Annotated in this window: 54 protein-coding genes and 1 riboswitch (1 of these 55 cut by a window edge); of the genes, 32 read left to right on the top strand and 22 right to left on the bottom strand. The window is 37.0% G+C overall.

Annotated features, from left to right (window positions below):
* Positions 1–488: 488 nt before the first annotated feature.
* From EG342_RS02260 to EG342_RS02145, 24 genes are all read left to right on the top strand, one after another.
* A complete protein-coding gene (locus EG342_RS02260) occupies positions 489–1,109 on the top strand; it encodes a hypothetical protein (RefSeq protein WP_103291896.1) in 621 nt (206 codons plus the stop codon).
* A gap of 12 nt (positions 1,110–1,121) precedes the next feature.
* A complete protein-coding gene (locus EG342_RS02255) occupies positions 1,122–1,769 on the top strand; it encodes a hypothetical protein (RefSeq protein WP_103291897.1) in 648 nt (215 codons plus the stop codon).
* 6 nt (positions 1,770–1,775) lie between these two features.
* Entirely contained in the window at positions 1,776–2,444 is a 669-nt protein-coding gene (locus EG342_RS02250) for a hypothetical protein (RefSeq protein WP_103291898.1), read from the top strand.
* Between the two features lie 258 nt (positions 2,445–2,702).
* Positions 2,703–3,149, top strand: coding sequence for a 50S ribosomal protein L11 (gene rplK / locus EG342_RS02245; RefSeq protein ID WP_103291899.1), 447 nt, complete (start codon positions 2,703–2,705; stop codon positions 3,147–3,149).
* An 11-nt stretch (positions 3,150–3,160) separates the two neighbouring features.
* Positions 3,161–3,853, top strand: a complete 693-nt coding sequence (rplA, locus tag EG342_RS02240; RefSeq protein ID WP_103291900.1) for a 50S ribosomal protein L1 — start codon at positions 3,161–3,163, stop codon at positions 3,851–3,853.
* A 17-nt stretch (positions 3,854–3,870) separates the two neighbouring features.
* Complete coding sequence (gene rplJ / locus EG342_RS02235) at positions 3,871–4,455, top strand: 50S ribosomal protein L10 (protein ID WP_103291901.1); 585 nt, start codon at positions 3,871–3,873, stop codon at positions 4,453–4,455.
* A gap of 46 nt (positions 4,456–4,501) precedes the next feature.
* Positions 4,502–4,867 carry a 50S ribosomal protein L7/L12 gene (gene rplL / locus EG342_RS02230; RefSeq protein WP_007845452.1) on the top strand — a complete coding sequence of 122 codons (366 nt, stop codon included), beginning with the start codon at positions 4,502–4,504 and terminating at the stop codon, positions 4,865–4,867.
* A gap of 319 nt (positions 4,868–5,186) precedes the next feature.
* A complete protein-coding gene (locus EG342_RS02225) occupies positions 5,187–5,648 on the top strand; it encodes a hypothetical protein (protein ID WP_123892195.1) in 462 nt (153 codons plus the stop codon).
* 124 nt (positions 5,649–5,772) lie between these two features.
* Entirely contained in the window at positions 5,773–6,906 is a 1,134-nt protein-coding gene (locus tag EG342_RS02220; protein WP_103291903.1) for a hypothetical protein, read from the top strand.
* A 30-nt stretch (positions 6,907–6,936) separates the two neighbouring features.
* Positions 6,937–9,534 carry a T9SS type A sorting domain-containing protein gene (locus EG342_RS02215; protein WP_103291904.1) on the top strand — a complete coding sequence of 866 codons (2,598 nt, stop codon included), beginning with the start codon at positions 6,937–6,939 and terminating at the stop codon, positions 9,532–9,534.
* 442 nt (positions 9,535–9,976) lie between these two features.
* On the top strand, positions 9,977–13,798 hold the full coding sequence (gene rpoB, locus EG342_RS02210; protein ID WP_103291905.1) for a DNA-directed RNA polymerase subunit beta: 3,822 nt from the start codon (positions 9,977–9,979) through the stop codon (positions 13,796–13,798).
* 54 nt (positions 13,799–13,852) lie between these two features.
* Positions 13,853–15,403, top strand: coding sequence for a hypothetical protein (locus EG342_RS02205; RefSeq protein WP_103291906.1), 1,551 nt, complete (start codon positions 13,853–13,855; stop codon positions 15,401–15,403).
* Positions 15,404–15,522: 119 nt separating this feature from the next.
* On the top strand, positions 15,523–19,788 hold the full coding sequence (gene rpoC, locus EG342_RS02200; RefSeq protein ID WP_103291907.1) for a DNA-directed RNA polymerase subunit beta': 4,266 nt from the start codon (positions 15,523–15,525) through the stop codon (positions 19,786–19,788).
* A gap of 87 nt (positions 19,789–19,875) precedes the next feature.
* Positions 19,876–20,181: a DUF3467 domain-containing protein gene (locus tag EG342_RS02195; RefSeq protein ID WP_034723398.1), complete on the top strand. Its 306-nt coding sequence runs from the start codon at positions 19,876–19,878 to the stop codon at positions 20,179–20,181.
* Positions 20,182–20,416: 235 nt separating this feature from the next.
* Positions 20,417–21,073, top strand: coding sequence for a Crp/Fnr family transcriptional regulator (locus EG342_RS02190; protein WP_103291908.1), 657 nt, complete (start codon positions 20,417–20,419; stop codon positions 21,071–21,073).
* 127 nt (positions 21,074–21,200) lie between these two features.
* Positions 21,201–22,043: a DUF5777 family beta-barrel protein gene (locus tag EG342_RS02185; RefSeq protein WP_103291909.1), complete on the top strand. Its 843-nt coding sequence runs from the start codon at positions 21,201–21,203 to the stop codon at positions 22,041–22,043.
* Position 22,044: 1 nt separating this feature from the next.
* Positions 22,045–22,392 carry a hypothetical protein gene (locus tag EG342_RS02180; protein WP_246008722.1) on the top strand — a complete coding sequence of 116 codons (348 nt, stop codon included), beginning with the start codon at positions 22,045–22,047 and terminating at the stop codon, positions 22,390–22,392.
* 11 nt (positions 22,393–22,403) lie between these two features.
* Positions 22,404–22,949 (top strand): YceI family protein, encoded by a 546-nt coding sequence (locus tag EG342_RS02175; RefSeq protein ID WP_103291911.1) that lies wholly within the window; start codon positions 22,404–22,406, stop codon positions 22,947–22,949.
* Positions 22,946–23,470 (top strand): ankyrin repeat domain-containing protein, encoded by a 525-nt coding sequence (locus EG342_RS02170; RefSeq protein WP_103291912.1) that lies wholly within the window; start codon positions 22,946–22,948, stop codon positions 23,468–23,470. The genes EG342_RS02175 and EG342_RS02170 overlap by 4 nt, the downstream gene beginning before the upstream one ends.
* A 1-nt stretch (position 23,471) precedes the next feature.
* The gene (locus tag EG342_RS02165) at positions 23,472–24,242 is read left to right on the top strand and encodes a T9SS type A sorting domain-containing protein (RefSeq protein WP_103291913.1); all 771 of its coding nucleotides are present in this window, start codon (positions 23,472–23,474) and stop codon (positions 24,240–24,242) included.
* Between the two features lie 143 nt (positions 24,243–24,385).
* On the top strand, positions 24,386–24,988 hold the full coding sequence (locus tag EG342_RS02160; protein ID WP_103291914.1) for a GrpB family protein: 603 nt from the start codon (positions 24,386–24,388) through the stop codon (positions 24,986–24,988).
* A gap of 18 nt (positions 24,989–25,006) precedes the next feature.
* A complete protein-coding gene (locus EG342_RS02155; RefSeq protein ID WP_103291915.1) occupies positions 25,007–25,402 on the top strand; it encodes a cytidine deaminase family protein in 396 nt (131 codons plus the stop codon).
* Between the two features lie 27 nt (positions 25,403–25,429).
* A complete protein-coding gene (locus EG342_RS02150) occupies positions 25,430–26,275 on the top strand; it encodes a GNAT family N-acetyltransferase (protein WP_103291916.1) in 846 nt (281 codons plus the stop codon).
* Positions 26,276–26,379: 104 nt separating this feature from the next.
* The gene (locus EG342_RS02145) at positions 26,380–27,663 is read left to right on the top strand and encodes an alkaline phosphatase family protein (RefSeq protein ID WP_103291917.1); all 1,284 of its coding nucleotides are present in this window, start codon (positions 26,380–26,382) and stop codon (positions 27,661–27,663) included.
* Between the two features lie 78 nt (positions 27,664–27,741).
* Here EG342_RS02145 and EG342_RS02140 read toward each other — a convergent pair whose 3' ends face one another.
* Complete coding sequence (locus EG342_RS02140; protein ID WP_103291918.1) at positions 27,742–28,620, bottom strand: NAD(P)H-binding protein; 879 nt, start codon at positions 28,618–28,620, stop codon at positions 27,742–27,744.
* A 108-nt stretch (positions 28,621–28,728) separates the two neighbouring features.
* Between EG342_RS02140 and EG342_RS02135 the strand changes: the two genes are divergently transcribed.
* Positions 28,729–29,100: a winged helix-turn-helix transcriptional regulator gene (locus EG342_RS02135; protein ID WP_103291919.1), complete on the top strand. Its 372-nt coding sequence runs from the start codon at positions 28,729–28,731 to the stop codon at positions 29,098–29,100.
* A gap of 98 nt (positions 29,101–29,198) precedes the next feature.
* On the opposite strand, the gene EG342_RS02130 is transcribed toward EG342_RS02135, so the two are convergent.
* Both EG342_RS02130 and EG342_RS02125 read right to left on the bottom strand, forming a co-directional pair.
* Positions 29,199–30,251 carry an NAD(P)-dependent alcohol dehydrogenase gene (locus EG342_RS02130; protein WP_103291920.1) on the bottom strand — a complete coding sequence of 351 codons (1,053 nt, stop codon included), beginning with the start codon at positions 30,249–30,251 and terminating at the stop codon, positions 29,199–29,201.
* Positions 30,252–30,287: 36 nt separating this feature from the next.
* Positions 30,288–30,698, bottom strand: coding sequence for a cupin domain-containing protein (locus EG342_RS02125; RefSeq protein ID WP_246008721.1), 411 nt, complete (start codon positions 30,696–30,698; stop codon positions 30,288–30,290).
* Between the two features lie 124 nt (positions 30,699–30,822).
* On the opposite strand from EG342_RS02125, the gene EG342_RS02120 reads away from it, so the two are divergent.
* The 3 genes from EG342_RS02120 to EG342_RS25050 all read left to right on the top strand — a co-directional run bounded on the left by EG342_RS02120 (position 30,823) and on the right by EG342_RS25050 (position 33,466).
* Positions 30,823–31,725 carry a helix-turn-helix domain-containing protein gene (locus EG342_RS02120; RefSeq protein WP_103291922.1) on the top strand — a complete coding sequence of 301 codons (903 nt, stop codon included), beginning with the start codon at positions 30,823–30,825 and terminating at the stop codon, positions 31,723–31,725.
* Positions 31,726–31,816: 91 nt separating this feature from the next.
* On the top strand, positions 31,817–33,154 hold the full coding sequence (locus tag EG342_RS02115) for a carboxylesterase family protein (RefSeq protein WP_103291923.1): 1,338 nt from the start codon (positions 31,817–31,819) through the stop codon (positions 33,152–33,154).
* Positions 33,155–33,298: 144 nt separating this feature from the next.
* Positions 33,299–33,466: a hypothetical protein gene (locus tag EG342_RS25050; protein ID WP_164465143.1), complete on the top strand. Its 168-nt coding sequence runs from the start codon at positions 33,299–33,301 to the stop codon at positions 33,464–33,466.
* A gap of 55 nt (positions 33,467–33,521) precedes the next feature.
* Here EG342_RS25050 and EG342_RS02110 read toward each other — a convergent pair whose 3' ends face one another.
* The 6 genes from EG342_RS02110 to lpxK all read right to left on the bottom strand — a co-directional run bounded on the left by EG342_RS02110 (position 33,522) and on the right by lpxK (position 39,310).
* Positions 33,522–34,994 carry an alpha-amylase gene (locus tag EG342_RS02110; protein ID WP_103291924.1) on the bottom strand — a complete coding sequence of 491 codons (1,473 nt, stop codon included), beginning with the start codon at positions 34,992–34,994 and terminating at the stop codon, positions 33,522–33,524.
* A gap of 44 nt (positions 34,995–35,038) precedes the next feature.
* Positions 35,039–36,136, bottom strand: coding sequence for a DNA polymerase IV (dinB, locus tag EG342_RS02105; RefSeq protein ID WP_103291925.1), 1,098 nt, complete (start codon positions 36,134–36,136; stop codon positions 35,039–35,041).
* Between the two features lie 148 nt (positions 36,137–36,284).
* Complete coding sequence (locus tag EG342_RS02100) at positions 36,285–36,740, bottom strand: GNAT family N-acetyltransferase (protein WP_103291926.1); 456 nt, start codon at positions 36,738–36,740, stop codon at positions 36,285–36,287.
* A gap of 25 nt (positions 36,741–36,765) precedes the next feature.
* Complete coding sequence (locus EG342_RS02095; protein WP_103291927.1) at positions 36,766–37,281, bottom strand: TlpA family protein disulfide reductase; 516 nt, start codon at positions 37,279–37,281, stop codon at positions 36,766–36,768.
* A gap of 204 nt (positions 37,282–37,485) precedes the next feature.
* Positions 37,486–38,301, bottom strand: a complete 816-nt coding sequence (locus EG342_RS02090) for a purine-nucleoside phosphorylase (RefSeq protein ID WP_103291928.1) — start codon at positions 38,299–38,301, stop codon at positions 37,486–37,488.
* Entirely contained in the window at positions 38,285–39,310 is a 1,026-nt protein-coding gene (gene lpxK, locus EG342_RS02085; protein ID WP_103291929.1) for a tetraacyldisaccharide 4'-kinase, read from the bottom strand. The genes EG342_RS02090 and lpxK overlap by 17 nt, the downstream gene beginning before the upstream one ends.
* 109 nt (positions 39,311–39,419) lie before the next feature.
* Here lpxK and truA point away from each other — a divergent pair, with 109 nt between their 5' ends.
* Together truA and EG342_RS02075 are read left to right on the top strand one after the other, a co-directional pair.
* Positions 39,420–40,151, top strand: a complete 732-nt coding sequence (gene truA, locus EG342_RS02080) for a tRNA pseudouridine(38-40) synthase TruA (protein ID WP_103291930.1) — start codon at positions 39,420–39,422, stop codon at positions 40,149–40,151.
* Positions 40,152–40,416: 265 nt separating this feature from the next.
* Entirely contained in the window at positions 40,417–42,186 is a 1,770-nt protein-coding gene (locus EG342_RS02075; RefSeq protein ID WP_103291931.1) for an ABC transporter ATP-binding protein, read from the top strand.
* Between the two features lie 87 nt (positions 42,187–42,273).
* Here the strand turns inward: EG342_RS02075 and EG342_RS02070 are convergent, their stop codons facing one another.
* The 6 genes from EG342_RS02070 to EG342_RS02045 form a co-directional block, all read right to left on the bottom strand.
* Entirely contained in the window at positions 42,274–44,058 is a 1,785-nt protein-coding gene (locus tag EG342_RS02070; protein ID WP_103291932.1) for a M43 family zinc metalloprotease, read from the bottom strand.
* 57 nt (positions 44,059–44,115) lie between these two features.
* The gene (locus tag EG342_RS02065; protein ID WP_103291933.1) at positions 44,116–44,730 is read right to left on the bottom strand and encodes a class I SAM-dependent methyltransferase; all 615 of its coding nucleotides are present in this window, start codon (positions 44,728–44,730) and stop codon (positions 44,116–44,118) included.
* Positions 44,727–45,320, bottom strand: a complete 594-nt coding sequence (locus EG342_RS02060; protein WP_103291934.1) for a hypothetical protein — start codon at positions 45,318–45,320, stop codon at positions 44,727–44,729. Before EG342_RS02060 ends, EG342_RS02065 begins: the two co-directional genes overlap by 4 nt.
* Positions 45,310–45,780 (bottom strand): RNA polymerase sigma factor, encoded by a 471-nt coding sequence (locus EG342_RS02055; RefSeq protein ID WP_103291935.1) that lies wholly within the window; start codon positions 45,778–45,780, stop codon positions 45,310–45,312. The genes EG342_RS02060 and EG342_RS02055 overlap by 11 nt, the downstream gene beginning before the upstream one ends.
* Positions 45,780–46,631, bottom strand: coding sequence for an alpha/beta fold hydrolase (locus EG342_RS02050; RefSeq protein ID WP_103292161.1), 852 nt, complete (start codon positions 46,629–46,631; stop codon positions 45,780–45,782). Before EG342_RS02050 ends, EG342_RS02055 begins: the two co-directional genes overlap by 1 nt.
* 177 nt (positions 46,632–46,808) lie before the next feature.
* Complete coding sequence (locus EG342_RS02045) at positions 46,809–47,483, bottom strand: DUF4919 domain-containing protein (protein ID WP_103291936.1); 675 nt, start codon at positions 47,481–47,483, stop codon at positions 46,809–46,811.
* A 226-nt stretch (positions 47,484–47,709) separates the two neighbouring features.
* Here EG342_RS02045 and EG342_RS02040 point away from each other — a divergent pair, with 226 nt between their 5' ends.
* Positions 47,710–47,925, top strand: a complete 216-nt coding sequence (locus tag EG342_RS02040; protein ID WP_103291937.1) for a hypothetical protein — start codon at positions 47,710–47,712, stop codon at positions 47,923–47,925.
* 41 nt (positions 47,926–47,966) lie between these two features.
* Here EG342_RS02040 and EG342_RS02035 read toward each other — a convergent pair whose 3' ends face one another.
* Together EG342_RS02035 and EG342_RS02030 are read right to left on the bottom strand one after the other, a co-directional pair.
* On the bottom strand, positions 47,967–49,268 hold the full coding sequence (locus EG342_RS02035) for an MFS transporter (protein WP_103291938.1): 1,302 nt from the start codon (positions 49,266–49,268) through the stop codon (positions 47,967–47,969).
* Between the two features lie 238 nt (positions 49,269–49,506).
* Positions 49,507–50,259, bottom strand: coding sequence for a DUF3575 domain-containing protein (locus tag EG342_RS02030; protein ID WP_246008720.1), 753 nt, complete (start codon positions 50,257–50,259; stop codon positions 49,507–49,509).
* Positions 50,260–50,441: 182 nt separating this feature from the next.
* Between EG342_RS02030 and EG342_RS02025 the strand changes: the two genes are divergently transcribed.
* On the top strand, positions 50,442–52,526 hold the full coding sequence (locus EG342_RS02025; protein WP_103291940.1) for a TonB-dependent receptor domain-containing protein: 2,085 nt from the start codon (positions 50,442–50,444) through the stop codon (positions 52,524–52,526).
* 59 nt (positions 52,527–52,585) lie between these two features.
* Here the strand turns inward: EG342_RS02025 and EG342_RS02020 are convergent, their stop codons facing one another.
* The 5 genes from EG342_RS02020 to EG342_RS02000 all read right to left on the bottom strand — a co-directional run.
* A complete protein-coding gene (locus EG342_RS02020; RefSeq protein WP_103291941.1) occupies positions 52,586–53,587 on the bottom strand; it encodes a T9SS type A sorting domain-containing protein in 1,002 nt (333 codons plus the stop codon).
* Positions 53,588–53,709: 122 nt separating this feature from the next.
* Positions 53,710–54,357 carry a 3,4-dihydroxy-2-butanone-4-phosphate synthase gene (gene ribB, locus EG342_RS02015; RefSeq protein WP_103291942.1) on the bottom strand — a complete coding sequence of 216 codons (648 nt, stop codon included), beginning with the start codon at positions 54,355–54,357 and terminating at the stop codon, positions 53,710–53,712.
* Between the two features lie 92 nt (positions 54,358–54,449).
* Positions 54,450–54,575: riboswitch (FMN riboswitch) on the bottom strand.
* 170 nt (positions 54,576–54,745) lie between these two features.
* Complete coding sequence (locus EG342_RS02010; RefSeq protein WP_103291943.1) at positions 54,746–56,185, bottom strand: T9SS type A sorting domain-containing protein; 1,440 nt, start codon at positions 56,183–56,185, stop codon at positions 54,746–54,748.
* Between the two features lie 197 nt (positions 56,186–56,382).
* The gene (locus EG342_RS02005; RefSeq protein ID WP_260232369.1) at positions 56,383–56,976 is read right to left on the bottom strand and encodes a DUF4272 domain-containing protein; all 594 of its coding nucleotides are present in this window, start codon (positions 56,974–56,976) and stop codon (positions 56,383–56,385) included.
* 165 nt (positions 56,977–57,141) lie between these two features.
* On the bottom strand, positions 57,142–57,671 hold the 3' portion of the coding sequence (locus tag EG342_RS02000) for an alpha/beta fold hydrolase (protein ID WP_103291945.1). Its footprint extends 250 nt past the window's final position; 530 of the gene's 780 nt are visible here — the last part of the coding sequence; its start codon lies off the right edge, out of view; it ends in the stop codon at positions 57,142–57,144.

The raw sequence follows: 57,671 nt of genomic DNA, 5'->3' as shown, positions 1-57,671 counted from the left end.
CGAAGATTCGGAAACAATGGTGTAAAATTATATATATATTCACCTAAGTTTATATTCTCTCTTAACTTTTACCCGATTCATTTTACAACATAACAAAGTGATGTCTTCCTTATACTGTCAAACGAGTGTTTAAATAAATTATTTCAATTTTTTTATCGTTGAGTTTTTTTAAGTTCAAATATTTTATTTGATTTAAAAGTATAAATCTGAAATTTTGTTTAATGCTTCTATATGGCACTTTGACTAAGTATGAATAATCACCACTTCGGGATAACGTGTAATTTTCCCTGTATTTAAAGCCTTTTTGATTGTTGTTTTACTTTTGTATGGCATGCTTATTGTAAACCTTCAGTCAGCAAATTCATAAAACTTTATTTTTTTCTTATTTGGTGCACAGTACAACAAGTGTACGGAATCTCTGTGTTTTTATTTTAATTACTGTAGGTTTCAACATAAATAAGAAAACTATAAAATAAACACGCAACACAATGACTAATATTATTTCGATTATCTTACTCGTAGGTACGATAGTGCTTACCAGTGCTCAAGTTGGAATTAATACAGTAAATCCGGAAAAGGAATTGACTGTAAATGGTACCATGAAAACATCAGGAGTGGTTTTCAAAAAACCTATGGAAAAGCTGGGAGCTAGTGAAAACTATACTTTCATTATCAAGTCTCCGGCCCCGGAAAATAAAATTACGGCATACAATGATTCATTTGTACCTAATTCTCCGGCACCGATTAACCTTATTCAATACAAAATTACCTGTGATCCTTCAGACAAAGATTGGGTAAATCAATTTGATACAAAGATCAATTCCAACAAGTTTCTGGTGGTGATTTCATCTTTCGGGTTTACTCAGCCTACAAGAACCTATACCGCAGATTGGGTGACGCCCATGCATCAGATTTTTGCGTACTCTTCAGGAGGAACATGGAAACTGAAGGCAGATTACCAGGGATTCTCACCGGATGCCTCTTTGCCAACGGGAGTATGGACCCTTAATTTATTGGTTTTTGATAGATCATACGCTAAAGACTTTAACACCACTCAAAATCTCGGAGCTTCTACAACCGGCGCTGCTTCGGCTCCATTAATTCAATAAAAAAGATACTGTATGAAAAAATATATTGCAATCTTCTTAGTGAGTTTTGCCTCTTTAGGTATGAAAGCTCAGGTCGGAATTAATACCGCTACTCCAAAAGGGATGTTGGATGTAGAAGGAGAAACCTTAGTTGAATCTTATATAATAGACACCGAAAACACAAAAGCAAGCGGAAATTATCTTCTTTTGACCAGGTCAAAAGATACTTCGCCTGTAGGAAAGGTTAAACTTTTAGATATTTCGCTTCGTAATGTGGCACCGGTGAATATGTATAATGTGATCCTTAGAAATGTTAAACAGGATGAAGTGGTTAATCTGAATACAGGATTAGAGACAAGTAAATATGTAGTGGCTATTACAGGAGCTGTTTTTGCAGGAGCTGTGTCGGGAGCCAATACCACGACGAATCCCAAATCATATGGATCTTATTCTACAGAAATTACTCAGATTGCCAGCAGTGGAAAAAATTATCACGCCATCAATCTAAGTTTTAAAGGAGCTGGTACAGCTTCATCACAAAACGGAACATGGACACTTACTTTGAATGTTTTTGAAAGATCTCTTGTAAAAGACTGGGGAACTTTTAACGGTTCAGTTTCTGCCTCGGCTTCTCCGGGGTATTCAGGAGTTTCAACTAATACGCCTCTTGGGCTTCAATAAAAGACTATGAAAAGAAAAATTTATATCACAATAATGATGTGTTTGGGTTTACTTTTGAATGCCCAGAACAAGAAAGTAGGAATCAATACTGCTAATCCTACCGAGACCCTTGATGTGAATGGTAAATCTTATACCAATTCATTATATCTGAGAAATCCCGGAGAACCTACCATGACAGGAGGAAGCTTTTTGGCTACTTCTCAAAACGGCCTGCAATTATACGATCCAAACTTGGAAAGCAGTGGATTGTTTAATTATTTAAAACTGACCCTTACGGGAGTTTCAGGATTAGGAATTACAGATTATGATACAAAAATAGATGCCAATAACTTTTTAGTGGTGCTTCATAACTATTCATTTAAGTTAAATGATGGAACCACCAATGTTATGCTCGACTATGGAGATAACGGAATTAACGATAATAAGCAGGGGTCTCCTGAAGTGACTGCTTTTAAAAGTAATGGAACGTGGCATGTTAAAGCAAGATTTACCGACAGCAGGATTATTGCGACCAATACCAATCCACCATCCAGAGGGTATAACAACTTCACCGTTGATTTGTATCTGATGGCTTACAAGAGGTTGATTACAAAACAAAATATCAATGATGTCAACGCAGATCTTGGTGGCAATGACGGTTCAACACAAACGATTACCAAACCATCAGGTTTTTAAAAACACATTGTAACTATAAAAAAGTAAAAGGTCATTATTGTAATGACCTTTTGCTGTAAGAGTACTTTTATTGCTCCTCGGAAGTTTTGCAAAAAAAAACGGTAAACTTTTTAAAAATCAGCGTTATCCGTTTGTAGATTCAAAAATATTTTATACTTTTGCAGTCCGAAAAGTAGGTTTATTGTTATGTGAGTGCATAACCTGCTGAATAATAAATGCTTCCAAACTCATTAATTATTCAAACTAAAAAAAATTAAAATGGCTAAGAAAGTCTTTAAAATGGTAAAGCTTCAGGTGAAAGGTGGCGCAGCTAACCCTTCTCCACCAGTAGGTCCAGCATTGGGTTCTGCAGGTGTGAACATCATGGAGTTTTGTAAGCAATTTAACGGAAGAACCCAAGATAAGCCAGGGCAAGTTTTACCTGTAGTAATTACAGTATACGAAGACAAATCTTTTGAATTCGTTATTAAAACTCCACCTGCAGCAATTCAGTTAATGGATGCAGCTAAGATCAAGGGAGGTTCTGGTGAACCAAACAGAAATAAAGTAGGTTCTGTAAGTTGGGAACAAGTAAAGAAAATCGCTGAAGATAAAATGGCGGATCTTAACTGTTTTACAATGGATTCTGCAGTTTCTATGGTTGCAGGTACTGCTAGATCTATGGGATTAAAAGTAACAGGAACTAAACCAACTTTTAACGCTTAAAACTTAAAGAAATGGCAAAATTAACTAAAAAGCAAAAGGAAGCTTTAAGCAAAGTAGAAAAAGGAAGAATCTATAACCTTGAAGAAGGTTCAGCTCTTGTAAAAGAAGTGAACACTACCAAGTTTGATGCTTCTGTAGATATCGCTGTAAGATTAGGAGTAGATCCAAGAAAAGCAAACCAAATGGTAAGAGGTGTTGTATCTCTTCCTCACGGTACTGGTAAAGATGTTAAAGTATTAGCTCTTGTAACACCGGATAAAGAAGCTGAAGCTAAAGAAGCTGGAGCTGATTATGTAGGTCTAGACGAATATTTACAAAAAATAAAAGATGGTTGGACAGATGTTGACGTTATCGTTACTATGCCAGCTGTTATGGGTAAATTAGGTCCATTAGGTAGAGTTTTAGGTCCAAGAGGTCTAATGCCTAACCCTAAATCAGGAACTGTAACAATGGAAATTGGTAAAGCAGTAACTGAAGTGAAAGCTGGTAAAATTGATTTCAAAGTTGATAAATACGGTATTATCCACGCTGGTATTGGTAAAGTGTCTTTCGATGCTGCTAAAATCAAGGAAAATGCTCAGGAATTGATCTCTACTTTGATCAAAATGAAGCCAACTGCTGCTAAAGGTACTTATGTGAAGAGCATCTATTTGTCTTCTACAATGAGCCCAGGTATTGCAATCGATACTAAATCTGTTAACTAATAATAATCCTTAAGACAATGACAAAAGACCAAAAAGTTGTAGCAATACAAGAGATCAAAGATTTGCTTCAGGATGCAAAAGTAGTATACGTAGCAGATTTACAAGGTTTGAATGCTGGTAAATCTTCAGATTTCAGAAGACAAGCTTTCAAGCAAAATATCAAAGTAAAAGTTGTAAAAAATACACTTTTACAAAAAGCAATGGAACAAATCGACGGAGTAGATTACTCTGAAATGTTCCCAACTTTCAAAGGAAACTCAGCATTAATGATTGCTGATACAGCTAACGCTCCTGCGAAATTAATCCAAGGATTCAGAAAGAAAGAAGAAAAGCCAGCTTTAAAGTCTGCTTTTGTTCAAGAAACTTTCTACGTTGGTGACAACAACCTAGACATGTTGGCTAACATCAAGTCTAGAGAAGAAATGATCGGTGAAATCATCGGATTACTTCAGTCTCCAATCCAGAGAGTTGTTTCTGCTCTTCAAAACAAACCTGAAACGGTAGAAGCTAAAGCTGAAGAAGCTGCTCCTGCAGTTGAAGAAACTCCTGCTCCGGAAGCTCCAGCTGCAGAAAGCACGGAAGAAACTCCAAGTGCTGAATAATTACACTCAAAAAATTAAATAAATAATCAACAAAAACATTACAACAATGTCAGATTTAAAAAATTTAGCTGAAACGCTAGTAAACTTAACAGTAAAAGACGTAAACGAATTAGCAACTATCCTTAAGGATGAGTACGGAATTGAGCCAGCTGCTGCTGCTGTAGTAGTTGCTGCAGGTGGTGGAGAAGCTGCTGAAGAAAAGACTGAATTCGACGTAATTCTTAAGTCTGCAGGTGCTTCTAAATTAGCTATCGTTAAATTAGTAAAAGATTTAACTGGTGCTGGTCTTAAAGAAGCTAAAGATATCGTAGATGGTGCTCCTGCTCCAATCAAAACTGGTATCTCTAAAGACGAAGCTGAAGCTCTTAAGAAGCAATTAGAAGAAGCTGGTGCTGAAGTAGAATTGAAATAATTTCAATTGTATTATACATACAGAGCCTGGGCAATTTGCCCAGGCTTTTTTTGTTTATAAACCCTTGTAAATCTAGTATTTAATCAATAATAGTATTTGAATATTTTTCTTCTTTATATCTTGATATTTTATTATATTTATTTAATTCTCAATTTTTGTATATGATTTTTGTATTTATTTATCATTTTGCGTATTTAATGTAAATTTTTATCATCAAAATATGTTTTTAATTGAAAATGTATTATATTTGTACCGAAAAAAACACTAATTGGATAGAAATTACTTTCTTTCTTGCACGCGTAGGATAGTTTTTATACTATTGCTACTGACGGTAGGGAAATTAAATAGTAAGCCTGTATCTGTAGCAATGAGAATGGCTACAGGTAGCATCAGTAATGATGTGCATCCCCGTTTTTCAGATGTTTCTAATTCTGTTTATCAACCTCTTCTGAAAATAGAACCTTCAACAACAGTGAAGAAATTGACCGGCAATTCCAAACGAGTGAATAGTAACTTTTACACATTTCTTAATGATCACTTTTGCCAGAACAATTTCCCTGGTGCCCATAATGATAACGATTTTTATTCCCTTTTACTAAAGGATTTAAAATATATTGAAATTCGCGGACATTGGACGTCCATGATCTCCTTCAATTTTAATAATGCTGTCGTGTTATCCCGAAAAAGAAAGAAATTCGGAGAATACGCCTGTGAGGTGGTCGATGGTTTTAAATATATTATTAAAAATCCGGATAAGCTGATCAGCATTTCTGTATCATAATCATTTCTGCAATCTTTCATATTCCTTAGGAAAATTATCACTATTTCATTCACTTTCGAATGGAACAGGAGGAAGATGGTCTCTACATAAAATTTACACAAAAAAACAACAAATATCATTAGACATGAAAAACAAATTATTCACTCTCGCACTTTTATCTGCGAGTTCGTTAAGTATAGCACAGGTTGGGATTAATACAGGATCGCCCAATGCTACTTTTGATGTGGCCGGATTTCCTGCTAACGTCAATAAACCAGATGGCTTCATTGCACCCAGGCTTACCGGAGTGCAGCTTAAAGCTAAAAACTACACCACTTTACAAACAGGAGCAATAGTCTATGTCACCGTGGCAGAAACTGCACCTACCGGACAAACTGTAGATGTAATATCACCGGGCTACTATTATTTCGATGGTACGAAATGGGGAAGTTTAAGCGTTGATTGGCGTACTGTTGGGAATGCAGGTACAACAGCAACTACTGCGACGTTAGGTACAGATATTACTTCAGGAAATTACTTTGGGACAACTGATGGGCAGAGTCTGGTAATCGCTACTCAAAAAAATGTGAAAGGAATATTAGATGTCAATGGATCTCTGCAGGGAGGAAATTCAAATAGTACGACAGGCAATTATGCTTCTTTTACCTGGGGATCAAATAATATTCTGACAAATAGCACATCATCTAATATTGCGTTAGGAAAAGATAACACCGTATCTGCACAGGGAAATTTCCCGGCAGTGGCTATTGGTTTGGCAAATAAAGCAACCAACGGTGCTAAAATATTGGGAAACTCGAATAATGCAACAGGTCCGAATAATCTGGTATTGGGAAACTCGAACACAGTAACAGGAATTATTGGATTGACGGTGGGAAATAGTAATACGAATAACGGTGGGATTACCATCGGAAGCGGAAATACGGCATCCTCAAATAATATAGCCATCGGCTCAGGAAATACCGCGGGTGGCCTTGAAGCTGTAGCTTTTGGGATTTCCGGACAGGCCGCCGCCGGGCAAAATGTTTACGCCAATAAAAGTCACGTCTTTTTCAATAAAAATAACGGAAACAATTCAATAGTCGGGATTAATATGATTCCTACAGCAGATACGGCAACAGGCGCTGCACTTCAGATAAAGGGAATTACCAATCCTACCTCTTCATGTACTTCAGCTGAAGAAGGAGCTATCCGCTATAATGCAACTGCTAAACTGCATGAAGGCTGTAACGGAAGTACCTGGAAAGCTTTTTACAATTAAAATAAACACAAACCTTATAAAATAACAAAAATGACCAAAAAATTATTCATGAAATTGGCCGCAGTACTCATGACATTCGTAATGTCTGCCGTAGTATTGGCACAACAAGGCTATGAACCTATCCGTGGGATGGGAGTGGAAGCAAAACCTGTAAATAACTCAGGAATTTGTTTAGCGTGTTATAACGGAAGTATGAATCCTGTAGTAGATGCTAATCTTGACAACAGTGTAAGCATGGGGAACTTTGCTTCATTACTAAGTGGAAATGGAATATCTGTAAAAAATAAGAATACCACTTATCCGGCCGGATATATTACCGGATTCAACGTAGATCTCGGGACGAGTTTTATTACCATAGATCTTTTAAGTTCTTTGAGAATCAGTACCTATAAAGACGGAGTGCTTCAGGAGACAACTACTAGCAGTACTTTATTGTCTGTGCCGGCTTTTGGAGGAAATAAAAACAGAATATTCCTTCACTTTAAGACTTCAAAAGAATTTAATGAAGTGAGATTATATCAGACCAATGTCCTATCTGTATTCAGTGCAATGAATGTATATTATGCATTTGCTTTTGATCCGGCTAAAGTTCCGACAGATAATAATGGTATCTGTGACGATATCATTGCAGGAAGTGGTGTGGATGGCAACGTGTCCGGAAGCAGTAGTTTCCTGGCGCCACTGTCTTATGTGCAAAACAGAGAAAGAATTGGAGATGGAAATAAAAATTCTTACGGATCAATAGTTCTTCCGATAGGTTTATTGGGATCTTATTCAGTGGGAGTTTTGGATAAAAACCAGGTATATCCTGCAGGAAACAGAACCGGTTTTGTCATTGAACCTGATGATCAGGGTAAGTTGTTAAGTGCTGAATTCCTTAAAAATATTACTATTGAAACCTATTTATTCGGGCAGCTTCAGGATTCAAAGCAATTGTCTGATGGAGGTGGTTTGATTAATATTAAAGTGCTTGGGTATGGTTCCGGAAAACAAAAAGTTACTTTAACTACGACAAAGCCTTTTAACGAAGTACGATTGAAAATTACTCAAACAGTAGGGTTTAATTTAGGAAAACTAAATGTTTACTATGCTTTCGAAGAGCCGATCTCTTGCGAATGTGATGATAAAATCCAGACAAGCGGTTCTTCAGTTCCCGGAAACTTAGTGACGGGAAGCAGCGGGACATCAGGCCCGGGATTCCTTGGACTTATTTTTGCCAAAATGATCAATCCCGAAGCAATTGTGGATAATAATCCTTCCAATTATGCTACTGCAACGATACCTGCTGCATCATTATTTAGTATTTTCTCTTCATATGCCACCGTAAGCAGCAATACGACTCTTCCGGCTAATACAATGGCAGGATTTACAGTGGAAAAAGCAGCGAACCTTCTCGGGGTTAGTGTTCTTGAAAACATTACCGTGACTTTATATAACGGAAATACGACAACCGATACCTTTACCAGCTCAGGAAGTCTGATCAGTGGAAATTTCTTCACTACCAATTCAAATAAATTTTATGTGGGAGGTAAGGCGACAAAACCTTTTAACCGTATTAAAATTACTTTCAATAGCGGTACTGCTGTTCGTATTCCTCAGAACTATTACATCTACAATGCTTTTGCAAGCAGAGATGATGATAATGACGGAGTTCCAAATTGTTTTGACAAATGTCCCGGAGGAGATGACAGCATTGATAACAATGGAAATGGTATTCCGGATTGTGCTGAAGGATGTACAGTAGTAAACGATAAATCTCCTGCATTAGATACGGATGGCGATGGTATCGTAGATGCTTGTGATCTTGATTCTGATAATGATGGTATCCCGGATGCTGTTGAAGATTTTGATAAAAACGGGAAGTTCCAGGATGATGATGCCGAGGGTGATATTCTATTAACTCCTGTTTTAGGAGATTCGGTTCCGAATTATCTTGATCTCGATTCTGATAATGATGGTATTTTGGATTTATTTGAATCTGGAATTCCGGTATCAGTAATCAATCAGATTGATACGGATCATAATGGTATTATCGACAGCAATATTCCGGTAGGTAAAAACGGTATTGCAGATATTTTGGAAACGTCTCCTGATTCCGGAATTCTGAAATATGCAATCAAAAATACGGATGGTGACGATAAGCCCGACTTCCTTGATGTGATGTCCAATGGTTCAGATCTGGATCTTTATCAAATCGGAAAAGGAAACCTTGATACCTTAGGAGGAGGATTTATTTCTACAATAGATGATAAGGATAAAGATGGTATTCAGGCTGTTGTAGATACTGATCTTGTAAAGAGAGGAGCGCCAAACTCTCCACTTTCACCTTATGCCTCATTGTTGAAAAACGGATTAAGCGCAACTGCAAAAATCACCGGTTCGGAAATTACCGATGCTGCAAATGATGTGAAAATCTATCCAAACCCTGTAAAAGCTGGAGAAAATCTCAAAATTATGGGACCGGAGGAAGGAGTATATACCTTATTTTCTGCTCAGGGACAGATTCTTAAGTCAGATAAATTTAAAGCTAATGCAGGTATTGATACTTCTTCACTACCTACAGGAGTATATATTATTAAAATAGAAACTAAATCAACTGTAAAATCTTATAAGGTTATTGTGAAATAATTGATAAGAAAGCTTGTGTTGCTGAGGGCTGCCCATTTTTGGGCAGCTCTTTTTATTTTAATTGCCTCAAAATGAGAGTGATTTATTTGTTATTGTGGATAAGTTTTTGTATCTTTGCCCTTCTTTTGGCGCGAAAAATTGTTTGTAAATTTATAAAATACTGAAAATCAACTCTTTCATTGTGTAAAGCATGGAAGGGATTTCCCGTTTATAGATATTGCGGTAATATAGCCTCAAAAGTATAAAAATATTTTGCATTACGCTGTGAAAAGATATACCAGTGTTGCAGTTAGAAAGAGCTAAGTGCAAAGTTAAAAGAACTTTAAGGTCCTTCGTGAGCGCCAAAAACACTTTTACCTTTTACTTTTTTACCTTGTTTCTTGTTCTTTTCTGATATTTTTTAATGAATCAAAATATTTTTTAACCCTTTCTTAAAAGTTTTATGAGTAAAACAAAATCAACAACTCAAGGAAATCCGAGAATTAATTTCTCATCAGCGAAAGGAAAAATTATCACTCCTGACTTTTTGGATATCCAAATTGAGTCTTTCAGAGAATTTTTCCAGCTTGATACACTTCCTGAAGCCAGAAAGACAGAAGCTCTTTACAAGACTTTCCAAGAGAATTTCCCAATTACGGATTCAAGAAACCAATTCGTATTAGAATTCTTAGACTATCTGGTAGATTCTCCACGTTATTCAATCGATGAGTGTGTGGAAAGAGGATTGACGTATTCAGTTCCTCTAAAAGCAAGACTTAAACTGTACTGTACTGACCCGGAACACGAAGATTTCCAAACTGTGGTTCAGGATGTATATTTAGGTCCGGTTCCTTATATGACGCCTAGTGGATCTTTCATCATCAATGGTGCAGAAAGAGTTATCGTTACGCAGCTTCACCGTTCACCTGGTGTATTCTTCGGACAGACTTACCACGCGAATGGAACCAAACTTTACTATTCAAGAATTATCCCTTTCAAAGGATCTTGGATGGAATTTACAACGGATATCAACAGCGTAATGTACGCGTATATCGACCGTAAGAAAAAGTTACCATTAACAACTTTATTAAGAGCTATCGGTTACGAATCTGATAAGGACATCCTTCAGATCTTCGACCTTGCTGAAGAAGTGAAAGTTTCTAAAGCTGCCCTTAAAAAAGTGGAAGGGAGAACATTGGCTGCGAGAGTATTGAACACTTGGTTCGAAGACTTCGTAGACGAAGATACAGGTGAAGTAGTTTCTATCGAAAGAAACGAAATCATCTTAGATAGAGAGACGATCCTTGAAAAAGAACATTTAGATCTTATTCTTGATGCTGGTGTGAAATCAATCTTGATTCACAAAGAAAACAGCAATGAATTCTCTATCATCCAGAATACATTACAAAAAGACCCTACTAACTCTGAAAAAGAAGCAGTAGAGTATATTTATCGTCAGTTAAGAAACGCAGATCCACCAGATGAGGAAACTGCAAGAGGAATTATTGAAAAATTATTCTTCTCTGAGCAGAGATACTCTTTAGGTGAAGTAGGACGTTACAGATTGAATAAAAAATTAAGTCTAAACATCCCAACTACAACTGAAGTTCTTACAAAAGAAGATATTATTGCCATTGTAAGACACTTAATTGAGTTGGTAAACTCAAAAACTGATGTTGATGATATTGACCACTTATCAAACAGAAGAATTAAAACTGTTGGTGAGCAATTAGCAGGACAATTCGGAGTAGGTCTTTCAAGAATTGCAAGAACAATCAAGGAGAGAATGAACGTTAGAGATAACGAAATCTTTACTCCACTTGACCTTGTTAACGCTAAGACTTTAACATCTGTAATTAACTCGTTCTTCGGTACCAACCAGCTATCTCAGTTCATGGACCAAACCAACCCTCTATCAGAGATCACTCACAAGAGAAGATTATCTGCACTAGGGCCTGGTGGTTTATCAAGAGAAAGAGCAGGTTTCGAGGTTCGTGACGTTCACCATACTCACTACGGAAGAATTTGTCCGATTGAAACTCCGGAAGGACCAAACATCGGTTTGATTTCATCTCTAGGTATTTATGCTAAAATCAACAGACTTGGTTTCATCGAAACTCCATATAGAAAAGTAGAAGACAGTAAGATTAATCTTAACGCTGATCCTATTTACTTAAATGCAGAAGACGAAGAAGATAAAGTAATTGCTCAGGCAAACGTTGAATTGAGTGATAATGGTGACTTCTTAACAGACAGAATTATTGCAAGATTAGATGGTGACTACCCGGTAGTTGAACCAGCTCAGGTTAACCTTATCGACGTTGCACCAAACCAGATCTCTGGTATTTCCGCTTCATTAATTCCATTCCTGGAGCATGATGATGCGAACCGTGCATTGATGGGATCTAACATGATGCGTCAGGCCGTTCCTCTATTGAAGCCACAGGCTCCAATCGTTGGTACAGGGCTTGAGCAACAAGTTGCAAGAGACTCAAGAATCTTAATTAACGCTGAAGGTACAGGTACTGTAGAGTACGTAGATGCTGACAGAATCGTTATTAAATATGAAAGAAGCGATGACGAAGATTTAGTACAATTCGAGTCCGCTACTAAAACATACAAACTTACTAAGTTTAGAAAAACTAACCAGAGTACGACGATCACGCTAAGACCAAACGTAAGAGTAGGTGATGTAGTGGAGAAAGGACAAGTACTTTGCGACGGATATGCTACTGAAAAAGGAGAATTAGCTCTTGGTAGAAACTTAGTAGTAGCGTTCATGCCTTGGAAAGGGTACAACTTTGAGGATGCAATCGTAATCAACGAAAAAGTTGTTCGTGAAGACTGGTTTACTTCAATTCACGTAGATGAATATTCACTAGAGGTTCGTGATACCAAATTAGGTATGGAAGAATTGACAGCAGATATTCCAAACGTTTCTGAAGAAGCTACTAAAGATCTTGACGAGAACGGTATGATCAGAATCGGTGCTGAAGTGAAGCCTGGAGATATCATGATTGGTAAAATTACTCCAAAAGGTGAATCTGACCCGACTCCTGAAGAGAAACTTCTTAGAGCAATCTTCGGTGATAAAGCTGGTGATGTAAAAGATGCATCATTAAAAGCCGACTCTTCATTAAGAGGGGTTGTTATCAACAAGAAATTGTTCTCCAGAAATATTAAAGACAAAAAGAAAAGAACTGAAGAGAAACTTAGACTTGAAGAAATTGAAAACACTTACAAGGCTAAGTTCGATGAGTTGAGAAACACTTTAATTGAAAAATTAAATACACTGGTAAGCGGTAAAACTTCTCAAGGGGTACAAAACGACCTTGACGAAGAAATCATCGGTAAAGGGGTAAAGTTCACTCACAAATTATTGACTTCAGTTGAAGATTATGTAAACGTTAGTGGTGCAGATTGGACTGTTGATGCTGACAAGAATGAGTTGATCAAACAATTGATTCACAATTACAAAATCAAATATAACGACATCCAGGGAGTTAAAAACCGTGAGAAATTTGCAATTTCAATCGGAGATGAGCTACCAGCAGGTATCATGAAGTTAGCTAAAGTTTACATCGCTAAGAAACGTAAACTGAATGTAGGGGATAAAATGGCAGGACGTCACGGTAACAAAGGTATCGTTTCAAGAATCGTTCGTGAAGAAGATATGCCGTTCCTTGAGGATGGAACACCGGTAGATATCGTATTGAATCCACTTGGGGTACCTTCTCGTATGAACATCGGTCAGATCTATGAAACAGTTCTTGGATGGGCTGGTCAGAAGCTGGGTATGAAGTTCGCTACGCCAATCTTCGACGGAGCAACTCTTGATCAGATTACTGAATATACAGAGAAAGCAGGACTTCCTAAATTCGGTCACACTCACCTTTATGATGGTGGTACCGGAGAAAGATTTACTCAGGCTGCAACGGTAGGTATTATCTACATGTTGAAACTAGGACACATGGTTGATGATAAGATGCACGCACGTTCTATCGGACCTTACTCATTGATTACTCAGCAGCCGTTAGGAGGTAAAGCTCAGTTCGGTGGTCAGAGATTCGGAGAGATGGAGGTTTGGGCACTTGAAGCATTCGGTGCATCAAACATCCTAAGAGAAATCTTGACTGTGAAGTCGGATGACGTGATTGGTAGAGCAAAAACTTATGAAGCAATTGCTAAGGGTGAATCTATGCCTGAACCAGGTATTCCGGAATCATTCAACGTATTACTTCACGAGTTACAAGGTCTTGGATTAGACGTAAGATTGGAGGAATAAATTAAATCTTTTAATTAGAACAAACTTTAACCATACATCATTTTTAAAAGTATAATGTTTCAGAATTTAGGCAAAACAGAAAAATACGGATACTTGCTTTTTGCGATTCCAGCCTTGTTTTTTTTGTTGAGCCCTGCAAAATTTCCAGCTGACGACGGATTCTTTTATCCGCAAATAGCCCATAATTTTGTGAACGGACTAGGCTTTAAATTCAACGATATTTATCCTACAAATGGTTTTCATCCCTTGTGGATGGTGGTGTGTATCATTTCAGATTTTATAATACCTATTCCTAAACAGGAAATGATTTATATACTATGGCTGATACAAATTATATTGTTCTTTTTAAGCATAAAATATCTGCAGCCTTTGTTTAAAGACGGAGGAATTGGGAAAATAGCTGGAGTAGGATTTTTGGCGTTGGTTTTTTTCTCAGTTGGAACTTTATATTTAACAGAGGCGCACCTTAATTTATTTTGCATTGCATTACTGCTCAACTTGCTGATAAAAGGCAAATCAGTAAACGGATGGCTTCTGGGACTTGCAACCAGTATGGTGTTTTTATCCCGGCTAGACAATGCTTTTGTCCTGATATTTTTAGGATTATATTGTTTATCCGGTGATACAAGGCCCAAAATGGGAGACCTGATAAAAGCTGCAGGAGTTTGTATCGTGCTTGTTGGCGGATACTTACTGTACAATAAATTTGAATTTGGGAATATGGTTCCGATAAGTGGGAGAATAAAATCAAGTTTTCCCTATGCTGAAGGTTCTGTTTTTGGAAATTTGTGGGGAACCATCTTTCTTGTTTCAAATGTATTGTATGCAATATTACTTTCCTTTGTGAAGGTTGATTTTAGAAAATTAAAATTATACTTCATTGCTGGGGCTGTCGTACAGTTATTATATAACCTATACTTTCAGTCACAGATCGGACAGTGGTATTTTGTAATGCAGATGTTGGCTGTGGCCTTTATGCTGAATGATATTGTAAATGTATGTTTACGAAAGTTCAGTATTAAACAAAGCAGTATAACAATAGGAGTTTTACTGATAGGCTGTACTGCTTTTTTGAGTTCTGTTTCTTATGTAAAGGCCAATACGAATATGAGTTTAGGATATAATGCAGGAGGAGATAATGAAGAAATAAGAGAAGTCAAAAAAGATAAGGTACAAAGTATTGCAGAAGATCTGAAGAAAAATCTTCCGGCAGGATCAAGGGTTTTTACCTATGATATGCCAGGGAAATTAGCATTTTATTCAGATCTGCAGATCATCCCAGCGGATGGACTGGTAGCAGATAAAAGCTTTTTTGGAAAGATTACATCATTACCTTTTGAAAAATATCTGGCGGAGAATAATATTCAATATGTTTTACTGCCAGCGGGATTTCAGAAAAAAGGAACGATGACATTCATAGGAATTGAGGCTGTTAATGAAAAAGGTACTGTTTCTTATAGAGCTAGAAGCAGTTTTCTAAAGAAGAATGTTAGTAAAATACAGATAACGGATTTCGATCTTGTTACAACTTTTCCTAACCCTCTTAAAGTATGGCAGCCGGACTATGATACTGTAATATTGCTGAAGCTTAAAAAAGAACAATAGATAAAGTTTGCTCTTTGATGCTTGTTAAGTGTTCAATCGGGATAAATGATTTATCCGTTTGAAGCTAAGAAAAAAATATTAAAATAAAAGATTTAGAAATAAAGAATAAAACATTTTTTATGTCAAATAAAAATAAAACAAGTAGATTTAATAAAATAACCATCGGTTTAGCTTCACCCGAGTCTATTTTACAGGACTCAAGAGGGGAGGTTTTAAAGCCGGAAACTATTAACTACAGAACTCACAAGCCTGAAAGAGACGGGCTATTCTGTGAGAAAATCTTTGGTCCTGTAAAGGATTACGAATGTGCTTGTGGTAAATATAAGAGAATTCGTTATAAAGGGATTGTTTGTGACCGTTGTGGAGTAGAAGTTACTGAGAAAAAAGTAAGAAGAGAGAGAATCGGGCACATCAACCTTGTAGTTCCAATTGCACACATCTGGTATTTCCGTTCATTACCAAACAAAATCGGATACCTTCTTGGAATTCCTTCTAAGAAATTAGATATGATCATCTACTACGAAAGATACGTAGTGATTCAACAAGGTATTGCTAAGAAATTAGACGGTTCTGATTTCGAAAATATGGAATTCCTTACAGAAGAAGAGTACCTTGATATCATGGAAACTCTTCCTGTAGAAAACCAATATCTTGACGATTCTGATCCAAACAAATTCATCGCCAGAATGGGTGCTGAAGCTGTTGAAGATCTATTAAAAAGAATCGATCTTGATGCATTGTCTTTCGACTTAAGACATAAAGCTCACAACGAAGGTTCTAAGCAAAGAAGAACTGAAGCTCTGAAAAGATTGAACGTTGTAGAAGCATTGAGAGGTGCTAATACAAGAATGATCAACAGACCGGAGTGGATGATTATGCGTGTACTTCCTGTTATCCCACCAGAACTAAGACCATTGGTTCCATTGGATGGAGGACGTTTCGCAACTTCTGACTTAAATGACCTTTATAGAAGAGTTATTATCAGAAATAACCGTTTGAAGAGATTATTGGAGATCAAAGCTCCTGAAGTAATCTTGAGAAACGAGAAGCGTATGCTTCAGGAATCAGTAGATTCATTATTCGATAACACAAGAAAATCTTCTGCAGTAAAATCTGAATCAAACAGACCATTGAAATCACTTTCTGATTCATTGAAAGGTAAGCAAGGTCGTTTCCGTCAGAACTTACTAGGAAAAAGGGTTGACTACTCTGCGCGTTCGGTAATTGTTGTAGGTCCAAACTTACAGCTTCACGAATGTGGTATTCCTAAAGATATGGCAGCTGAACTTTACAAACCGTTTATCATTAGAAAACTAATCGAGAGAGGAATTGTAAAAACAGTAAAATCTGCGAAGAGAATTATTGATAGAAAAGAACCGGTAGTTTATGATATCTTAGAAAACGTGATGAAAGGTCACCCTGTTCTATTGAACAGAGCACCTACGCTTCACAGACTAGGTATTCAGGCTTTCCAACCTAAGATGATCGAAGGTAAGGCAATCCAATTACACCCGTTAGTAACAACAGCATTCAACGCCGATTTCGATGGTGACCAGATGGCGGTACACTTACCGTTAGGACCAGAAGCGATCCTTGAAGCTCAGTTATTGATGTTAGGTTCTCAAAACATCTTGAACCCTGCAAACGGTTCTCCAATTACAGTACCATCTCAGGACATGGTTCTTGGTCTTTATTTCATGACTAAAGAATTGAGCTCTACAGAAGATATGAAAGTAAAAGGAGAAGGTCTTGCATTCTATTCTCCTGAAGAAGCGGAAATCGCTTATGCAGAAGGTAGAGTATCTTTAAATGCTAAAGTAAGATGTAGACTTCCTATTAAAGAAGACGGAGAAATCGTAACAAGATTGATCGAAACTTCTGTTGGTAGAATCTTATTCAACCAGATTGTACCTAAGCAGTCAGGATATATCAATGAACTTCTGACTAAGAAATCATTGAGAAACGTTATCGGTAAGATCCTTGCTGATACGGATTTCCCTACAACTGTGAAGTTCCTTGATGCAATGAAAGATCTAGGATATTCAAATGCATTCAAAGGAGGTCTGTCATTCTCATTAGGGGATATCGTAGTTCCTGTTGAGAAAAAGCAAATGATTGCTACTTCAATTGAAACTGTAGACGAAATTAGAGCTAACTATAACATGGGTCTAATTACCGATACAGAACGTTATAACCAGGTAATCGACGTTTGGACAAACACCAACGCCGGATTAACTGAAATGATCATGAGCAGAATGAAAACTGACCAAGGTGGGTTCAACTCTGTATACATGATGCTTGACTCTGGAGCGAGGGGTTCTAAAGAACAGATCCGTCAGTTATCAGGGATGAGAGGTTTGATGGCGAAACCGCAAAAAGCCGGTTCTACCGGAGCGGAGATCATCGAAAACCCGATCCTTGCAAACTTTAAGGAAGGTCTTTCGATTCTAGAGTACTTTATCTCTACCCACGGTGCTCGTAAGGGTCTTGCGGATACCGCTCTTAAGACAGCCGATGCTGGTTACTTAACGAGAAGATTGGTAGACGTTGCACAGGACGTTATCGTTACAGAAGATGACTGTGGAACATTAAGAGGTACTGAAGTTACTGCACTTAAGAAAAATGACGAGATCGTTGAAAGAATCTCTGAAAGAATCTTAGGTAGAGTTTCTCTTCATAATATCTATGACCCTGAATCTGACGAGTTAATCGCTAGTGCAGACCAGGTGATCATCGAAGAATTGGCTAAGAAAATTGAAGCAGCAGGTTTAGAAGCTGTTGAGGTTCGTTCACCATTAACTTGTGAAGCTAAGAAAGGGATCTGTGCGAAATGCTACGGTAGAAACTTAGCAACAGGTAAAGTAATCCACATGGGTGAAGCGGTAGGTGTAATTGCAGCACAGTCAATTGGGGAGCCGGGAACTCAGCTTACGTTGAGAACTTTCCACCAAGGGGGTACTGCAGGAAACGTATCAGAAAACCCATCGATTGTTGCAAGAAGAGACGGTATCGTTGAAATGGATGAAGTAAGAACAATTACTTCTGAAGATGAAAGCGGTAATACAGCTGAAGTTGTAGTTTCACGTTCAACAGAATTCAGATTAGTTGCTGATAACGAGTCAAGAACTCCGTTAATGGTAGCTAACGTACCTTATGGATCTATATTAGCTGTAAAACCAGGTGATAAAGTGAAAAAAGGTGATACAATCTGTAGATGGGATCCATATAACGCGGTTATCATTGCTGAAACTTCAGGTAAGGTAGAATACGAGGATATTATCCAGGGTATTTCATTCCAACTTGAAATTGACGAACAAACAGGATTCGAAGAGAAAGTAATCTCTGAATCTAGAAATAAGAAAGCCGTACCTACCTTGAAGGTGGTAGATTCTAAAGGAGTTGAGCAGAAAGCTTACAACTTACCGGTAGGAGCCCACTTAATGGTAAACGATGGTGAAAAAATTAAGGCTGGTAAAGTCTTAATCAAGATCCCAAGAAAATCTGCAAAAGCAGGGGATATCACCGGAGGTCTTCCGAGAGTTACCGAACTATTCGAAGCAAGAAACCCTTCAAACCCAGCGGTTGTTACTGAAATCGACGGGGTAGTTTCTTACGGAAAAATTAAGAGAGGTAACCGTGAACTTATTGTTGAGGCTAAAACTGGAGAAAGAAAAATTTATTTAGTTAAATTATCCAACCAGATCTTAGTACAGGAGAATGACTTCGTAAGAGCAGGTTCTCCACTTTCTGACGGTTCTATCACACCGGAAGATATTCTAAGAATTAAAGGCCCAACTGCCGTTCAGGAATACTTAGTAAACGAAATTCAGGAAGTTTACCGTCTACAAGGGGTAAAAATCGACGACAAGCACTTCGAAATCATCGTAAGACAGATGATGACAAAAGTATCTATCGTTGATGGAGGTGATACTCAATTCCTTGAAGGAGCTCTTGAACATAAGTATGACTTCCTAGAAGAAAACAATAGAGTATTCGGTCTTAAAGTAGTAGTAGAAGCTGGTGATTCTAAAGAATTCAGACCAGGTCAGATGATTACTGCAAGAGAATTAAGAGATGAGAACTCTAAGTTGAGACGTGAAGATCAAAGCTTGGTAGAAGTAAGAGAAGCTCTTCCTGCTACAGCAACTCCTGTATTACAAGGTATTACAAGAGCAGCCCTTCAAACGAAATCGTTCATGTCTGCAGCATCATTCCAGGAAACAACTAAAGTTCTTAACGAGGCAGCAGTTGCTGGTAAAGTTGACGCTCTTGGTGGTCTTAAAGAAAATGTAATTGTAGGTCACAGAATTCCTGCAGGTACAGGTCTTAAAGAATATCAGAATGTTATCGTAGGTTCTAAGAAAGAATTCGAAGACCTTAACTAAAATTAATGATTTGAAATTTGGGATTTGAATTTATTTTTATATTTTCACAATCTCAAATTTCGAATTTTAAAAACATAATTTATAACAATGGACAACAATCAAAATCCACAAGACGGAAACATCAACATCGAATTAAACGAAATGGTAGCTGCTGGAGTTTATGCTAACTTAGCATTGGTAAACCACTCTCCATCAGAATTTGTAGTAGACTTTATTCAGTTGATGCCAGGTGTTCAGCAAGCTAAAGTAAGATCAAGAATCATTCTTGCTCCGCTTCACGCTAAAAGAGTATTAAGCGCTCTTCAGCAGAACATCGCTAATTACGAGCAGCAGTTCGGAGAAATTAAAGAAGTTGAGCCTTTCGTATTAGGTGGAAACAACGTACAAGCGTAAGATTTCTTTTACAATAAAATAAGATGCCCCGGTTTTTACCGGGGTATTTTTTGTGGTATACTCGTATATCTGAAGTAGAATTAGGTAGTGTTTTTTTCGGAATTTAAAATATTTATGATGTTATGTTTTATTAAATTTAAAACTTATTATCTTTTGTTAATTTTTTTTAATAAAATAAAAAAATAGCTTAGCAATACTTCATTTTCATATTTTTGTCTTTAGAAAAGTAGAAAGTATGATTACGATTAACGACTCATTTGTCCTTAATAAGTTTAGTTTTTTGGGAAGTGACTTTCTCAACGAACTTCAGCGTGAAGCTATTATGACCGATATAAAAGCAAAAACTGAAATTATAAGGGAAGGACAAAAAAATAAATATGTCCCTTTTTTAATAAGAGGCTCCATTAAAGTGTACACTCTTAATGACGGGAGAGAGCTTATTTATTACTTCATCAAGCCTAATGACAGCTGTCTGATGACTTTCTCTTCCATTTTTGCAGATTATGTGAGCAGGGTATATGCCATTGCTGAAGAAGATTCTGAAGCACTCTTGATTCCTGTTTCTGTAATGCATGATTGGCTGATCAGGTTTCCGGAGATCAATAAATTATTTTATCGTGAATATGACCGACGTTTCTCAGAAGTTATGAATATGGTGAATGATGCCGTTTTTCACAGACTTGATAAAAGAGTTTTAAATCACATCAAGCAACAAATTTCAGCGACTGGAAACAATCCCTTAAAGATTACCCACCGTGAAATTGCAAGCAGCCTAGGTACTTCCAGAGAAGTTGTAAGCAGAGTATTAAAAAAAATTGAAAGTGATGGTGAAATCCTTCAGACCAAAGAAGGGATAAAAGTCACTGTAAATGAAAATGTTAGACTAATCTAATTTATATTGTTTTAAAAGTTTTTGTTTTATCATTGATAAAAACAATTTTGATGGTGACTTTTATCACCTATTTTTGAATTGATAACTTGATAAGTTTGTCATATGATAATTTAATTCAAATTGTAATATGACAAAAACTCTCTTATTTTTGTCGGTATTTTCATCAGTTTTTGCCTTTGCACAGGAAGATCTGCTGAAAGATATTGACACAATCAAAACCAGTACAGAAACCTCACAACCCGCCTTTAAAGCGCTGCAGATTGTCACCGGACAATCCACCAAACTGGCAGCAAAAAAAGAATGGTATATTATTGTAGCCCACAGGTTCGGAGATGTAAGTACTGGGTTCAAAAACTTTTTTGGCCTTGATAATGCTTCTACCAAGCTGGGAGTGATCTATGGCATTACCGATGCTGTTTCTGTAAGTCTGTCCAGAGAAACCAATATGAAGACTTTTGAAGGGGCTGTAAAATATAAACTTATCAAACAAAGTGAAAGCTTTCCCGTAGATATTGTCGGTTACAATGTGATGGGAGCAAATACCGACCTGAGTAAAGATAATTATCCTCACCTGAAATTTAGTGACCGGCTTTCTTACCTTACACAAGCTTTGATTTCCAGAAGGTTTAGCGATAAATTTTCACTGCAGCTTACCCCTTCCTATGTTCACAAAAACCTTTACGAACCAAGTATTGAAGATAAAAACCAATTTTTGGCAGGCTTAGGCGGACGCTATAAAATTTCAAAGAGAGTTTCTGTAAATGCGGAATATTTCGTCAACTTTGATAATCACAGTTTCTATAAAAATCCTTTATCATTAGGAGTAGACATAGAAACCGGGGGACATGTTTTCCAGCTGTTATTTACCAATTCCCAGATTAATTCAGATATCGGATATCTTACCAATGCTTCAGGAAATTGGGGAAAGGGACATATTTTCTTTGGGTTTAACCTTTACAGAGTTTTTTAATATGAGAAAGTTAACCTACCTATCAATAGTATCCGCAGTAGTGATGCTTGTAGCTTGTGAAAGCAGAACCTATGAAGAAATTTCAGACAATACTCCTATCACTGTCCCTGTAAATTATACCCAGGATGTAAAACCGATTGTAGACAACAATTGCATAGGATGCCATTCAGCAGGAAGTTTTAAACCCCTCGTTACCTATGACCAGGTGAAAAATAATATTGATGGAATTCTGGATCGGATTCAAAGACCGAACGGTGACCCGTTAAAAATGCCTAAAGGAGGCTCCTTATCTGCAACACAGATCAATATTTTCACAAAATGGAAAGCAGACGGATTAACTGAAAACTAAAAATATTTGATATGAAAAAACTTGTATTATTAAGCGTATCTCTGTTGATTACAGGTTATGCTTCAGCACAAAAATATAGTTCTAAAACCGGTAAGGTAACTTTTGAAGCATCAGTACCGTTATTTGACGATATCTATGCTCAGGATGATAGTAACCTTGTTGTTTTTAATGCTGATACAGGAGAAATGGCATCTATTTCTGCAGTTAAAAACTTTCATTTTAAAACCAAATTAATGGAAGAACACTTCAATGAAAATTATGCAGAAACGACGAAATATCCGAAGACAACCTTTAAAGGAAAAATTAGCAATTTCGACAAAACAAAGCTCACTGCAACTCCACAGAAATATACCGTTCAGGGAACCCTTAATTTTCATGGTGTTGATAAAGCTGTAACTTCTTCCGCAACAATATATTTGAAAGACAATAAAATCTATATGCAGGGAGGTTTTATAGCCAGACCAGCAGATTATAAAGTGACAATTCCAAAGGTGGTAACAAAAAAAATCGCAGAGAATGTAAATGTAGAATATAATTATGCAATGATAAAACAATGAGAAGCTTAATCCTATTATTAACCTTATTCCTGAGTTCATGGTGTATGGCTCAGGAAAAAGCGAAGTCAATCTTTGATATTGCCAGAAGTGGAACCGTTGCTGAAGTAAAAGAATTGATGAAACAGGATTCGGGGATTATCAATCAAACCAACGAGAATGGCTTTTCGCCCCTTATCCTGGCTTGCTACAGAGGAAATGCAGAAGTTGCAAAATTCCTTATTGAGAATGTAAAAGATGTGAATTACAGGAGTAATGAAGGTACAGCATTAGCAGGGCTTGCAGTAAAGTACAACAAAGAACTGGCAGAATCTTTATTGAAAAAAAATGCAGACCCCAATATCGCTGATGCTACAGGATACACCCCGTTATTCTGGGCTGTCAAATTTGGAAACAAAGAACTGGTAGAATTGCTGCTTCAATATAAAGCAGATAAATCAAAAAAAGATTCAATGGGAATGACTCCTTTTGAATACGCATTACAAACCAATAACAAAGAAATCATTAACCTCTTAAAAAATTGATATGAAAAAAGTTTTACTAACCATTACTTTTGCTCTTGCCAATTTAGCATGGGCACAGTTTACAACCGGAACAGTGAGTTTGTCGACCGGTATGACCGTTAAGCTTGACACTAGTCCTACTACAGTTACGATGACTCTTACAGGGCCAGATACGTCATATTTAGGGGTAGGATTCGGAGGTACCGGAACCACCGGAGGAATGGGAAGTGGAGTGGACGGATTTATTTATAATGTCAATTCTACTTCAAACACGAATATTGATTACTCTTTTGCCGGTGTGGGAATACCTCCTAGCCCAGATGCTATACAAGACTGGACGATTACTTCAAATACTACCTCGGGAGGAACCAGAACGATTGTGGCGACCAGATCTCTTGCAGGAGGGGCCGGAGATACAGTATTTGCTAATAATACAAGCCCAATCAATATTTTCTATGCCAAAGGATCTACCACTACAATTGCTAACCATGGATTCGGAACGGCTAACAGAGGCTACGCAATTTTAAGCAGGGCAGTACTAGGCACCACTGAAGCTGTTGCGGAAAGCAAAAAGCTGATTCTTTACCCAAATCCTGCAAAATCAACAGTAAGCTTCAAAAACTTTGATAAAATAAAATCTGTAGAAGTTTATGAAGCAACAGGAAGAAAAGTAAAATCCATACAGCTTGATAATGAGAGTATCAATGTGAATGATCTGCAATCAGGAAATTATTATTTTGAGATCAGGTTAAAAGATGGCAGCACATCTTACGAGAAACTGATAAAAAAATAAAAAAACACACCTAAATATTAAAAAAATAATACCTCTGATTTTTCAGGGGTATTGTTGTTTTACAGGTTGATGGAGATCTTAAAATACTTTATTCTAAAGGGATTGAACGATTTTTAATATCTTTGTGTATACACCGGATATCTATGAAAATTCCTTTTGAAAAATATAATCCTTCCTGGAGAAAACAGTTTCAATCGATAAAAAATGAGCTGGAAGAAAGTATCGGTTTTTTACATCCCGAAATAGAACATATAGGAAGTACATCGGTAGAAGAATTATCTGCCAAACCTGTTATTGATATGATGATTGGGGTGAAGGATGAAAAGGAACTGGATGAAATTCCATCTTTACTGCGGGGGCAGGATTACGTTTATTATGAGAAATATAACGAAGATATGCCTTATCGACGTTTCTTTATTAAACTTACAGATAAACCCCATAATTTAGGATTGCCGGAAGTTATTTATTCAAAAGACGAGATTCCTGAGAAAATTCACGACCACCAGTTTCGTAAGGCGCACATTCATGTGATTCCTGTTTCTTCAGAACACTGGCTTCGCCATATTGCCTTTCGTAACTATCTGCGGACGCATCCGGATGTGAGAAGGGAATATCAGCAATTAAAAGAAGAGCTGAGCACAAAAGAATGGTTCGACGGAAATGATTATAATCAGGGAAAAGATTCGTTTATAAAAAGAGAAGAGAGGAAAGCCGTGCAATGGTATTTAACACAGCATAAAGAATAATTATTAATATTTTGACTCATGAGAAAAGACCTGAAGGACATTGCCCGTCAATTTGCAAAATCCACCATCCTCAATGATTTTATAGAATATGGAGGAGTCGCGGCTGCAATTGAAACGGCAGATGGAAATGTATACACGGGGATCAGCATAGATACAGCCTGTTCCATGGGATTCTGTGCAGAACATAGCGCTGTAGCTGAGATGTTAAAAAATGGAGAACGCTATATCAAATCGGTGGTGGCAGTAGGAAGCGACGGTAATGCAGTACCTCCCTGCGGACGTTGCAGAGAATTGATGAGCCAATTATCCAAAGAGAATCTCAATGCTATCATAGAAGTTAAAAACGGAGTATTTGTAACCTTAAAAGAACTGATGCCTTACGACTGGAAAGAAGATCTTGACAGAGAGTGGTAACCTTTAATCTAATAATTTAAAATATCAATGGAATTTAAAACCTTAGCAGATAATACAATAGAAGAAATTTTAGCAGTATTCAATCTTTCGTTTTCAGATTATGTCATTCCTTTTCATTTATCAAAAGAGCAGCTGGTTTCCAAAATTGAGGCGGAGAAAATAGATTTGAATTTTTCCGTAGGTGCCTTTGAAGACGGGCAGCTGGCTGGATTTATTCTTCAGTCGGAAAAAACAGAAAACGGAGAAAAAATTATTTACAACGGTGGAACCGGAGTCGTACCGGAGGTTAGAGGGAAAGGGCTGGTAAGAAAAATGTATGATTTTATCATTCCTCTTTTAAAAGAGAGAAATGCCAATGTCTTGCTTCTTGAGGTGATTGAAGAAAATCAACGTGCCATCAGAGCCTATGAAAATCTGGGTTTTACCATTGTACGAAAACTGCTTTGCTTTAAAGGAGAGATTAATCCGGCTAAATATAATGAGGAGATATCTGTACGTGATCTGAAGGATTTCCAATGGGATACATTGCGTTCTTTCTGGGACATTGAGCCTTCATGGCAGGGATCCGTTTTTGTACTGGATCCAATACCTGAAAGCTATATTGCTTTAGGCGCTTTTAATGATGAAAAGCTGGTAGGATATATCATTTATAATCCGGCAGCAAAAAAGGTATACCAAATTGCGGTAGATAAAGAGTACAGAAAACAGGGAATAGGAGCCAGGCTTTTTAATTCCATTAAAGATACTCCTGAAGGGCAACCTGTTTCTTTAAATAATGTAGACAGCTCTTCAAAAAATACTGATAAATTTCTTAGTGAAAAAGTAGGGCTTACTAACTGGTTGTCACAGTTTGAAATGAAGCGATCTATTTAATTGATAGTAAATTTTTAAGCGAAAAGATCTGTTTTAATATACTTTTAATCTATTAAACTTTTCAGGGAGCAATAGAGAATGTAACTTTGCCAAAAATTAAAATAATGAAGCGCGGAATACATTTTTTACTGCTGTTTTTTTCTTTAACGGCTTTTGCTCAGCAAGTCACTCCAGATACGGCTCAGGTTGTTATTCCTGGTCGTCAGAATAGTGCAGAAGCACAATCAAAACCTTATGTAATTATGATATCTACAGATGGTTTCCGATATGATTATGCTAAAAAATATAATGCTGAGAATCTGCTGAGACTTTCAGATAACGGGGTGCAGGCAAAAGCAATGATCCCGAGTTTTCCAAGTATTACTTTTCCTAATCACTGGAGTCTAATCACGGGGCTTTATCCTTCTCATCACGGCTTGATTGATAATTTTTTCTATGATTATAAAAGAAAAGAAGTCTATGCGATGAGCAATAAAAAAAATGCGGAAGATGGAAGCTGGTATGGAGGAACTCCATTGTGGGGACTGGCAGAAAAGCAGGGAATGGTATCTGCCTCTTTAATGTGGGTAGGATCTGCCAGTGATGCCGGAGGAATAAGACCAAGTTATTATTATCCGTATCACGAAAAATTCACCCCTTCTGAAAAAGTAGACAAAGTAGTAAACTGGCTGAAGCTTCCTGAAGATAAAAGACCCCATTTTATTTCATTATATTTTCCTGAAGTAGATGGAAGCGGGCATCATTTTGGACCGGATGCAAAAGAAACTGAAACGGCTGTTCACCTTATTGATCAGGCTGTTGGAGATTTGGTGCAGAAAGTAAATAAATTAGGATTAAAGAATGTCAACTTTGTATTTGTTTCCGACCATGGAATGATAAAAGTGGATGGTGGAACTCCTCTTGAAATTCCGGCTCTTCTTTTTGATAAAAACAGATTCGATTTTTATAACTCGCAGACATTATTAAGAGTATATGTGAAAAATGCTGATGAGGTAAAAGCTGTTTACAAAGAATTAAAAGCCCATAAAACAGATGATTACACCGTTTATCTGGATAAAAGGCTTCCTCATTATTTGCATTTTGCCACAAGAGATGATAAATATAACAGAATAGGTCAGATTCTTCTTGTTCCGAAAGCTCCCAAAATATTCCTGGAAAAAGGAAAGAAGACATCTGTTGGAAAGCATGGGTATAATCCGAGATTAGTCCCGGAAATGAAAGCAACTTTCTTTGCCTGGGGTCCGGAATTCAAAAATCATCAGGTAATCAATGAATTTTCCAATGTCAATGTTTATCCTATGGTGGCTGAAATTTTAGGATTAAAAATTGAACAGCCTATCGACGGAAAACTGAAAGTGTTGAAAGAAACATTGAAAGAAACGAAATAAGATCAATATTCATAAAAACAAAAGCTTCGGCGCACCAAAGGTGCGCCGAAGCTTTTTATATTGCAACATTCTTCTGAATTAAAACTTTGAAGAAAATTCCTTGGCAAAATCTTCCAGCTTAATACTTCCGGTAACAGGAGAGCCATGCTCAATAAAATCCTTTTGTATTATTCCTGTTCTTATTCCTCTCCCCATTTCAGTGTACTGATCAGCCATATCCTGTGGTAGACCAGCCTGTAGCATACCATTTAAAGTTTGTTCATCAGAGAACTCTACCCATGGAAGTTCCGGCTTATTTACAGAGCTACCCAAAACTTTTGCAAAATCAGATGCTTTTCGGATATCTCCTACAATATATCTTACATTTTTACCACTTTCGTCTTTCACCAATTCTTCAGCTGCAGCTTTGGCAATGTCGCTGGGATGTACCAACGGAATAATAGTATTTTCAGAATAATTACTACCGATGATTCCAGTATTTTGTATCAATGGGATGTCATTGAGCAGGTTATTGTAAAAATATCCAGCTCTTAAAAAAGTGAACGAAGTATTTTCGACTTTGTTATAGATATTCTCAATTTGATGAAGGCCTTTGATCTGTCCATTTTCTATCGGTGATTCTGCTCCGACGCTGCTCAACATTACGGCTCTTTTTACCTGAGCTTTTTTTAATGCTTCCGCATAATTTTTTCCTGCATCCACTATGCCTTCAATAATATTTGTCTCAGTTACGGCAGGAGGAGTCATTACAAAAACGGCATCAGCTCCTTCAAATGTTTTGGTTAAGAAATCCACATCAGTTATTGATCCGATGGCTGGAGTTGCTCCCAACGATTCAATATCCTGTCTTCTGTCTTCGTTGCTGCTTATTACAGTAAGTTGATGTCCTTCTGCAGCCAATTGCTGTGTTAACGGTTTTGCAACGTTTCCTAACGATCCTGTGATTACAATTTTCATATTAAATTTTTTTATTGTTTTTGATAATAAATATTTTTTTATTTCTGTAGACAAAGTTATATTTGTACTTACTTTTATACAAGTACTTACCCTAAAGTATGTAGAATTATGACAGCAATTAAAGAAAGTTCAACCATTCAGGAGAATAAGAAAACCGTACAGGATTGCCCGGTAATGTATGTGATGGAAAGAATTGGTGGTTTTTGGAAACCTATCATTCTGTATAACCTTTATACAGGAGAAAAAAGATACAGTGAATTGAAAAAAGCAATTCCTGCCGTAACGGAAAAGATGCTTATTCAGCATTTAAAACAATTGGAAGCCGATGGACTGATTATCAGAACAGCAAAACCGGTCGTGCCTCCACATGTCACTTACAAATTAAGTAAAGCCGGTAGCGAATTGTCTCCGGTTATTGATGCAATGGCAGAATGGGCTTTTCAGGATATGGAAAGAAACGGACTAAAGTGCCCGGTGTAAGACATTAATAGGAATGGGCTTTAGCCCATTTAAATCTAAAAATAACAACAGGCTCTTCATTTCGGAGAACCTGTTGTATAGTATTATTTAAAGCCGGATTACAGAGACTTCATATCGATCACAAAACGATATCTTACATCACTTTTCAGCATTCTTTCATAGGCTTCATTAATTTCCTGCATTTTGATAATCTCAATTTCAGAAACAATATTGTTCTCACCGCAGAAATCCAGCATTTCCTGAGTCTCAGCAATACCTCCGATTAAAGAAGCGGCAACAGATCTTCTTCCCATAATCATAGGAACCGTATCTAAAATAGGCTCCAGACCTCCCAGATATCCTACTAAAACAAGAGTTCCGCTAATATTTAAAGTAGCAACGTAAGGATTTACATCATGTACATAAGGAACAGTATCAATAATTACATCGAATTTTCCTTTTACAGAATTCATGTGCTCATCATCCGTAGAAATAACCACATGGTCTGCACCCAACTGCTTTGCATCTTCTGTTTTCCCCGGAGTTCTTGAGAATAAAGTAACCTCAGCACCAAGGCCTTTTGCCAGTTTTATAGCCATATGACCCAATCCACCTAATCCTACAACAGCGACTTTAGAATCAGGACCTACATTCCAGTGTCTTAATGGAGACCATGTAGTAATACCTGCACAAAGAAGTGGTGCTACAGCAGCTAAATCTAAGTTCTCAGGAACTCTTAGAACAAAACTTTCATCTACCACTACTTTTTCAGAATATCCTCCAAAAGTATGTCCTCCCAAATGCCTGTCGTTTCCATTATAGGTTCCGGTAAATCCGTTCAGACAATACTGCTCCAGATCCTTTTTACAACTATCGCAGTGTCCGCAGGAATCTACAATACATCCAACGGCGGCAAGGTCTCCAACTTTGAATTTTGAAACATCACTCCCTACATTGGTAATTCTGCCCACAATTTCGTGTCCCGGAACTGTTGGATACAGTGTAACGCCCCAGTCGTTTTTTGCAGTGTGAAGATCAGAGTGACATACCCCACAATATAAGATCTCAATCTCTATATCTTTTGGAGTTGCTTCTCTTCTTGCAATACTCATTTCTTTTAAATCTGCCGTAGTAGATTCTGCACCGTAAGCTTTTACTGTAATTGTGCTCATTTGTATATTTAATTTAAGTTATTATTAAGTTTAACATTATAATGCATTGTATTCCTCGTCTGTTACAGGCTCCAGCCATTCTACAATTCCGTTTTGTGTATTCGGATTGATTGCAATATGAGTGAATTCACTGTCCGGACTAGCACCGTGCCAATGGATGACATTAGGAAGAATATTCACCACATCTCCCGGATGTAATATCTTTGCTGGCTGACCTTTTTCCTGATAAAATCCTTTTCCTGAAGTTACAATTAAAATCTGTCCACCGCCATGAGAATGCCAGTTATTTCTGCATCCCGGCTCAAAGATGACATTTCCGATCTGGCAGTTCAGCTCGTCTTCATTGGGTTTAATAATTTGAACCCTGGCTGTTCCTCCTGAAAAATAATCAGAAGGAGCTTTTTCTCCTTTCGGAAAAATGTTCGTATTAAAAGTTTCCATAATCATACAAAAGTCGAAACTTTAAGATAAACCCGGCTTATACAGATTACCGAATTACCTACCAATTTTACAGACCTTATATTTGTTACACTGGAAAGTGGTAATTTTGAGTAAGATTTAAATTTATCCAATGGAAAATCAGGAAGTTGAAAGAGTGAATAGTATTACAGAATACAATAAGATGACTAATCACGAAACCTTACATCCGCTGGTAAGTGTGGTTGATTTTTCTAAATCTCCGCGTATTTGCAGCTATAGAAGAACATACGGTTTTTACACTGTATTTTTAAAAGATGTAGTTTGTGGGGATATGTACTATGGAAAGCACAGTTACGACTATCAGGAAGGAACCTTGGTTTTCATTGCTCCCGGACAGGTAAGTGGTGTTAAAAATGATGGAGCTCCTATCCAACCCGGAGGATATGCTCTGCTTTTTCATCCCGATTTGATTAAAGGAACCAATTTGGGAAAAAATATGAAAGACTATTCTTTCTTTTCTTACGACGTCCACGAAGCATTACACCTTTCTGAAAAAGAAAGAGAAATTATTCTCGAATGTTTTAAAAATATCAGATTAGAGCTGGAACAACCTATTGATAAACACAGCAAATCTTTAGTGGTGAATAATATTGAATTATTCCTGAATTACTGCATGCGTTTTTATGACCGCCAATTTATTACAAGAGATCACATCAACCAGGGAGTTATCGGGAAGTTCGAAAACCTTGTAGATGAGTATTTAAAATCTGAGAGTCCTAAAAATATAGGCTTTCCAATGGTGAATTACTTTGCCGATAAATTGAACCTTTCTGCCAATTATTTCGGAGATCTGATTAAAAAAGAACTGGGTATTTCTCCACAGGAATTAATTCATAATAAATTAATTGATGTCGCCAAAGAGCAAATTCTGGAGCAGGGAAAATCGATCAGTGAAATTTCCTATGATTTAGGCTTCAAATATCCACAGCATTTCACCAGACTATTCAAAACAAAAGTAGGCGTTTCTCCCAGCGAATATAAAATCCTCAATTAAATTTTTGTGATACGATATTTGTGTCTAAAATATTTTCCATTATCAAAAAACAAGATTAAATTTAAGGTAGAAAGTTTTTCAGTTTTTACCCATGAAGTCACATCAGAAAGGAACTCATGTTTTTGAAACCCGGTTGGGAAAAATTATGGCATTAAAAGAAAATGGTGTTATTCGTGCCAGGAGTATTCGCTATGCCCGATCCGAAAGATTTCAAAGGCCGGTTCCGGTTGAATCTTTATCTGACCTTCTTTTTCCGGATAAAACTCCGGTTTGCCCCCAGATATTAAGCCCGCTTGTGGAAAAGATGATTGGAGCTACTCCGGTTGAAAAGTTTGAGCCTGATGAATCCACTCAGTATCTTTCCCTGACCTTACCGGATCTTATATCCGAAAGTAAGCCTCTTCCTGTTGTAGTCTGGATCCATGGCGGCTCTCATGAGATCGGTTGTGGTGATCTTCCTACTGCGGATCCGAATGAATGGGTGAAAGAACAGAGGATTATCGTAGTCACAGTTTCTTATCGTTTAGGTCTTTTTGGATTTTTAGGAGGGAATGAAAAAAGACCGGCTAACCTGGGTTTATTTGATATCATTGAAGCTTTAAAATGGATCAAAGGGAATATCGCCGACTTTGGTGGAGATGCAGAGAATATTACACTTTTTGGACAATCTTCGGGAGGCGATGCCATTGCTCATTTAATGATTTCAGAAGGAGTGGAAGGGTTGTTTCAACGGGTGATTATCCAAAGTGCTCCTTTGGGCCTCCGCCATAAAAGACAAAGAATGTCAATTGAATTTCTGAAAAAGACCGAGGTTTTAAAAGATGAAACAGATGTCTATAAGATGATGGATGAATACGGGGAATATGTGCCCTCTGTCATTCGGTATGGTTTAAAAGCAGCGATGCCCTTTGGAACCCAATATGGTTTTCCTCCTTTATGTACGGAAGAAGAATCATTAGGAAAATGGCAGGAAAATGCAAAAAAATATGATGTGCTGATCGGCTTAAACAATAATGAAACAGCTTTTTATCTCAAAACTTCAGAGGCATTGAATAAATACTTCGGCAAAGGCTTTGGATTAAAAATCCTTGATAAAGCTGTTGAAAAAACTACAGATCTGATTTATGGAACTCCTGCCAGGCAATTTGCCGAAAATCTAGCCAAAGGTGGAGGCAATGTTTACCTGTTCCGAATTCATTCGACCTTAAAAGACAATCATATTGGTGCTCCGCACTGTATTGACCTGCCGCTGATTTTTGGAAATGAATCTGCCTGGCAATCCTCCGAAATGTTAAGAAATATTCCCTGGGAAAGTATTCATGAAAATGGTCAAAAGCTAAGAGCCATTTGGGCAGAATTTGCACGAACCGGCAGAATTTCAGATCATTCAGAAAAACCTGAGATCCTGACCATTCGTAAAATAGAATGATAGTTGGGTGTTTTCCTGATTTTAATAATTATTTGTTGTTTTTATTGCAAAATGTGTATTTTATTTCAATATTTGTAGGTAAATCATTAGATATAAGTTAATTATTGATTATATTTATAAAACTAAACTCTAAAATATTTAACTATGAAAACAAAAAACCTTCAAAACGCAAGGAAAATTGACAGACAGGAACTTAAACACGTAACAGGAGGAATTATTATCAGAGACAGAATCTGCTGTTTCTACAACGAAGACAACTATTGTTGTGAATGGGCTGCTGATATCTGGAATTGCAGAGGTATTAAATGCTAACATACCATACGATTAAAAAAAGCGTACATAATCAGTGATGTACGCTTTTTGTTTTTTATTCAGGAATCCATACGCTGACATTTCCCGCTGGTACGGGGAAATTTCCCCAGCCATTTTCATCAATCGTCACTTTTTCCTTAAACCTTTTCAACAAATCTTTGAATTGTTTCCCGACATACATCTTTCCAACTTCCATTGGTTTGTTGTAAGCTTCTTTATTGCTTAGTACCACGGCACAACATGTATGTTCTTCATCACCTTCACGAACCCACCCAAGACAATTGGCATCTTCAAAATAATCCTTTTGTTCTCCATAAGCATGTTCTTTTCTAGCTCTGAGAAGCTCTTCAATACCATCTACTTTTGGCATAAATATTTCCTGATCCTGACCTCCCGAGTCTTTATCAACATAATGAGCACCGTATAAATCAGGATAAAATACACATGGATATCCTTCTTTTCTCAATAAAATCAAGGCATAAGCAAGGGGCTTAAACCACGGTTCTACTGGTGCTTCAAGATCCTGAAGAGGCTGTGTATCATGATTGGCAACAATACTTACAGAATGCAGTGGATCAGCCTGGGTAAGAGTTTCATCAAAAATTCTCCGAAGATCATAAGAACCACCTTCTTTTGAAGCGTTGTGGAAATTGTTTTGTAATGAGCTGTCGAATAGACTCATGCAGCCTTCTGTTACCTCAATATATTTCTGGAGAAGATGAAGATAGCCCGGAGCCCAGTATTCGCCTACAGCAAAAATATTTTTTCCGGTATTGGAACGGAGTAGAGTAAGCCATTCCTTATAAAAGTCGAAAGAAATATGTTTTAAAGCATCAAGCCTTACACCTCCGAAATCGGTCTGATCAAAATACCACTTTGCCCAGGTATTGAGCTCTTCCCGTACAAAAGGGTTCCGGTGTTCAATATCATTATACATCAGATAATCATAATTTCCTTTCTCATCATGAATCATTTCTTCCCAGTCATTTCCGTATTCTGACTGAATTTTGTAAATATGGGAATCCATACCTTCGGCATAGTCAACGCCACTGAAACAGGTGAAGTTCCATTCAAAATCAGAATATTTTTTTCCTCTTCCCGGAAAGGTAAACTTAGTATAAGATTCTATTTCAATAACATCGGAAATGACTTTTTCACGGTTTTCTTCATCAACTTTTACCACGTTGAATTTTTCAAGTTCATCACCGCCGGCTTTATGACCAAGGACGATATCAACTATGATTTCTATATTTTGTTTTTGTAAAGCTTTGATGGCTTTAAGATAATCGTCCTTAGTACCGTATTTTGTAGGAATTGTTCCCTTTTGATCAAACTCTCCGAGATCATAAAGGTCATAAGAATCGTACCCGATAGAGTAGCCACCACTAGTGCCTTTATAAGCGGGAGGAAGCCAAACGGAGGTGAATCCTAATTTTGCTAAATATCCGGCCTGTTTTTCGGCTTCTTTCCACAATTTTCCTTCTCCTTCAGAATACCAGTGGAAAAACTGAATCATTGTTGGGTTCATAAATTTGCTGATTTGATCAATACAAGGTAGCGAAAAAATATGACCTATAAATTCTCAAATTCTTCAAACGGGATTTTTAGTTGAACGGATACCTGCTTTTTTTCTTCCGTATTGAGGTGAGAGAGCGATAATCCGAGTAAACGTACCGCTTTATCGAAGGGACGTAATTCCCAGAGTTTTTTTCCGGTATTAAAATATTGCTCAGGAGAAGTAAAATAATCTTCTCTTGTGATGCTTCTGGTAAAAAGTGAGAAATCTTTATATTTAATTTTTAAAGTTAAAGTTCTTCCGAGAATATTATTTTTTTGTAAACGCTGATGAAGTTCCTCTCCTAAACTTTCAAGCTTTTCATTAATCTGTTGTTCATCGAAAAGGTCTTCAAAAAAGGTTCTTTCTACTGCAACACTTTTCTGAATCCGATGAGGTTTTACCTCCGAAGTATGAATGCCCCTTACCACATTGTAGTAATGGTTCCCAGACTTTCCAAAAAGTTTGATCAGGTCTTCCAGTGATCTCTTCTTTAAATCTTTTCCTTTGTAAATCCCTAAACTAAACATTTTGTTAGCTGTAACCTTTCCAACGCCATAAAATTTTTCAACAGGCAATTCTTCCAGAAAACTTTCTACTTTATCAGGATGAATGGTTTTTTGTCCATTAGGCTTATTAATATCTGAAGCTACTTTAGCCAAAAATTTATTTACAGAAATCCCTGCAGAAGCCGTTAAACCGGTTTGTTCAAAAATTTTCTGACGGATTTCCCTGGCGATCAGGTTGGCGGATTCCATGCCTTTTTTGTTTTCCGTGACATCCAGATAGGCTTCATCCAAAGACAAGGGTTCTACCAGATCTGTATATTCATGGAAGATTTCCCGGATTTTTTTTGAAATCTCTTTATATCTGGAAAATCGGGGCGGAACAAATATAAGATGAGGACATTTCTCTTTTGCCGTTTTACTTGGCATTGCAGACCGTACGCCATATTTTCGGGCTTCATAGCTAGCCGCTGCAACTACACCACGATGTTCACCACCCACTGCAATAGCTTTGCCTTTAAGGGTAGGATTATCATGCTGCTCTACGGAAGCATAGAATGCATCCATATCTACATGAATAATTTTACGGAGTGGCAACGAAAAATCCATATCACAAAGATATGGATTCCTTTATTTACGGTAAATTTTTTATAGAAAGGAAGTATGAATACGGAAATTTATAATTGACTTGTTGAAAAGTAGTTTAAAAGATAGCTAATTATTCACAATCCCTCAATTACTTTCAGCTTCCTCCTTTTTAAGGTTTCAATCTCATCTTGAGAAGGTGCGGTTCAAAACCTGCCTTTTCATAGGCTTTTATAGCCGATTCATTTTGAGCGTACACATCAAGCCTTACTTCTGAAACGCCTCTGGATTTTGCCCAGCCAATCAACTCATCAGTAATCACTTTGTTGATTCCTTTACCTCTGTGTTCAGGCTTTACATACATAAAACCGAGATAGGCGTACTTCTCAAATGTATAGTAATATTGTTCTGCTTTTTTGATCAGGACATAACCGGATGCTATGATTTCATTATTCTCTTCCGCAATAATTAAAGCTGCGTCCGGAGATTTTATAAAATGACTCAGATCATAGTAATGGATTTCTCCATCAAAAAGTGTACTGTTAAAAGGTCTTTCTGCCGAAACAATTCCCTGTTCAAATTCTAAAAGAATTTCTAAATCTTCTTCTTTTGCTTCTCTGATCGTCATGGTATTTAAGTAACTGATTTTAAAATTATTGTAAAAGACTATTGATGGTTTGTTGAATCTCAGGATCTTCCGGAGAAATAGCATAATATTTTGCAATGCCTGATTTCTGATTGATAATCATGTACCTCGGGATCCAGTTAAGATCCACATAATTGTTGAAATCATTCTTCCATCCCGATGCAAACCAATAGTTGTCTTTATCTTTCATATTGAATCTTACAAGACTTTTATCAAAACCTTCTTTTGATCTTTCCAGTGATAAAAATACAAAGTCTATGTTCGGATTATTTTTTTCCAGTTCTTCAGCTTTGGGAAGAGCCTGTAAACAATCTCTGCACCATCCGGCCCAAAAATCAATCACTAAAACCTTTCCTTTATGCTGGTCCAGAATCTGTTGGATGGTAATTGCTTTTCCATCTTCATCTTCCATCTTTTGCTGTAATGCTTCCTTGGAAAAACCTGTTTTAAGAACAGCAGGTACTTTTTGTGAATAACTTAAACCAAAAATACCTATCACAAAAATTAATAACAACTTTCTCATTTCTTACAATTTCATTTGTACAAATCTAAACAATGAATTGCAATCTGAGATTGATTTCTTTGGAATTAGGAAAAATTTATAATATTGATAGATTCTATGGGGATTGAGAGACCGCCCCGTCAAAAATTCTTTGAATTTTCGCCACCCCTCCAGAGGAGGGTAATGTATGCGTTTCTATTTGAAATATCGGTGAATTGTGGTTTTCTACTGATAGTTTTTAATCAGTCCTTTTACTACAGCAATTACGTTAGGCATGGCTTTATTAGCAGCATTTAAAACTTCTTCGTGAGAAACAGCGAAAGCAATATCGGGTCCGCCCAAATCTGTAATTACAGAAACACAGAAAACATCCATTTCCATATGTCTGGCTACAATTACTTCGGGAACGGTACTCATTCCTACCATATCACCACCGATGGCTTTTATCATACCGTATTCGGCCGGGGTCTCAAAAGTAGGTCCCTGCAAGGCCACGTAAACACCCTGATGAATTTTAATATTATTTTCTGCAGCAGCCTGTTCAGCTACGGCAATCATTTTTTTGTTGTAAGGTTCACTCATGTCCACAAAACGGGGACCAAGTTCGTCGATATTTTTTCCTCTAAGAGGATGCTCGGGCATCATGTTGATATGATCTTTTAAAATCACAATATCTGCCACATTATAAGCAGGATTCACTCCACCACATGCATTAGAAAGAATTAGATTCTGAATTCCCAAAAGGTGAAAAACTCTGACAGGAAAAGTAACGGTTTCCATAGAATGACCTTCATAATAATGAAAGCGACCGCTCATCATCAGTACTTTTTTACCTTCCAGTTTTCCGTAGATTAATTTTCCGCTATGTCCGGCTACTGTGGTTTGCGGAAAATTGGGAATGTCTTTGTACTCTAAAACATGGATCGGTTCAACTTCATTCTGCAGTTTTCCCAGTCCGGATCCTAAAACGACAGCGAAATCAGGAATGTCCTGGATAATGTTTTTAATAAAATTTGCGGTCTCTTTAATTTTTTCTAACATAATCTAAGATGATTTTATCGAAGTCCTCTTTCTTATCAATAAGTACATTGATAGGCCAGTAGTAAACGATATCTCTAAGATAGTCAAAAGTTTTCAGACGAACATAATCTTTCTCTGTGGTTAATATCAGTTTATATTCTCCTAATTTTTTGTATTCGGCAAGGATTTTTTTAATATCATCATCGGTAAAATTATGATGGTCTCTGAATTTCAAATGGGTAACCCTTTTTGAGAATTTAGCCAGATGTTCCAATAATGGTTTAGGATTGGCAATTCCTGTGATCAGTAAGATATCATAGTAGTTCAGGTTGTTATCCGGAAGCATTTTATCTCTTCCGTATACATTTTCGTCATAACCAATGGATGAAAAGAAAACTTTTTGGTTATAAGAAGGCCGTATTCTTGAGATATAATATCTTTTGGTTTCCTCTGTCAGTTCATCAGGGCATTTGCTGACCATGATAATATCTGCTCTTTTAGAACCTGCTCGTGATTCTCTTAGATCTCCGGCGGGAAGAAGATAATCTTTAAAGAAGGGATCATTAAAGTCGGTCATCAAAATATTGAAACCTGCTTTAATGGATCTATGCTGCATCGCATCATCCAGTACCAACACCTCCAGATCCATATCATCGATCACTTTTTTTGCTCCGGGAACACGTTCTTCCGAAACAGCGATGACAAAGCGGTTTTTGAAGCGCTCAAACAATTGCATGGCTTCATCACCTACAATTTTATAATTGCTCTCATAATTCGTGACTTCATACCCTTTGGTAAGTCGTCCGTAACCACGAGAAAGCACTCCGGTTCTGTAATGTTTGGATAAATACTGGGCCAGGTACATCACCATCGGTGATTTTCCGCTTCCGCCCACAGACAGATTCCCGACATTAATTATCGGTGTTTTAAATTTTGTCGATTTAAAAATTCCCAGATCATACATTGTGTTCCGGATACCAGTTACCATATGATAGCCGAGGGAAAAAGGATAAAGGTACCATCTTTTCATACGATTGCAAAAATAGTAATTTTCGTAAGCATTTGGTGTAATATTCTCAAAGACTTTTCAACAAATATTTCATCAAATTAAAGTATTTTTGTGGAGTTATTACAATACATTGAGATACTTTATTGAATTTTCTTACAACGGAAAGAATTATTTCGGCTATCAAATACAGCCGGATGCCATTTCTGTGCAGGAGGAACTGGAAAAAGCGCTTTCCACAATTTTAAGAGAAGAGATTAAAACGACCGGAGCCGGAAGAACGGACACCGGAGTTCATGCAAAAAAAATATTTGCTCATTTTGACACGGAACAGGAGTTGAGTGAAGAACTTCCGCGAAGATTAAACAGTTTTCTTCCACCTGATATTTCGATTCATAGAATTTTCAAGGTGAAAGATGATTTTCATGCCCGTTTTGATGCTACCTACAGAATGTACGAGTATTATATTTCTTTATCCAAAAATCCATTTACTCAGGAATCAGCATGGCAACACTGGAAGAGATCCATGGATATCGACAAGATGAATGAAGCCTGTAAAATTTTATTTGAATATGAAGATTTTACAAGTTTTGCCAAGTTGAAAACCGATAACAAAACCAATATCTGCAAAATGTACAAGGCAGAATGGGAACAAAACGGAACAGAACTGAAATTCACGGTTTCCGCCAATCGTTTTCTAAGAAATATGGTTCGGGCTATCGTAGGAACGATGGTTGAAATTGGTACAGGAAAACTGAAACCTGAAGACTTGCGTAAAGTGATTGAAGATAAAAACCGCAATGCCGCAGGAACTTCTGCTCCTGCTCACGGATTGTATCTGGTGGATGTAGGATATGAATTTTAAATAAGCACAAGAGTGCAGGAAGGAAGGCATGGACAAAATTCACCTTTTACTGTTTCTCTTTATTACCGATAAATTCTATTAAATTCTTTTGCCGATTTTGTGTTTAAATAAGCCTGTTCACGGTTAAATTTCACCTTAATATATTCATATTGTAAATAATAAGTATCTGAAATTTTCTATGACGATTTGTAGAAGTTGTACAGGCAGTCCCGTTATAAAGTCTTATTTTTGCATAGAATTTTAATTCTTTTCTTCGAGTCGAACAATGAAAAAACAAGATACCTGGGAGATTATAAAAAGGTTGTTCTTTATTGGAATGAAATTTCGTTCTTGGTTCATCCTTACTTTGATAATTTCCATTATACTCTCAATAGTTTCTACCTACAGACCTTATCTTACCATGCAGGTGGTGGATATTGATATCACCAAATTGAAAGATAAAGCTTTAATGATGAAGCATATCTATATTTTGGTGGGGTTGGTGTTTGCGGAAACTATTTTAAACTTCTTTTTAGTTTATTTCTCCAATTTTATATCGCAGAATGTTATCCGTGATATCAGACAAAGATTATATGCGAAGCTGATCTATTTTAAGACTTCATTTTTTGATAAAACTCCGATCGGACAATTGGTGACCCGTGCAGTAGGTGATGTGGAGACCATTGCAACGGTGTATACGGATGGCTTCCTGATGGTATTTGGCGATATTCTGAGAATCCTGTTTGTACTGATCATGATGTTCAGTACGAATGTTCATCTGAGTTATATTACGCTGGCTATTCTTCCTTTAATGGTTGTTATCACACGGTTTTTCCAGAAGAGGTTGAAGAAAGCGTTTGGTGATGAGAGAAACTGGACGGCCAACCAAAACTCTTTTGTGCAGGAAAGATTGGCTGGAATGTCGATAATTCAGGTATTCAACAGACAGGATGCGGAGTTTAAAAAGTTTGATGATATTAATATCACCTTGAAAGGAGCTTTATTGAGAACGGTCTTCATCTTCTCATTATTTTTCCCGGTTGTTGAGCTTATTTCTTCGCTGTTTATCGGATTTATCTTGTTTTATGGAGGATATATCACGATCAGTGCCGGGGTGGTAATCGCTTTCATTCAATATATTTCAATGCTGATTCGTCCTTTAAGACAGATTGCCGATCGTTTCAATAATATCCAGAGAGGTATTGTGGGAGCAGAAAGAGTATTGGGATTGATGGATGAAGAAAATGCCATGTCCAATATCGGAACGGTGAAAAAAGATCATTTTGATGGGAAAATAGAATTCAAAAAGGTACATTTTGCTTATGATGAAAAGCAGGAAGTATTAAAAGGAATAGATTTCAAAGTCAATCCGGGAGAAACAGTAGCGATTGTAGGAGCAACAGGTGCTGGTAAATCAACAATTATCAGTTTGATTACACGACTTTATGATATTAATTCCGGAGATATTCTGATTGATGATATCAACTTAAAAGATTACGAATTATATAACCTGAGAAGCCATATTGGAGTGGTACTACAGGATGTTTTTCTTTTCCATGGAAGTATTTTTGAAAATCTTGCCTTTGGAGACGACAGTATTACACTGGAAAAAATAAAAGCAGGAGCTCAGGAAATTGAAGTTGACCAGTTTATTGAACAACTTCCGGGCGGTTACGATTATGTGGTAAGTGAGAGAGGTTCATCAATCTCTTTAGGACAGAGGCAATTGTTGTCTTTCTTAAGAGCTTATCTATCCGATCCGAAAATTTTAATCCTGGATGAAGCCACTTCTTCTATTGATCATGAAAGTGAAAAATTAATCCAGAGAGCAACAGAAAAAATTACAAAAAACAGAACTTCAATTATTATTGCCCACAGGCTTTCAACAATCGAAAAAGCAGATAAAATCATTGTGATGGAACACGGAAAGATTGTAGAGGAAGGCAAACACCTGGAGCTGTTGGATAAAAACGGATATTATGCTACATTATACAAAGCTCAGTTGCGTCATGAAGTAGAGTTGGAGGAAGAAATGCAGGATGAAAATAAATCATAATCCTTAACCAGAAATAAATTACTGCTGAGGTAAATTTAAGATAAGAAAAAAGAGAGCTGAAGTGCTCTCTTTTTTTATGAATGAAGTTTAGAATTTTAATTTTTTGGTAAGAATTTTTCCATCTTCCAGCACAGCATTTACCGTGATGATCATATTCTTTTGCTCGACCGGAAATCTGAATTCTGAAGATTTAATATTTGTTTTCCTTGTAAGCAATCTTCCTGACGCCTCATAGATTTGAACTGAAGAAATGGCCCTGTTACTTTTCACGTACACTGAATTATCATCTTTAACAATATAAAGATCATTTTTCAGACTGGTATCTGTCAGAGATAATGAACTTTGAGGTTCAATAATGACAGAGTAATCCTCTACCTGCCCATACCTAGGCGTATAACAAGCGGTTACAGCTGTGCCGTTGAAATCACCGATAACTCTCATTCTCAAAGGAGTATTCATCACTGCGTTGGCTGGTGGCGTTACAGAGGCCGTGGCAACTGAACCATTACTGATCCCGCTTTGGTTTAGAATTAATTCTGTTGATTCATCAAACTGTCCATCATTATTATAATCAATATAGGCTTTTATGATGTGAGCGTTACTGGTTCCGGGGCTTACTGTAATGGTAGTGGCAACTCCCTGAGAGATCATTGTTTTGGAAGTTCCCAGACAATAATTTCCGGTAAAGTTTTCATAAAAATTATTGAGAGCTTGCTTATAATTGCTTGAATAATTATTGATGCTTCCAAATTTTACAGAGGTAATCCCAATATTAAAATTTCCAGGATTTGTAAGTGGTGCAGGTGTACAGGCATTTGTTAAGCTTGAACTGTTATTAAAATTTGTTGAAGATGCAACCGGAGAATTAATTAAAGATTGTCTGTATTGTAAAAGTTGAGCTGTTGCCCTGTCCGCTTGTCCCTGGGTAAATAAATTTCTGAAGCAGTACGTATATGCCATCACATTTCTCTCACCACCATCATATAACTGATTGGTGCAAGGGTTGATCTGTCCCGTCTGACAGGTATGAGGAACACTTGAGTGGTAAAGGCTTTTCATAGGTTCTGTATCACAAACGAGGTCTCCATCCAATGTACAGTCGTTGTTTGCTGGGCATGCTCCGCTTGTTTCATTATAGCCTTCATGAGTATGTCTTAATCCCAAAGCATGTCCGAACTCATGGGCTAAGGTTTGTGCATTAACTGCAGAAGCACTTGTGGACATAAAAGCATAGTCATTGCTTCCTCCCGGGTAGTACGCAAAGCCATTCAAAGCACCTGAATTGGAAGTCAGTTTTTTAACAACATAAATATTATAATACTTACTGGTATCCCATTGTCCGAGCGCAGTGATCTCTGAAGCCGTTACAGCATTGGTGGTATTGTCATTGTTGACACCTCCGCTGACGTATTTCGGAAGAGCAGAGGCATCAATTCTGTTGATGCCATTGGTTGAATTACAACTTGGATCTACTTTGGCAAAAACAAATTTAACAGGCAGTACTGAACTTGTTCCCGACATTCCGCTGGTTGAACTCCCGGAAAAAACGCCGTTGGTATAATTAACCCAGGCTATGATGTCAGCATCAGATTTATTGTTAGTGGTTCCGATGGCACTTCCGTCTCCTACGACGTGTACAACAACAGGAATTTCGTAGACTTGATTGGTGTTCAGTTTAGAAGCCAGTTTGCCACTTTTAATCATTTTGGATAATTCCAGGTTGAAAGCATCGTCCTGTGCTTTCTGTTCCGGGAACCGTTCATAATGTTTTTTCATTAATTCATCAGTTCCACATTCCTGAAATCCGAGGTTTTGTGAATAGACATTAGCAAAAAAGCCCCCTGAAACGAGGAGAAGTAATAATTTTTTCATGTATTTTTTATTTAATGGTTTTAAAAAATAAAAATAAATAAAAAATACTGTATTTGATTAAAGCTTTTTAAAACTACAGAAAACAAAATTCTGGATGGTATCAAAGGGCGTTCTATGATCTTCTGTGATACATTTTATTTTCTCAAAAGAAGTTTTAAATTTTTCAGATAATGATTCTTCATCGTATTGCTGAATTTCCAGTCCACTACATTTGGTGGGACCATTTTTAGAAAAAGTTCCCAGAATCATAAAACCGGTTACACTGTTTTTAGTAATATCAATATATTTCGTTACCTGCTCGGGCGTTGTCAGAAAATGAAAAGCAGCTCTGTCATGCCAGATATCAAATGTTTTCGTAGGTTTGAATTCGGTAATATCTGTTGCGATCCATTGTACCTTTTCTGATAATTTCCCCAGTCTTTGTTGTGCTTTTTCCAGAGCTTTGGTAGAAATATCAAGTACAGTGATATTTTCATAGCCTTCTTTGAGAAGAAAGTCAACAAGATTGCTGTCTCCGCCGCCGATATCAATGATCCTGGCCTGTTTACCCAAGCCTGAAGAATTGATGAAGTCAAGTGATGTCTGTGGCTTTTCCTGAGTCCAGCTTACCTGATCTGGATTTTTGGTTTCGTACACATTTTCCCAATGGTCTTTATTATCAGAAGAAATCATAAGTTTTTTAATTGATCGTTAAGTTCTTCAAATTTATTAATTAATCCATCAAGTTTTGCCTGTTGCTTTTTTATCGTCTTTGGTCTGATGTAAAACCAGTTGAGAGCAATCCAGGCCAGAGTGATGCCATAAGCTGCCATACCGCCAGCAATCGTCATCTGTGAAGTGTATTCATACATATACAGACAGATTCCAAGGAACAGCATCATAAAATAGAGGTTCAGCATGGTGGTCTGCATAAATCTTTGCTTCTGTTTTACGGTATAAAGATTTTGAAGATATTCACTGTTGGATTGCGTGTCGTCGATGGTATAAAATGCCATGAACATCTTGTTGTAAGCCAATAAGAAAATAACCATGGCAAGAATAACCAGTACAATTCCGATCTTTGTACTTAGCAGCTGAGGTTGATAATGATACCAGATGAAAGCAATTCCTGCACAAGTGGCGATCAACAAAAGGTTGGTGATGATTAATTTACGCAGATTTTCGTTTTTAAACTTTTTCAGTTTTCCAAGAAGTTCTTGCAGATTGGGCTTATTGGAAGTTTGCTGTTTCCATATATTGTTGAAGTCGATATTAGTATCCATTTTCTTTAAACTTTTGGGTTAATTTTTCTTTGATCCTGTGGATTTTCACTCTGATATTGGATTCTGAAAGTCCTGTAATCTGAGCAATTTCTGCCTGTTTTACCTCTTCCAGCTCCAGAGAAATAATAATCCTGTCGGTTTCCGGCAGCTCTGAAATAAACTGATATAAAAGCTGTATCTGAGGTTCAATAGATTCCTGTTTTTTTTCTTCCAGATTGATGGGCAGGTCGGTCTTTGCAAACTTTTTTTCCTTTTCAATCTGCCGAAGGCAATTATTAGAAGCGATTCTGAAGATCCAGGTTCCTATATTGGATTCATTTCTGAATTTGGGAAGCTGCTGCCACACGATGATAAATGTTTCCTGAGCAAGGTCCTGAGCGAGTTCGGTATCGTTGACATATCCCATGCACAAACGGAATATTTTCTGCCAGTAGAGTTCATATATATCCTCAAATACCATTATTTCGCAGATAAGAAATTATTCAGCTGGCTCAGATACCATTCTTTATCATCATACATAATGAAGTGTAATCCTTTGGAAGCATATTGAAAATTAGCATTCTTCAGATTTTTATACTGACCTTCAATCATAGGTTTGAAATTTACAAAATAGGATTCCAGCAGGATCAGAGAAGGACATTGTATCGCTTTTATCTTATCTCTGAGATCTGTATTGGAAAAATCACAGTACATTTTGCCAAATGTTTTTCGATCAGACTTCATACTCCAGCTGATCACTGTTTCCTGCATTGACATTTCAGCAAGAAGCCTAGGAATAGCCTGCGTCTGCATTTGATGAAACTGATCATCTGTCATGGCTGTCATTTTGTTAATAGTTGCCGAACAGTCATTATTTTCTTTAGAGGTAAAATTGGGATTACCAAAAGCTTCCAGGCAAGGCAGAGTGTCTACAATAACGATTTTACCAACCAGTTCAGGATAGTCTGCTGCAATAGCCAATGCAAGGCCGCCTCCCATGCTATGTCCGATAATGACCGGTTTTTGGATCTTATTGTCTTTTATAAATGCAGCAATTCCCTTTTCCCATTCTTTGAAACTAGCATCTGCTTCGGGTTTTGTACCTGCAAATCCTGCCATGGTTAAAGTATAACAAGTGAAATCTTTATCAAATTTAGCTGTTGTTTCGTTCCATACATCGCCTGAAGAAGCAAAGCCGGGAATCAGAATTAAAGAAGATTTCCCTTTTCCGGTTTTCTTTACTTCAAAAGGGTAAGTTTTTTCCTGACCGAAAATATTACATACTGCTAAAAAAAATAACATGATGATAAGAAGGAATGTGAATTTTTTCATGATTTCTAAAGTTTTAAGGTTTATTTGTCTTTTAGAGACGAACCTGTTCAAAATGTTACAATCAATTTTGTATTTTTTTGAAAAAAATATTTTTCCTTCTCTGAAGTCCCTGCTGTTAAAGCAAAATCATAAAAATTTTATTAATGTTAAAATGAATATTTCCCCAATGATCATAAATTAATCTAATATTCTTCCGTAAAACTTACTGGTATTAAAATACAATCCAGGAATTTTATATTTCCCTTTTTCAAATTCATGGTAGTCACAGGTATTGCTGGAGCTTTGTGATAAAGTTTCCATCTGAAATCTATTTAACAGTACATATTCATCAGTAACAGAAATGACATGAAAGCCTGTTTCGCATTTCAGACCATCACCGGAAGTAAGAATAGCACGGAGCAGTCCGTGGAAATTGGCAGCAACCTTTTTTGCCATACGATCATCATTCGTCAGATGATACATATAAGAGAGGTGATTCATAGCGCGGAGGTCGAATGGGTTTTCTTCCAATGCCTCCCTGAAAAGCTGAATTCCCTTCGGTAAATCATTTTCAGAACTTCCTTCGCCACGATAATAGGAAGTCATTTCTTTTGCTCTCTTGCTTGTTTTGTAGGGTTTATAGTCTTTTTGAAATGTATATCCGAAATAAAGATGGCGATATTGACTTTTTGTAAGAAGGGTATCGTTTTCTTTTAATCTGTTTAAAAGTTTCGGATAGTAGAATTCTGAATTTTTATCTGCAATATTTTTTTGAATTAAGGAATAATCCGGTGCACTGAACGCCAGTTTCTGAGCGTGTAAGACCGTGAAAATAATTAAAAATAATAATGAGGAAAATGCTTTGATATTCATGATTTCAATGGGGTTGTTACATTTTTTTTATAAGTTAAAAATACGGATTATGTATCCATAGAATAAAAAAGATTGACTATTTGTAAAAAAAATAACAAAATATTGTAAAACTGCTACTTTGTATCTATAAATTTACTAACTTTATTCGGAATTTGATGCATGACCCTAAAACTGAAGGGGGTACGTGATCAAAATTGGAATTTTTAACTTAAATCAAAAAATATAAATGAGCAGTAGTATCCAAGATGAATTTAAAGTCTTTACAGACGAATTAAAAAAGTTGAATATCGAAGTACAAAAGGTAGTAAAAGTAGGAAACGGAAGCATGGATTTCCATGAAGTTTTTTACAAATCGCCGAGGTATGATGACGTGAAGAGTGTGTATGTTCAGCGACATAACCTGGACAGTATGATTGAAAAATTTAAACAAGCTTATCATTAAAATACACCGGCGCCGCAGATTTTCTGCGGCGCCGGTCTTTACTAAGCTTTTATATCCTGATCCAGTGCTGAACTCTTTTTTGTGTCTTTCATTCCTGCATACACAATGAGTGAGAATAAAATACAGCCTGTAATATACCAGTAAAAATATTCTTCCGACCCGATTTTCTTAAACCATAGGGCAATATATTCTGCTGTTCCTCCAAAAATAGCAACGGTAATCGCATAAGGTAATCCTACTCCAAGTGCTCTGATCTCTGAAGGGAAAAGCTCGGCCTTTACAACTGCGTTGATAGAGGTGTAGCCGCTTACAATAAGGAGTGCTGCCATAATGAGTAGAAATGCACCCCACATAGAAGTAGTAGTACTTAATGCTGTGAGAAGTGGTACTGTGAATAAAGTTCCCAGAATTCCAAAACTTAACAAAAGCGGTCGTCTTCCGATTTTATCCGATAAAGCCCCAAATACCGGCTGAAGACAGGCGAATATAAATAAAGAAATAAAAGAAACCAAAGTAGATTCTTCCTTGGTAAGATGCACGGTGTTGACCAGGAATTTCTGCATATAAGTAGTATATGTATAGAAAGCTAATGTTCCTCCTAACGTTAATCCTACCACCGTAAGCAGTGCTTTCGGATGTTTCAGAAGTTCCTTTACCGTTCCTTTTTTCTTTTCACTCACGGCTTTTTTATTCTCGAAAGCTTCAGTTTCATGAAGATTAGCCCTTAGGTATAAAGCAATAATAGAAAGCATCGCTCCGATCACAAAAGGAATTCTCCATCCCCAATCTTCCAGCTGTGCTTCTGTTAATATCAATTTTTGTAAAATAAGCTGAATTCCCAGGGCAATAAGCTGTCCGCCGATTAAAGTGACATATTGAAAACTGGAATAGAATCCTCTTCTATCCTGTGTGGCCATTTCACTCAGATAAGTCGCCGAAACTCCATATTCTCCGCCAACACTCAATCCCTGAAGTAATCTTGCAAGCAGAAGAAGTAACGGAGCCAGAATTCCTATTGATTTGTAGGTTGGAGTAAGGGCGATAAGCAGCGAACCAAATGACATCAGTAAAACGGAAAGGGTCATTGCTTTTTTTCTTCCGATTTTGTCTGCAATACTTCCAAACACCCAGCCGCCGATGGGGCGCATCAGGAAACCAACAGCAAAAATTCCGGCCGTATTCATCAATTGAGCATTGAGATCAGAATCCGGAAAAAAAGAATGTGAAAAGTAGATGGCAAAGGCAGCATACGCATACCAGTCGTACCACTCCACAAGATTTCCTATAGAACCTCCTACAATGGCTTTGATTCTTTGGGCAGTGGTGATGGAAGATGTATTCATGGGTTTATAATACCAACAAGTTTAAGATGATGGCCACTAAAATACAAATTTCGGAGGAATAGAAAAGAGGCTGCCTAAAAAGTGTCGTTCTGAATAAATTGAAATGTAAAGAAGAATCTCATCATTGATCATCAAAAGATTCTTCCTTCGTCAGAAATCGAAGATTCGGCACAGCCAATGACAAAATTCAGATTGTGTAACTTTTTAGACAGCTTCTTTTTCATGATATGGCATTTCTTTAAAATCTATATCCCAGAGAAAGTCCGCTTCTGAAACCTGCCCATGGACCATCCACTTTTATTCTGGCGCCATTGGCATTGGTTTCCACCGTGTATTTTACAAATGGGATATCAAGGTTTTCAATTTCTTTTTTAAGCTGTGCCTGCATGTCAGGCGTGAGAACGTAATCGGAAGTCATGCTGAAGTCGCCTTTTCCACCTCCGTAATGAGCTCCGGCGATCCAGAAATCAAGAACGAGATTCTGGCTTCTGGTGAGGAAGAACTGTACACCCACCATTAGTCCGCCGCTATTTCCCTTAGCACTTCCGCCTCCTTTAAGGGGAATCTGATAGGTGTTCCCGTCAGGACCGTTATAGTCGTAATAAAAATCAAAAGTATTGGAGGAAATATCAGAATACCGATAGTAAGGAGCTATATAAAACCCCTTTCCATAGCCTTGTCCAAGATAGAATCTGGGTTCAATAGTGAAATTGGTGGCTTTAACCCGTAGGTTTTCAAATCTCTTTTCATCCTTATCTTTCAGAAAGGCATTAATAAAAGGTACTTTGCCTTCAGGCATTGTCCCGAAACCAATATTTACTGAAAACCATTGTGTGAAAGCCCTTTCGTAAGACAGGTTAATATTTCTGAATACATAGGCTGTGACATTCGTCTTGACGATATTCATCTTTTCCGCAGGGGAAGTCTGGATTTCCTGTGCGCTTGCTTCTGAAAAAAGAAAGCAAAGGACAGGTATGATTGCTTTTTTCATGATCTTATATTTTGTGGTGTTCAAAAGTACCAGCAAAAAACGGGCTGAATTTAACATAATAAAAACAATTAACGAAAAAAATGCTATTACATCTTCGTAATTTATTATGTTTTTTCTTTATCAAAGAGATGGTGTAATATATTCCGAAGGTGGATTGTTCTAATGGTATAACCTATTCTGACATGAAAAAAACGATATATACCTTATTCTTTCTTTCTGGCACTCTGATGTTTTCACAGGAAAAAAGCAATGATACCGTTGATGTTTCGCGGACGAAAGAAATTCAGGAAGTCATTATAAAGTCACAACGTAAAAAGCAGTTTGCAGATAAAGCGGTTTATACATTTGACAAAGAAGCATTGGATAGGGCACGTTATGCCAAAGATTTGCTTCGTACGCTTCCGGAATTGAAGCTGGATCCGGTTTCAAATTCGATCGCAAGCACAAAAGGAGGAACAACCTTATTTCTGATCAATGGTATTGAAGCTACAGATCTCCAGATCCGAAGTATTGCTCCCACAGAAGTGGTAAAAGTAGAATATTATGATATTCCACCCGCCAGATGGGCAACAAGAGCAGATACGGTAGTAAATATTCTGACAAGATCTACCGAGACGGGATATGTCTTTGGGACTGATGTTTCTTCCGCGTTAAATACAGGATTTGTCAATGGCTCTGCATATGCCAATTATACAAAAGGGAAGAATGATTTTGGACTTGAATATTCCATTAATGTAAGAGATTACAATGACAGAAGGGTAAACAGCATTTATGATTATCAGTTGGATGGTAAACATTACCGTTCGAATGAAGACCGGAAAGATCATTTTGGATATACCTTTCAGAGTATTGCCTTGCGTTATACCCGTTTGGTTCCGGATGATTATGCTTTTCAGGTAAAATTGAATGCAGATATTTTCAGCAGGTTTTCAAAAGGGGTAGGACAGAGTATTTTTACACAGGACGACTTTAGTGAAGAGCATGCTATGTTTAAAAATAATGGATCCAGTTATATCATTCCGAAGCTGGATGTATATTATTCTAAAAAATTGGGCGAAAAGGATGAAGTGAGCATTAATCTTGTTGGCTCTCACTATACCACTGATACTTCAGAGACTGCGAAAGAATGGATTATTAATTCCGGATTATCTGTTTATGAAAATGATATGATGTTGAAAGCGAAGCAGACCAGTTTGGTAGGAGAGCTTGCTCATACCCATGATTTTGCCGCAGGAAAACTATCTTCGGGATATCGTATTTCCAGAACTTCAATATCTAATGATCTGAATAACCTTGCAGGATATTCTGAATACAGCGTTAATTATCTTGAGCAATATTTTTATACAGAGTTTTCCGGTAAACTCAATAAATTCAGTTATCGTGTAGGAGCAGGACTTACCAATATTCACAATAAAAGTGCTGAAAATACTTTTGACGAATGGACATTCACCCCTAAATTAATTCTAAGTTATCAGTTGAAAAATAATCAGAACCTTCGTTTTACAGGAAGTTTTACTCCTGTAAGTCCTGTGAGCAATGCATTGAGCAGTAATGTGGTACAATTGGCACCCAATATTGTACAACGCGGAAATCCTTTTTTAAAATCTCAGCAGGTATTTTCTAATGCCTTGACGTATTCTTTTAATAATAAACATTTTGATTTTAATGCAGGTTTGTTTTACAGGTATACGGACAGGGTAATCAATCAGTATTATGTCCAGGATAATGTACTCGGAGGTTATGCCTTGACGTATGAAAATGGTAAAAGCGGGCAGCGATATGGAGTTCAGCTAACGGGATCTTATAAACCTTTTGGTAATAGCCTCCTTGTCGCAAAATTGGTGTTAACGCCCACTTCGGAAACGATAAAAACCAGTACCGGAGCATTGATTAAGAATAATTACTTAGGAAATTCTTTTGTATTGTCTTCGGAATATAAATCGTTTTCGCTTCAATATGAATTTAATATTCCCGTATACAGTCTTAGTGGAGCATTTTTAAATACCAATGAAAATCAGAATCATATTTTTGTCAGTTATAAATTGAAAAACTGGACGTTCTCCACAGGCATGTACTGGATAGGAATGCCTTCCGAATATAAGACAAAAAGTTTACCGGAAAGTTTGGTTGATTATAAATTAAATACCCAGATCATGAATAATAAATCAATGTTTATTCTTGGGCTTAGTTATGATTTCTCAAAAGGAAAAAAGACAGAGCTCCAAAGAAAGCTGAATAATGAAACTGCACCGGCAGCTACTTTTTAAAGTTTTATTAATGACAAAGAAAATCCCCGCCGATGAGATTGAGCGGGGATTGTTACCTGTTATTTCTTGATGAATTTTGTACTTTTTGTTGCTTCAGTATTTTTTCCGCTGACTTCAATAAAATAGGAAGCCGGAGGAAGGTCTGAGATCTGGATATTCCCGGATTTTACATCTGATGTCTTAATTAATTTTCCATCCAGACTATAGATTTTTGCTGACGAATAATTTTCCATATCTCCTTTAAAGCCAATGAAATCCTGAGCCGGATTTGGATAAATAGCCAGATTAGCTTTTTTCATCACATTGCCGACTGCCAAAAACGTTTCGTTTAAAGCCTGAGCCGTTGATGTAGACTGATTGATTCCAAACGCAGGAACTGAAAGAGTTCCACTGGTTGAGCTCAATAAAGCATATCGGTGGCTGGCATCATAATAGGAATATGCCGTGTTGGTGAAGGTTCCCAGAGGATTGGAAAAGGTAATGTCTATAGGGGAATATAAATTAATATTCTGTGTAAACTTTACCCTTAGCACATTATTGTATGTCTTCCCGGCGACAATCAAAGTTCCATACGCATCAGCTTGAAAAGCCATGGTACCTTTCACCAAACCACTTGCAATAGAAGAGGAAAAGACTCCTTGTACAGTATCGCTTTGTGGGGTAAGACTGTAAGTAGTTGGATAAGCGATATAAGTACCATTATCCTGATTGAAGTTCAGGGTTACCTGGGGGTTTACAATTCCGGTAATTTCAAGCTTGGTTGCAGATGCTTTATAGAAAATAGTAGTTGTACCATCCACCATTTTGATCGTAGAACCTGGATAATTAGTAATTTCAGCAGGCGTAGGAGCGGGATAGGTAACCTGTGATGCTGCGCCTTGTGTAAGGCTTCCGTTTGAAAAGGTAACATTGGCTCCGCTTGCCGAATTGTCTACCGTTCCGTTTACCGTGTTATTGTTTACAATATCGTTCATCACAGGATCATTAGATGCCTTTGTAAGGGTGATCTGTGCTGAGAATACAGCTGAGGTTCCCAGCAAAATAAGTAAAGATGTTTTCATTGTCAATTTTTTGTTAAAGTTAACTAAAAACACTATTGAAATTTATACTTAATTGATTATTAATATTAAAAACCATCTGATGTGGTCAGATGGTTAAGTTGTGCGTTAAATAATAGATGAGTTTAGTTGCTGAGAATCATTGTACGGTAAGCGTAAATATCTTCAATCGTAACGACGGTCATGTCTTTTCTGATAGCAAATTCCACGATTTCCGGAAGTCTTGCCATGGAACCGTCTTCATTGGTTAGTTCACAAAGAACGGCATCATCACCAAGGTTTGCCATTTTTACGAGATCCACGCTGCCCTCAGTATGGCCGCGTCTTTCAAAAACGCCTCCTTTTCTGGCGATTAACGGGAAAACATGCCCCGGGCTGGCAATGTGCTCTGCCTGAGCGTCAGAAGCGGTAGCAGTTCGGATGGTTGTTACACGATCTTTCGCTGAAACTCCGGATTCTACACCTTCTTTAGCTTCAATGGTAATGGTAAATGCGGTCTGGTTTTTTGAATTGTTAGTTTCCACCATAGGACGCAGATTGAGGTGCCTGCTTTTTTCCTCGGGAATGCAAAGGCATACAATACCGCTGCATTCGCGGATCAAAAGTGCCATGTCCTGTTCTGTAATAGTGGAGGCGGGAAAGATGATATCGCCTTCGTTTTCACGATTTTCATCATCCACCAATAGAATGCCTTTTCCCTGTTGTAAAGTTGAAAGTGCTTTTTCTACACGATCTTTGGAGGTCGCTCCAAATTGTTCTAATAATTTTTCCATGTTATTTTACTTTTAAAAGTTAAAATAGTCTTCGGTACATGGAAATGAAATACGACTCAACAAGAGTCCATAAGGAATCTTATTGATCGTCTCATTTTCTTCTCCCATCCAGACTTTAACTGTCGGTTCCGGAATTTCACCAGATCAGTCCCTTCAAAAGAAAGGAGTCGCGGACTGTAACCGCCGGTAGGGAATTACACCCTGCCCCGAAGAAAACTTATACTAAGTTTTGTTGTATGTTGTTGTTTAAATTTTTATTTCATTGAATAGTATTTAACGCACAAGCCGCTAATTTCGGGAAGTTTTTTGATATGGAAAAGTTTTTTGAGCCGAATTGATATAAAAAAAGACTGTCAGGTGACAGTCTTAGTTAATTATTTATAATTAGTTATTTCTTTACAAATTTTATGGATTGCTCTTGTTTATTTTTGTCTTTCATTTTGATGATGTAGTTTCCTGTTGTTAAACTTTGGATATTAATCTGATCATCTGATTTTGCTTGTCCTGTAATAATTAGCTTGCCTGAGAAATCAAAAATTTTGTATTCAAAATCTTGTAATTCTGACATTTGGATTTTTATAAAATTCTGCGCAGGATTTGGATATACTTTTACGCTTTTGTTACTGTATTTACTTTCAGCAGTGGCTAAATTCTGAAAAGCTATATTGATTGCATTTGTGGTGTCAGCGCAGCTGTCGGAGTAATTGATAACAACTTTATACTGGCCGCTTTCTGTAGCTGTATATATATTGCTGTTTGCTCCAGAGATGATTTGGTTGTTTTTGTACCAGGTATAATTTTTTCCACCAAGGTTGGCTTTTAATAGTTTTGAATTTCCGCTTGTAATATTAGTCGGAGAAAATATCTTTGAGCTTCCTTGTAGCAGATTACAAATATCAATTTTAAAAATTCCGGTTGGAGTACAAGCGTATAAAAATGATTCGTTGGTATAGAGTTTTGTAATATCAAGATTAGTAAGACCTGTATTAAGGCTTGTCCAGGTATTTCCTTCATTATTTGAGTAAAATACTCCACCTCCGCTTGTTCCCGCAAAGATTAAATTACCTGTTGTACTGATTGAGTTTATTTTTTTATTTGTTAAACCATTAACTCTTTTTGTGAAATTTTCTCCGTTATCATTAGAGAAATAGACACCATCACCATCTGACCACATATTGTCATTATTAGTTCCTGCAACCAGTATTGAATCATTAAGAGCTGCTAAAGTATTTATATCTTGATAAGAAGTGCTTAATCCTATCTTAATTCCATTTCCTTGAGGAGAATACCACTGATGGCCCAGATCTGTAGAACGTTGCAGATGTCCACCAAATCTTGTGGAGAAAAAATAACCATCTTTTAATTTTATAATTGAGGTTACATTGCTTTGCCAGCTGGAGCTTGAACCCCACCATTGATTACCACCATTGGCTGAGAATCTTATTCCCCATCCTCTTACTCCTACCATAAGGTTGTTGTTATCCTCAACCGCAACCGCAGTGAGATCTGCCAGTGTATACGATGTGTTTAAAGGAGACCAGTTCATTCCATTGTCTCCAGAAGTATAGAGCTTTTCATAACTTGAAGTATAAATGATGTTATTGTAAGAAGTGAAACTAATTGCTTTATTTGCAATACCGGAAGCTTGTATCCAGTTGCTCGCATTCTGATTTTTATAAAAGATACCAGTAGCAGTTCCGGCGATTTCTACATCCCCTTTTTTAAAAGCGGATAAAACATTTTGATTTAAATTAAGATTTTGCCATTGGCTAAAGACCAGACAAAAGTTTAAGAATAGAAAAACAAAAGATAATTTTTTCTTGTTCATTTTGAGTGTTATTAGTTTTACCTACTTTCAGTTTTTAAGGTCACTGTTTCGGTTATTCTGACCATGAATATTTTGATAAAAAGTATAAATTGGAAATGAAATTAATATTTATAAATTTTTTGCAAAAATAAGTAGAATATTGCTTCTTTAAACTATTTATTCTGAATAAATTTTTATTTTATGTTTTCTTTAAAACCTTATGTATCACAGGAAATATCATCCCACTCCTGATCCATATAGTTGATTAGCCAGTTTAAAGCATAATGCCTCTCATAAACAATACTGGGATGTATTTGTGTCATTTCTCTGTTGTTCATTCTGGTATCTACACAAGCCCGGTCGTACCGGTAATATAAGTCGTTGGCATCCAGTATTTCGGATTTGGAACGGATTGTATGTATGGTATTAATGAAATTGCTGGGATCTCTGTCTCCACTTACCGGATATTTTTCTGTTGGAATATCATTAAGATTACAAAGTTCGTTGGGGAAAGGCAAGGAATTTACGATTTTTAATGCCCATAATAAAACCAAGATGCATTCGCATTTCCAGGTTTCCTGAAATTTTTTGTCTTCTGTAGGATTAGATATGAACTCCTTTTCATCAGGAGTAATATATTCCCAGAGATTATATTCTATAAGGTAATCGGTTGCCGTTTTAGTATCTATAGTATCGAAGGCAACAAAATTGGTAATGGCGAGAGCTGTAACACGAGCTGCGATTTCTTTAGGAGTTCTGAGTGTGATTTCTTCTTCCGATTCGATATGAGGAAGGTTAAAATTGATTTTAATTCTTTCCTCAGTTTTTTTTCTTTCTGGAAAGGTATCCTTGACTAAAAATATTTGACATGGGGTCGGGTTAAAAAATTAAAAACATATAATGAAAATTTATTGTGAATAAGCCACTCCGGTCATTCTTTACCGGAGTGTTTTCTAATTGTGTCAAGTATAGATTATTTAAGCTAATCTTTTTATTATATCCTCTAAAATTGCATTAAACTCAGTCGGTTTTTCCAACATAGGATAATGTCCCACACCTTCAATAGTAACAGAGTTGTAATCTTTTAAATACTTGCGATTGGCTTCAATATTAACCGGTGATGCATCGGAATTGATCGCAATAACCGGTACCTGAATATGTTTTGCAATCTCCCTGAAATCAGTTTGATATAAAGGTCGAAGAAGATTAATGACCATTTCCGGTTCATTTTGAAGAAACTCATATTGCAATCTCTCCTTTACGGTAGGAGGTGTTTGCTCAGCAAAAAGATATTGCGGAAGAAAATTTTCTACTGCATATTTAAAATTATTCCGGTAATGGGTAAACATTACCTGTTCAGCCTGTTCTTCAGTGAAGGATTCATCCAGATCTTTTAACGTGTCTATCAGGACGATAGCTTTTACTTTGGGTGTTTTTAATGCAGCTTCAAGTACATAGGCTCCTGACATCGAATGTCCCACAAGTATAATTTCTGAAGAGTCGCTGG

Origin of the sequence: Chryseobacterium lactis (assembly GCF_003815875.1) — a bacterium.
Taxonomy (GTDB): domain Bacteria; phylum Bacteroidota; class Bacteroidia; order Flavobacteriales; family Weeksellaceae; genus Chryseobacterium; species Chryseobacterium lactis.
The sequence above is the reverse complement of the archived record's forward strand: the minus strand, read 5'-3'. Positions and strand labels throughout refer to the sequence as shown.

Bases quoted from the DNA above. Each gene is read 5' to 3' on its own strand.
- EG342_RS02090 (WP_103291928.1), bottom strand. From the start codon at position 38,301: ATGTTAGAAAAAATTAAAGAGACCGCAAATTTTATTAAAAACATTATC.
- EG342_RS02255 (WP_103291897.1), top strand. From the start codon at position 1,122: ATGAAAAAATATATTGCAATCTTCTTAGTGAGTTTTGCCTCTTTAGGT.
- EG342_RS02140 (WP_103291918.1), bottom strand. From the start codon at position 28,620: ATGAAAATTGTAATCACAGGATCGTTAGGAAACGTTGCAAAACCGTTA.
- dinB (WP_103291925.1), bottom strand. From the start codon at position 36,136: ATGGATTTTTCGTTGCCACTCCGTAAAATTATTCATGTAGATATGGAT.
- EG342_RS02025 (WP_103291940.1), top strand. From the start codon at position 50,442: ATGAAAAAAACGATATATACCTTATTCTTTCTTTCTGGCACTCTGATG.
- EG342_RS02035 (WP_103291938.1), bottom strand. From the start codon at position 49,268: ATGAATACATCTTCCATCACCACTGCCCAAAGAATCAAAGCCATTGTA.
- EG342_RS02040 (WP_103291937.1), top strand. From the start codon at position 47,710: ATGAGCAGTAGTATCCAAGATGAATTTAAAGTCTTTACAGACGAATTA.
- EG342_RS02055 (WP_103291935.1), bottom strand. From the start codon at position 45,780: ATGGTATTTGAGGATATATATGAACTCTACTGGCAGAAAATATTCCGT.
- lpxK (WP_103291929.1), bottom strand. From the start codon at position 39,310: ATGAAAAGATGGTACCTTTATCCTTTTTCCCTCGGCTATCATATGGTA.
- EG342_RS02185 (WP_103291909.1), top strand. From the start codon at position 21,201: ATGACAAAAACTCTCTTATTTTTGTCGGTATTTTCATCAGTTTTTGCC.
- EG342_RS02060 (WP_103291934.1), bottom strand. From the start codon at position 45,320: ATGGATACTAATATCGACTTCAACAATATATGGAAACAGCAAACTTCC.
- rplA (WP_103291900.1), top strand. From the start codon at position 3,161: ATGGCAAAATTAACTAAAAAGCAAAAGGAAGCTTTAAGCAAAGTAGAA.
- rpoB (WP_103291905.1), top strand. From the start codon at position 9,977: ATGAGTAAAACAAAATCAACAACTCAAGGAAATCCGAGAATTAATTTC.
- EG342_RS02195 (WP_034723398.1), top strand. From the start codon at position 19,876: ATGGACAACAATCAAAATCCACAAGACGGAAACATCAACATCGAATTA.
- EG342_RS02175 (WP_103291911.1), top strand. From the start codon at position 22,404: ATGAAAAAACTTGTATTATTAAGCGTATCTCTGTTGATTACAGGTTAT.
- EG342_RS02095 (WP_103291927.1), bottom strand. From the start codon at position 37,281: ATGAGAAAGTTGTTATTAATTTTTGTGATAGGTATTTTTGGTTTAAGT.
- EG342_RS02120 (WP_103291922.1), top strand. From the start codon at position 30,823: ATGGAAAATCAGGAAGTTGAAAGAGTGAATAGTATTACAGAATACAAT.
- EG342_RS02010 (WP_103291943.1), bottom strand. From the start codon at position 56,185: ATGAACAAGAAAAAATTATCTTTTGTTTTTCTATTCTTAAACTTTTGT.
- rpoC (WP_103291907.1), top strand. From the start codon at position 15,523: ATGTCAAATAAAAATAAAACAAGTAGATTTAATAAAATAACCATCGGT.
- EG342_RS02020 (WP_103291941.1), bottom strand. From the start codon at position 53,587: ATGAAAACATCTTTACTTATTTTGCTGGGAACCTCAGCTGTATTCTCA.
- EG342_RS02125 (WP_246008721.1), bottom strand. From the start codon at position 30,698: ATGATTATGGAAACTTTTAATACGAACATTTTTCCGAAAGGAGAAAAA.
- EG342_RS02115 (WP_103291923.1), top strand. From the start codon at position 31,817: ATGAAGTCACATCAGAAAGGAACTCATGTTTTTGAAACCCGGTTGGGA.
- EG342_RS02170 (WP_103291912.1), top strand. From the start codon at position 22,946: ATGAGAAGCTTAATCCTATTATTAACCTTATTCCTGAGTTCATGGTGT.
- EG342_RS02100 (WP_103291926.1), bottom strand. From the start codon at position 36,740: ATGACGATCAGAGAAGCAAAAGAAGAAGATTTAGAAATTCTTTTAGAA.
- EG342_RS02165 (WP_103291913.1), top strand. From the start codon at position 23,472: ATGAAAAAAGTTTTACTAACCATTACTTTTGCTCTTGCCAATTTAGCA.
- EG342_RS02220 (WP_103291903.1), top strand. From the start codon at position 5,773: ATGAAAAACAAATTATTCACTCTCGCACTTTTATCTGCGAGTTCGTTA.
- EG342_RS02045 (WP_103291936.1), bottom strand. From the start codon at position 47,483: ATGAATATCAAAGCATTTTCCTCATTATTATTTTTAATTATTTTCACG.
- EG342_RS02145 (WP_103291917.1), top strand. From the start codon at position 26,380: ATGAAGCGCGGAATACATTTTTTACTGCTGTTTTTTTCTTTAACGGCT.
- EG342_RS02075 (WP_103291931.1), top strand. From the start codon at position 40,417: ATGAAAAAACAAGATACCTGGGAGATTATAAAAAGGTTGTTCTTTATT.
- EG342_RS02190 (WP_103291908.1), top strand. From the start codon at position 20,417: ATGATTACGATTAACGACTCATTTGTCCTTAATAAGTTTAGTTTTTTG.
- EG342_RS02030 (WP_246008720.1), bottom strand. From the start codon at position 50,259: ATGAAAAAAGCAATCATACCTGTCCTTTGCTTTCTTTTTTCAGAAGCA.
- EG342_RS25050 (WP_164465143.1), top strand. From the start codon at position 33,299: ATGAAAACAAAAAACCTTCAAAACGCAAGGAAAATTGACAGACAGGAA.
- EG342_RS02110 (WP_103291924.1), bottom strand. From the start codon at position 34,994: ATGAACCCAACAATGATTCAGTTTTTCCACTGGTATTCTGAAGGAGAA.
- EG342_RS02215 (WP_103291904.1), top strand. From the start codon at position 6,937: ATGACCAAAAAATTATTCATGAAATTGGCCGCAGTACTCATGACATTC.
- EG342_RS02135 (WP_103291919.1), top strand. From the start codon at position 28,729: ATGACAGCAATTAAAGAAAGTTCAACCATTCAGGAGAATAAGAAAACC.
- EG342_RS02260 (WP_103291896.1), top strand. From the start codon at position 489: ATGACTAATATTATTTCGATTATCTTACTCGTAGGTACGATAGTGCTT.
- rplJ (WP_103291901.1), top strand. From the start codon at position 3,871: ATGACAAAAGACCAAAAAGTTGTAGCAATACAAGAGATCAAAGATTTG.
- EG342_RS02160 (WP_103291914.1), top strand. From the start codon at position 24,386: ATGAAAATTCCTTTTGAAAAATATAATCCTTCCTGGAGAAAACAGTTT.
- EG342_RS02205 (WP_103291906.1), top strand. From the start codon at position 13,853: ATGTTTCAGAATTTAGGCAAAACAGAAAAATACGGATACTTGCTTTTT.
- EG342_RS02070 (WP_103291932.1), bottom strand. From the start codon at position 44,058: ATGAAAAAATTATTACTTCTCCTCGTTTCAGGGGGCTTTTTTGCTAAT.
- ribB (WP_103291942.1), bottom strand. From the start codon at position 54,357: ATGGAAAAATTATTAGAACAATTTGGAGCGACCTCCAAAGATCGTGTA.
- rplL (WP_007845452.1), top strand. From the start codon at position 4,502: ATGTCAGATTTAAAAAATTTAGCTGAAACGCTAGTAAACTTAACAGTA.
- EG342_RS02050 (WP_103292161.1), bottom strand. From the start codon at position 46,631: ATGAAAAAATTCACATTCCTTCTTATCATCATGTTATTTTTTTTAGCA.
- EG342_RS02150 (WP_103291916.1), top strand. From the start codon at position 25,430: ATGGAATTTAAAACCTTAGCAGATAATACAATAGAAGAAATTTTAGCA.
- rplK (WP_103291899.1), top strand. From the start codon at position 2,703: ATGGCTAAGAAAGTCTTTAAAATGGTAAAGCTTCAGGTGAAAGGTGGC.
- EG342_RS02065 (WP_103291933.1), bottom strand. From the start codon at position 44,730: ATGATTTCTTCTGATAATAAAGACCATTGGGAAAATGTGTACGAAACC.
- EG342_RS02180 (WP_246008722.1), top strand. From the start codon at position 22,045: ATGAGAAAGTTAACCTACCTATCAATAGTATCCGCAGTAGTGATGCTT.
- EG342_RS02130 (WP_103291920.1), bottom strand. From the start codon at position 30,251: ATGAGCACAATTACAGTAAAAGCTTACGGTGCAGAATCTACTACGGCA.
- EG342_RS02250 (WP_103291898.1), top strand. From the start codon at position 1,776: ATGAAAAGAAAAATTTATATCACAATAATGATGTGTTTGGGTTTACTT.
- EG342_RS02155 (WP_103291915.1), top strand. From the start codon at position 25,007: ATGAGAAAAGACCTGAAGGACATTGCCCGTCAATTTGCAAAATCCACC.